The sequence below is a fragment of the Cyanobium sp. Aljojuca 7A6 genome, assembly GCF_024346455.1.
GTDB lineage: Bacteria > Cyanobacteriota > Cyanobacteriia > PCC-6307 > Cyanobiaceae > Cyanobium.
Genome location: NZ_JAGQCY010000003.1, coordinates 163,873 through 218,057 on the forward strand (window position 1 = coordinate 163,873; position 54,185 = coordinate 218,057).

A 54,185-nucleotide genomic window follows, 5' to 3' on the forward strand; every position below is an offset into this window, starting at 1 on the left:
CTCCAGGGTGGCCCCCAGCGCAGTGCCATTACGGCCCTCAGCCAGCATCTGGCCGGTGTCTACGCGCCGCAGGTGCTGGCCGAACTTCTTGATCTGCTGGAGGCCTGCTGCGGTGTGGCTCCGCCCCGGCCCGCTGGCGATGTCCAGGCCGCTGACGTCCCCCCTGCCATCGTCGGGAGCTTCCCCCGGTCCTGGCTGGAGAACCTGCGTCCCCTTGGTCCGGGGCTCGCTCTCTCGGCCTCGGGCGCCTTGGTGCTGTTCTGGGCCGGTGGGGAGCTCGACCAGTGGTTCTTCGATCCCTGGCGCTGGGGCAGCGGCCTGGTGCTGGTGGTGGCCCTGGCCCTGCTGCAGGCCCTGGCCCTCGGCCCGCTGCGGGCCCTGCGCCGCCGCTGGCCCCTGAGCCTCGAGGCCAGCGGTGACCCCCGCCGTGCCTGGTGCTGGATCACCGCCCCCTGGATCCATGCGGCCAACGCCGAGGCCCTGCTCAACCTGGTGATGCTGGCGATCGTGCTGGGCGGATCTTCGCTGCCCCTGGCCTCCCTGCTGCTGCGCTATTCGCTCACGGCCCTGGCCACCACGGCGCCGGCGGTGCTGGTGGCCCGCCGGGCCCGGGTGCTGCGGCACTGGGACGGGGCCTCCGGGCCGATCGCGGCTGTGATCGCCCTGGCTTCGGTCCTCAGCCTGCTGCACTGGAAAGCCCACCCCTTTGTGGTGGGTGCCGTGGAGATCCCCGCCTGGGTGCTGCTGGTGGTCTTTGGCGCCGTGCAGCTGGGCTGGCAACTGCCCCGCCGCGATCCCCAGGACAGCAGCAGCCCCATGGCGCGGCTCTGGAGCAGCCCCTGGTGCTGGGGCACAGCGTTGGGAACGGCGTGGGCCCTGGTCACCCGCGCCCAGGAGCTGGCCAGGGGCCTGGGCTGGCTGGGCTGAAGCCGGCCTCAGCTCGCCAGGGCGCGCATGACCTGGCCCCACAGTTGGGCCACCAGGGCGCCGGAGGCGGCCTGGGCGGGGCGGTTGTCGTCGTTGCCCATCCAGATGCCGGTAAGGATGCGGCTGGCGGGGGAGTAGCCCACGAACAGCACATCGACGCCGTTGTCGGTGGTGCCGGTCTTGCCGCGGGCATCGGCCACCACGGCGGCGGCGCCGCCGGTGCCGCCACTCACCACCTGCCGCAGCAGGGCATCCATCTCGGCGGCCAGCGCCGGTTCGATCAGCTGACGCGGCAGCTCGCCCACCGGTGTGGTGACACCGCTGGGGGGGCAGGTGGCCAGGTTGCGCACCGAGCCGCAGATGCCCAGGTCGTAGATGCGCTTCACCCCATGCAGGGGCACCGAGCGGCCGCCGTTGGCGACCACGGCGTAGGCCCGCGCCAGTTCGTAGAGGAAGGTTTCCTTGCCGCCCAGCACCATCGAGAAGCTCTCTTCCATGGGCGTGCTGATGCCCAGCTGGCGCGCTTTGGCCACCACCTTGCCCAGGCCCGCCTGTTGGGCCAGCCGCAGGGCCACCACGTTGTCGGAGTTGGCGAAGCCCGCTGCGACACTGGTGCTTCCACCCCCGCCACGGCAGCCGGCCACGTAGGCCAGGGGCGCGCAGGAGATGGCATCGCCGGGCTTGACGCCGGACTCCAGGGCCGCCAGGAAGCTGAACAGCTTGAAGGTGGATCCGGGCTGACGCAGGGCCTGCACCCGATCGAAGCTCGAGCGGCTGTAATCACCGCCGCCGACGTAGGCCAGGATCGCGCCGGTGCCGTAGTCGATCGCGATCATGGCGCCCTGGGTGAGCCCGGCCCGGCCACCCGGCCCCTCGAGGAACGCCTTCAATTGCTTCTGGGCGATGGCCTGCAGGCGGGGGTCAATGCTGCTGATCACCGCGTAGTTGCCCCGGGCCTCCGGGCTGCTGAGGTCGAGGGCGAAGCGCCGCCCCTCCAGCTCACCGATCACGTAATCACTGAAGAAGGGATAGCTGGAGAAGCTGGAATCGCGGCAGGCGGAGGGATCGATGTTGAGGGGGCGGCGGCGGGCGTCGATCAGCGCCTGGTCGGAGAGATAGCCCTCGGCGTGCATCCGCCCCAGCACCAGGTCGCGGCGCTCCCGCCCCCAGGTGGGGTTCTCCCGGTTGCAGGGGCTGTAGCTGTTGGGGCTCGGCAGCAGGCCCACCAGGAACGCCGACTCCGCCACATCCAGGGCGCTGGCCGACTTGCGGAAGTAGAGCTGGGCTGCCTGCTCGAACCCTTCGGCCCCCAGGCCCAGGTAGGCCCGGTCGAGGTACATCTTGAGGATGCGGTTCTTGCTGAAGCCCGCCTCCAGCTGCCAGGCCACCCACAGCTCCCGCAGCTTGCGGGCCAGCGACACATCCGTCCCCACGGCGGGGTAGACCATGCGGGCCACCTGCTGAGCGAGGCCGCTGCCGCCGCCGGTACCCAGTACCAGGGAGCGCAGCGTGCCGAACAGGTCGATGCCGCTGTTCCAGCCAAAGCGGGAGTCCTCCGAGGCGATCAGGGCCTGGCGCAGGTGCAGGGGGTAGTCGGCCAGGGCGGGCAGGGCCGTCGAGGAGCCCTCGGCCGCATCGATCTGGCGGCCATCGGTGGAGAACACCTTCACTGGACCACCCACCGACCGGATCGAGGAGCCACCGGAGATGGTGGTGGCCAGCAGCAGGCCCCCCAGGGCCACGCCCGAGCCGACGAGGGCGCCGATGGCCCCCCAGTGCACCAGTTGCCCCAGGGGACTGCGGGGATGGCGATACACCAGGGTGGGCGCTTCGCCTTTGAGCGGCGAGCCGAGCTGCAGCCGGTCCCCGTCTCGCAGGTGGATGGCGCGGATGCGGCGATCGCGGTGAAACAGACCGTTGGCGGAGCCGAAATCCTCGCCGTGGTAATCCCGATCGCCGGGGCGCTCCTGCTCCACGATCGCGTGCACCCGGCTGACGCCGGTGGCGTTGGTCTGCAGCTCGCAGAGGGGATCCCGGCCGATGCGGTAGCGGCCCCCCTGCAGGGCCAGCCGCTGGCGGCACTGACCGCCGATCCAGAGTTCCAGCCAGGCGTCGTGATGCCTCAGCTCCCCCAGGCCCGCCGCCAGGGCCCGGCGACGGCCGCCGGCCGGAGCGGGGCGGCGAAGGGCCTGCCAGAGGCTCAGCCAGCCCGTGGCGGGTTCGGGTGCGGTGTCGTGACCAGGCGACGCCTGCTCCGTCGTCCCCACCATCCCCGGCCCGTCTGCCTTGCTCCCATACGCTACCCGCAGCGATCGGAGCGGCCGGCCAGGTGGAGCAACGCCGGGACCCATGGGCACCCTTCCGCATCTGGACCGCCCTGACCATTGGGGTGTACGCGGTGCGGGCCACCTTCGCCGCCACCTGGGTGGGGGCGATCCCCGGCTGGGTGCTGCTGCTGTTGCTGCTGGTGGCCCTGGCCCTGGCGGCCTCGGCCCTGCTGTTCCCCGGGCGGGTGATTCCCTGGCGGGAGGGGGAACCGATGGGCTGGTGGGGCCGCTTCCAGGCCGACCGGCGCCTGGGCCGCCGGCCCAAGGCCGGTGACGACCCTCGATGAACGCCCAACCCCGGCTGCTGCTGCGTGACGATCCCGGCCGGAGCGTGCCGCTGGATCCCCGCACGCCCCTCTCCATCGGCCGCGATCCGGCCAGCGGCCTCTGTCTGGGCCAGGCCCAGGGCGTCTCCCGCCACCACGCCCTGGTACGGCTGTCGCGCACCAGGGCGGGCCAGTGGCTCCTGTGTGACCTGGGCAGCGCCAACGGCACCTACCTCGAAGGCGCCCGGCTGCGGGACTGCCGGCCCCTCTCGGACGGCGACGAGATCCGGCTGGGCCTGAAGGGGCCGGTGCTGCAGTTCCGCAGCAGCGGCAGCGCTCCCCCCGAGGCTCTCCCTTCCGCCGGCCGCCGTGCGGCTCCGGCGGTGGCCCAGCCGGTTGCCGGCCAGCTGGATTTCGCCGGCCGTTCCCTGCCCCTGGATCGAATCCGCTCGGCCTACGTGGGCAGCCGGCGGCGCCATCCCCAGGCCTTCAGTTGGTGGCTGCTCCTCTGTCTGGGCGGCCTGCTGCTGCTGCCCTTCCCCTGGCTGTTCTGGTCTCTGCAGCTGGGGGCGCTGGCGGGCTGGATCCTGCTGGGGTCCCGCTGGGAGCATCTGCTCGAGGTGACGCTCCAGGACGGCCTGGCCTATCGGCACCGCTTCGACAGCCTGGAGACGGCCCTGGCCCACCGCAACGGCATCCGCAAGGCCATGGGTCCGAGCCCGGCGGCGGGGAGGCGCCCATGAGCTGGATCCTGCCGGAGGGCGCCAGCCTGGGCTTCGAAGGTCTGGCCGCACCGCTGCGGATCGTGCGCGGCCTCGGGGGTGGCACCCAGGGCCAGGTCTATGAGGTGGACCTGGAGGGGGAGCGGCTGGCCCTGAAGTGGTACCTGCCAGCCTGCATCGCCCGCGACGGCGGACTGGAGCGGCGCCTGATAGCGAGCATCCGGGCCACCGCCCCGAATGAGGATTTCCTCTGGCCGATCGCCCTGCTGCGGGCCAGCCCCGCCAGCCGCCCCCTGATCCGCATCCGCGACGAGAGCTTCGGCTACCTGATGCCCCTGCGGCCGCCCGCCTACGTGGGCGCCTGCGAGCATGCCGCCGGCCGGCTGGCGATCGGCCTGCGCCAGGTGCTGCGGGCCTGCTTCGGCCTTGCTGACGCCTTCCATTCCCTGCACCTGGCGGGGCTCTGTTACAAGGACGTCTCGCTCGGCAACCTCTTCCTGGAGCCCGACAGCGGCGGCATCCTGATCTGCGACAACGACAACGTCGCGGTGGATGGCGCCGACCATGGCGCCGTGCTGGGCACCCCGGGTTTCATGGCTCCGGAGGTGCTGCTGGGGCAGGCCCGTCCCGGGGCCGACAGCGACCTGTTTTCCCTGGCGGTGCTTCTGTTCCGGCTGCTCACCCGCCACGACCCCCTCAAGGGCCAGATGGAGCTGGCGATCCGCTGCCTCGATGAGCCGGCCCGCCGGCGTCTCTGCGGCGAGGACCCGGTGTTCATCTTTGATCCGGTGGATGACCGCAACCGGCCCGACCCGATCGAGCATGCGGCGGCCCTGATCACCTGGCCCATCTACCCCCGACCCCTCCAGGCGCTGTTCGAGCAGACCTTCTGCCGCGGCATGAAGCAGCCCTCCCGCCGCGCCCTCACCGGCCAGTGGAAGCAGGAGCTGGCCCGCACCCTCGACCGCCGTGCCTTCTGCCCCGCCTGCGGCCAGGAAAACTTCCAGGCCAGCGGCGGCCCGGCGCTGTGCTGGAGCTGCGGCGCCCCCCTGCCGGAGCCGACCACGCTGCTGCTGCCCCATGGGAGCGTGGTCGCCGCCCCCGACAACGAGCTGCACGCCCACCACTTCGATGCCCTGGCCGGGGAGGATCTGCGCCGGCCGCTGGCCCGGGTGGTGGCCCATCCCCAGGACCCCCGGCGGCTGGGGCTGCGCAATCTCTCCACGGTCGCCTGGAGCGCCGAAACCCCCGACGGCCGCGTCCAGGCGGTGCAGCCTGGCGAGAGCTGTAGCCTCGCCGCACTCACCCGGATCCAGTCCCCGGCGGGTCCGATCGCCGTGCAACGCCCCACCCGGCCATCCCCCGCCGCCTGATCCATGCCGTTTCCCGACGTCAAGCTGGCCAACCGGCCGCTCCACTTCCTCTACCTCTGCGACTGTTCCGGCTCGATGGCGGCGTCGGGCAAGATGCAGGCCCTCAACCAGGCCATCCGCCAGTCGCTGCCGGGGATGGCGGCGGTGGCCCGGGACAACCCGGAGGCGCGGGTGCTGGTGCGGGCCGTGCGCTTCGCCGACCACGCCGCCTGGCACATCGAGACCCCCACGCCTGTAGACCAACTGGAGTGGCGGGATCTGCAGGCCGGCGGCATCACGGCCATGGGGGAGGCCCTGAAGCTGGTGGCGGCGGCCCTGCAGACCCCGCCGATGGAGGTGCGAGCCCTGCCGCCGGTGCTGGTGCTGATCTCCGACGGCCAGCCCACCGATGATTTCGCCGCTGGCCTCGAGGCCCTGCTGCGGGTGCCCTGGGCCCAGAAGGCGGTGCGGCTGGCCATCGCCCTGGGCCACGACGCCGATCTGGAGGTGCTGCAGCGGTTCATCGGCACCGAGCCGGCCACGGCGGGCCGCTCGCCCCGACGCCCCCTGCAGGCCAGCAACGCCACCTCCCTGGCCCAGTACATCCAGTGGGCCTCCACGGCGGTGGTGGGGGCCGCCTCGATGCCGGCGAGCCGGGTGAGCGAGACGCCCCTGGAGCCCGCGGTGGGCAACATCCCCCTGCCGGATCTGCCCCCCACCGTGCTGGATCCCACCGACGACGTCGGTCCCCTGGTGTGGTGAACCCCTGGGTGGCGCCGATCGGTGCCAGCCGGGCCGGGGCCTCCCACCTCAGGGCCGGCCGCCCCTGCCAGGACGCCGTGCTCTGCGGCGAGTTGCGCGACGCCGCCGGGCAGCCGGTGATGCTGATGGCGGTGGCGGATGGCCACGGCGGGCGCCGCTACCGCCGCAGCGAGGTGGGCAGTCGCCTGGCCTGCGAGACGGGCCTGGCCGTAGTGGCTGATGCCCTGGCCTCCATGCCCCCGGGGGACGGGGAGGGGGTCTGGAGCCGCTGGCTGGCCCACGACCTGCCCGAAGCGGTCCAGCGCCGCTGGCTGGAGGCAGTTCAGGCCCACTGGCAGGCCGATCCCGGCGAGGGCGACTTCGAGCCCCTGCTCTATGGCAGCACCCTGGGCCTGGTGGTGATGACGTCCCGCTGGTGGGGCCATACGGGCCTGGGCGACTGGGACCTGGTGCGGGTGGAGGCGGACGGCCGCGCCCGGCTGCTGCAGGAGGAGAATGAGCCCACAGCGCTTGGGGAAGCCACCTGTAGCCTCTGCCAACCCCAGGCGGCGGCCCTGTTCGCCCGCCGGGCGGCCCTGCATGCGATGGCGCCCGAAGCGGCCGATTTCGCCCTGGTGCTCTGCACCGACGGCATCCGCAAGTCCTGCGCCACCGACAGCGATTTCCTTACTCTGGCGGCCTGGTTGGCCCGCAGCGGCGCTGAGGGGGCCGGCGTCCTGCCGGAGGCGCTGGATCGGATCAGCCGCGAGGGCAGTGGCGACGACGTGACCGTGGCGATCGGCCGCAGCGGAGCGCCCGCCGAGGAGCTGCCGCCGCCGCCGCCGCCAGCCCAGGCGACGCAAACCCCTCCGCCGTCGCCATCCCCCCCGGCGGCCCCGGAGGCGTCCCCCCCCCGCCCCCTTCCCCGGAGGCGGCGCCCGGCGATCGGCCGGGCGCTGGCCATCGGCCTGGCCCTGGCCGCCGCCGGTGCGGGCTGGCTGGCCCTGGTCTGGCCCCAAACCCAGCCCCCGCCGCAGGCGGCGACCACCTCCCCCGGGCTGCGGGCCGCCCTGGCGGAGGTGGAGCGCCTCTGCAGCCAGCCGGCCACACTGCCCCTGGAGCTGCGCCGTCGCCGCGAGCTGTTCGTCGCCCTGCGCCAGGGCCGGCAGGATCCGGCCCAACTGAAAGCTTCAGCCGCCACGGATCCCCTGGCAGCCCTGATCGCCGCGGATCTGTCCGCTGCCAATCCAGCTGAGGACAAGCCCGCTGCGGCCCAACCTCCTCCGGCTAAACCTCGCCGCCCTCTGCAGGCCCTCGGAGCCTGCCCGGCCCTGCTGGAGGCCCTCAGCCGGCAGTGGGCCGAATCCCCAGCCCCGGCCACCGTTACCCCCTGAACCCCATGGCCCTGCGTCTGCTGCTCGATTGCGCCGATCCCCTGGAGTGGGAGCGCTGGCTGCCCAGCGGCCTGTTCCAGGGCGTCACCACCAACCCGACCCTGCTGCGGCGGGCCGGTCAGCCCTGCAACGTTGACCACCTCGGGCGGCTGCATGAGCGCGCTGTGGCCCTGGGCTGCCGCGAGCTGCATCTGCAGACCTGGGGCGCTGATGGGGAACAGCAGCTGGCCACCGGCCGGGCCCTGGCGGCCCTCGATCCCCAGAGGGTCTTCGTCAAGGTGCCGATCACCCGGACCGGCGCCGCGGTGGCACTGCAGTTGATCGCCGAAGGGGTGCCTGTCACGTTCACCGCCTGCTACGAGGTGGCGCAGGTGCTGGTGGCCGCTGCCCTCGGAGCCGATGGCATCGCCGCCTACCTGGGCCGCATCAGCGATCTCGGCCGTGACGGCCACGGTGAGCTGATCGCCATGCAGAGGGCCCTCGAAGGGGTGGGCTCCAGCACCCGGTTGCTGGTGGCCAGCCTTCGGCAGCCTGGGGATCTGGCCCGCCTGGCCGCCGCAGGCCTGGCCCACCACACGATCAGCCCGGCGATTGCCGGCGCCCTGTTCGGCAGCCTGGACACCGCCGCGGCCGCCGAACAGTTTGAAAGGGACGCCCAAGGCGGCTGAACCGCCCAGGGACCGCAGGACTCAGGCGGTCCCGCAGAAGGTGACGTCGGGGAACTTGAGCTTGGCCTCATCGAGGGATTTGCCGCGCCCTTCCTCCTGCCAGTAATTGATCACCTCGGTGGCCTTGTTGAGGATCTCAACCCGCTCGTTGTCGGTGATCCAGCTCTTGGCCTCGAGCTCGCCCTTGAGGGTTTCCCAGGCGTCTTCCCGGGGCCAGAAGAAGTAGGCAGTGAGGGGGCTGGGCCCGCCACCGACGATCTGATCCACCGCCAGGGCGACGTTGTCGGGCAGCCAGAGGATCTTCACCAGGAAGCGGCCCTCGTCGGCCTTGGGGGTGTAGCCGGAGGGCACCCCGTCTTCGTCGATGGTGGCGGTGGCCAGGGCGGCACTGCCGCCGCGCAGCACCGGACGACCCTCGGTGGTGTCGGCGGCAATGGCCGCGGGGACGGCGCTGACTGCAGCGACCTCGGCACTCTCAGGGGCTGTCACGGTTTCGGCGCTCAAGGAGAACTAGCAAACGATTAACTTACCAGCCGATTCGCTGCAACCCCCTGGCTGCCCCCGCCGCACCCCGCGCCGTCCTCCTGTTCGACATCGATGGCGTGATCAGGGATGTGGCCGGCAGCTACCGGCGCGCCATCGTCGAAACTGTGCGGCACTTCAGCGGCTGGGCTCCGGAGCCCGCCGCCATCGACGCCCTCAAGGGTGAAGGCCGCTGGAACAACGACTGGCAGGCCTCGATGGAGCTGCTGCGCCGCCGCGGCGCGGCCCCTCTGCCGGCCTGGGCGGAGCTGGTGGACGTGTTCAGCGGCCACTACTTCGGTGGTGATCCGGAGGGGGACCCCGGCCTTTGGCGTGGCTTCATCGGCCGCGAGCCCCTGCTGGTGGATGGGCCGTTCTTCGCCGCCCTCAGCGATCGGGGGATCGCCTGGGGCTTCGTCAGCGGTGCCGAGCCCCCCTCTGCCCGCTTCGTGCTGGAGCAGCGGCTGGCCCTGGTGGCGCCGCCCCTGATCGCCATGGGCCAGGCCCCCGACAAGCCCGATCCCACTGGCCTGCTGACCCTGGCGGCGCGCCTGGCGGCGGTGCCCCTAGGGGCCGGGGCCCCGCCCGTGACCTACCTCGGCGACACGGTGGCCGATGTCGAGACGGTGCTCCAGGCCCGCGGCCGGGAGCCTGGCCAGCGTTTTGAGGCCCTGGCGGTGGCGCCCCCCCATCTGCACGGGCCCGGAAGGGAGGCCGAGCGGCAGCGGTATGAGGCGCAGCTGCGCCAGGCGGGGGCCGACCATGTCCTGGGCTCCACCCGTCAGGTGCTGGAGCTGTTCAGCGCTCCATCGCCGCCGGCGCCTTGAGGGCGGCGGCCGTGAGCACCTCATGGCCGTGGTCGCTCACAGCCACATCGTCCTCGATGCGGATGCCGATGCCCTTCCAACGCTCCGCGATGGCGGGCTGGCCCTCGGGTACCGCAAGCCGGTCACTCACGTAAAGGCCGGGCTCCACGGTCAGCACCATGCCCGGCTCGAGCGCCACGTGGTGCTCGCCCAGCCGGTAGGCCCCCACATCGTGGACATCGAGGCCGAGCCAGTGGCCGGTGCGGTGCATGTAGAGATGGCGGTAGGCCCCCTGCTCGATCAGGCCATCCACAGCGCCGCTGAGCAGGCCCAGCTCCACCAGCCCCTCCACCAGCACCCGCACGGCGGTGTCGTGAACCCCTTCGGCGGTCTGGCCCGGGGCCACCGCCGCCACGGCGGCTTCCTGGGCGGCCAGCACCAGTTCGTAGAGGGCCCGCTGCTCGCCGCTGAAGCGTCCGTTGACGGGGAAGGTGCGGGTGATGTCGCCGTTGTAGTAATCGTCGAGGCTGCAGCCCGCGTCGATCAGCAGCAGGTCGCCGTCCCGCAGCACATCGGCGTTGGCGGTGTAGTGCAGGACGCAGGCGTTGTCGCCGCCGGCCACGATCGAACCGTAGGCCGGGCCGCGGGCCCCCTGCTCGAGAAAGTGCTGCTCGATCACCGCCTGAACCTGCCGCTCGCTGAGGCCGGGCCGCACCACCCGCCGGGCCAGTTCGTGGGCCTCGGCGGAGATGCGGGCGGCCTGCCGCAGGCGGGCCAGTTCCTCGGGTTCCTTGCGCAGCCGCAGCTCGTGCAGCAGCGGGCAGGGGGCGACCAGCCCCAGGGCCGCCTTGCCGCTGCGGGGGGCCCGATCCAGCTGGCGCCCCCAGGCGGCCAGCACCAGGGGCTCCACCTGGGGGTGGCGGCCCACCCGGAAGGCGATCCCCTCGGCGCCGTCGAGATACTCCGGCAGCCGCTCGGCCAGTTCGCTGCGGGGGTGGGCCAGATCGGCGGAGAAGCTGGTCACGGCCCCCTCGCAGCCCCAGCGGAAGCCGTTCCATACCTCGGCCCCCGGATCCTTCGCCTCCACGAACAGCACGAAGGGGTTGTCGGGGCGGTGGGGGAGGAACAGGGCCACGGCACCGGGCTCATCGAAGCCGGTCAGGTACCAGAAGTCGCTGTTCTGGCGGAAGCTGTGTTCGACGTCGGCGTGGTGGGTCACCAGCGCCGCCCCGGGGATCACCGCGGCCACACCCCCCAGCTGCTGCAGGAACCGCTGGCGCCGGCGGGCCAGCAGGGCGGCATCGATCGGGGGGGTCGGCGGCATCGCTGGGATAGGGATGTACAGCGAGAAGATGGCACAGCCGATTAAATACACGTGATCCCCCCGAACCTGCGCGTGCCGTTCTTCTCTGTTTCGATCAGCTGCGGATGAACGATCTCCTGCTTCTGGTTCTGGCGGTGGTCGTGATGTTGATGGGGTCCTTCCTGTGTTCGGGGGTGGAGGCGGCCCTGCTCACGGTCAACCCAGTGAAGGTGCATGAACTGGCGAGCCGCCCCCGGCCGGTGCCAGGGGCCCGGCGGCTGGAAGCCCTGCGCCAGCGACTCGGCCGCACCCTGGCGGTGCTGGTGATCGCCAACAACATGTTCAACATCTTCGGCAGCCTGATGGTGGGCGGGTTTGCCAGCGTCGTCTTCGCCCGCTACGGCGTCAGCGGCCCTGCCCTGCCCCTGTTCTCGGTGGCCCTCACCGTGCTGGTGATCCTGCTGGGGGAAATCCTGCCCAAGGCGATCGGCAGCAAGCTGGCCCTGCCCGTGTCCCTGGCTGTCGCCCCGGGGCTGGGGTTGATCACCACCTTGATGCTGCCCCTGGTGCTGCTGCTGGAGCGGATCCTGCCGGCGATCACGGCCGAGAACGAGATCAGCACCGACGAAAACGAGATCCGCCTGCTGGCCCGCCTCGGTTCCCAGCAGGGTCAGATCGAGGCCGATGAGGCCGCCATGATCGCCAAGGTGTTCCAGCTCAACGACCTCACCGCCAGAGATCTGATGCTGCCGCGGGTCTCGGCCCCCACCCTGGCGGGCCACCAGAGCCTTGATGAGCAGCGCGCCACCCTGCTGCGCCATGCCACAGCCTGGTGGGTGGTGCTGGGGGAGGAGGTGGACGAGGTGCTGGGCGTGGCCAGTCGCGAGCAACTTCTCACGGCCCTGGTGGAGTGCCGTGGCGCCAGCCAGGCGGCCGATCTCTGCGAACCGGTGGAGTTCGTGCCGGAGATGATCCGGGCCGACCGGCTGCTGACCAGCTTCCGCCGCAATGGCTCCGGGGTTCGGGTGGTGGTCGATGAGTTCGGCGGCTTTGTCGGGGTGATCGGCCCCGAGGCGGTGCTGGCGGTGCTGGCCGGCTGGTGGCGCCGGCCGGCCTCCGCCGCCGAGAGCCACCCATGACCATGGCGGCCCCGGCCCCCCTGGCTGCTCCCCCCGCCGCCGAGCGCTGCCGTCAGCTGCTGGCCCGCTGGCGATCGGGGCTGGTGCTCAGCGGCCGGGAGCAGGCGGCCCTGGCGCCGGAACTGGCGAGCCTTGATCGCCAGCTGGCACGCCTGCGCCAGCGCCGGCCGCGGGTGGCGGTGTTCGGCCGGGTGGGGGTGGGCAAGTCGAGCCTGCTCAATGCTCTGCTCGGGGAGGAGCACTTCGCCACCGACGTGGCCCACGGTTGTACCCGCCGCCAGCAGCAGCAGGCCTGGGGCCAGCCGCTCGCCGGTCTGGAGGGGGTCGACCTGGTGGACACCCCCGGCATCGACGAGATCGGCGCCGCCGCTCGCTCCCGCCTGGCGGCCCGGGTGGCGGTGGGGGCCGACCTGGTGCTGTTGGTGATCGACAGCGACCTCACCGTGATGGAGGCCGAGGCCCTGGACGATCTGCTGGCCTCCGGCAAGCCGCTGCTGCTGGTGCTGAACCGCAGTGACTGCTGGCCGGAGGCCGAGCGCGAGGCCCTTCTCGCCAGCATTGGCCGGCGCCTGCCGGCGGAGGCCCGCAACCTGCGGCCCCTGGCCGTGGCGGCCGCCCCTCGCGAGGCACGCCTGCGCGCCGACGGCCGGGTGCGCAGCGAGCCAGCCCCTCCCAGGGTGGAGCCCCTGCGCCGGGAGCTCATCGGCCTGCTGGAGCGTCACGGGGAGCTGTTGCTGGCCCTCAATGCCCTGCGGGCCGCCGACCGCTTCAGCCAGGCCCTGCACCGCTGCCGCCTGCGCCATGGCCGCCGCCAGGCGCAGGGCCTGATCGGTCGCTTTGCAGCCCTCAAGGCCACCGGCGTGGCGGTCAACCCGCTGCTGTTGCTCGATCTGGCTGGGGGGCTGGCCTGCGACAGCGCCCTGGTGGTCCAGCTCTGCCAGCTCTATGGCCTCCCCATGACCCGCGGTGGCGCCCGAACGCTGCTCACGCGCCTGGGCGGCCACAACGCCCTGTTGGGTGGCGCCCAGCTGGGCCTGCAGCTGCTGCTGGGTGGCCTGCGCCAGCTGCTGCTGCTGGCGGCGCCCCTGAGCGGCGGGCTGAGCCTGGCGCCGGCGGCCCCGGTGGCGCTGGCCCAGGCGGCGCTGGCGGTGCACACCACCCGGCGCACCGGCCGGCTGGCGGCCGCCGAACTGCTGCGCAGCACCACCGCCGCCGGCCAGCCGGGTGCCCTGCTGCGCCGGCTGGTGCGGCAGGATCCAGAAACCCGCCGTTGGCTGGGCGAGTGGCAGCAGGAGGGAGCGGAGCGGACCGCTGGCGGCGGCCTCCAGCCGTGACTCCCACTGGAAGTCGTCTCGCCCTGTTCGGCACCAGCGCCGATCCCCCCACCCGTGGCCACAGGGCCCTGCTGGAGGGATTGCTGGGTCTGTTCCCCCAGGTGGTCACCTGGGCCAGCGACAACCCCCTCAAGCAGCACGGCGCCCCCCTGGAGGTGCGCACCGCCCTGCTGGCTGCCCTGGTGGGCGCCATTGACGACACCCGCCTCAGTCTCGAGCCGCAGCTCAGCAGCCCCTGGGCGGTGGAGACCCTGGAAAGGGCGCGGGCCCGCTGGCCCCAGCGGGAGCTGGTGTTTGTGGTCGGCAGCGACCTGGCCGGCCAGATACCCCGCTGGAAGCGGGCCGACGCGCTGCTGCGGGGCTGCCGGCTCGGCATCGCCCGTCGGGAGGGCTGGCCGCTGGAGACGGCGGATCTGGAGCGCTTGCGCGGCCTGGGGGCCAGCCTCGACCTGCTGCCCCTGGCGATCCCGCCCAGCGCCAGCTCCCGGATCCGGGAGCGGCCCGATCCGGCCCAGGTACCGTCCGAGCTCTGGCCCGTGCTGCTGCAGCACAATCTCTACGGCCTCTCCGAGCCCTGATGCGCCTCGCCCTGGCCCAGCTCAATCCCCTGGTCGGCGACCTGGAGGGCAACGGCCAGAGGATCCTGGCGGCCGCCGAGCGGGCCCGCGCCGGCGGTGCCGACCTGGTGCTCACCCCCGAGTTGTCGCTGTGGGGCTACCCGCCACGGGACCTGCTGCTGCGGCCTGCCCTGATCCAGCGCCAGGAGAAGGTACTGGCGTCCCTGGCGGCGGCCTGCCAGGACGACCTGGCCCTGCTGGTCGGGGTGGCCGAGCCGGTTGTTGGCCCACGGCAGCCTGGGCTCTACAACGCCCTGGCCCTGGTGCAGCGGGGTCGCTGGCGCCATGTCTGTCGCAAGCGCCTGCTGCCCACCTACGACGTCTTCGATGAGCGCCGCTACTTCCTGCCAGGAGAGGCCCCGGCGCTGCTGGAGCTGGAGGTCGGTGGCCGCCCCTGGCGGCTGGGTCTGACCATCTGCGAGGACCTCTGGGTGGAGGAAACCCTGCGCAGCCGCTGGCCGGACGCGGTGGATCCGATCGCTGATCTGGTGCCGAGCCGGATCGACCTGCTGCTCAACCTCTCGGCCTCCCCCTTCGGCCGCGGCAAGGGGGAGGTGCGCCAGGCTCTGGCGGCCCGGGCGGCGGCCCGGCTCGGGGCGCCGGTGGTCTACCTCAACCAGGTGGGCGGCAACGACGAGCTGGTCTTCGATGGCGCCAGCTTCGTGGTCGATGGGGCGGGGCGTCCATTGCTGCAGCTGGCCTGCGCCGCCGAGGACCTGGGCGTCTGGGACGCCGGCCCCCCTGCGGCGACCAGCCCCGGGGCCGCCACAGCCACGACGCCCGCGGCGCCGCCAGACCCCTGGGAGCAGCTGCTGCGGGTGCTGGTGCTGGGGGTGCGCGACTACGTCGCCAAGTGCGGCTTCCAGCGGGCCCTGCTGGGGCTCAGCGGCGGCATCGATTCGGCCCTGGTGGCGGTGATCGCCGCCGCGGCCCTTGGGCCTGAGCGGGTGGAAGGGCTGCGGATGCCCTCCCCCTTCAGTTCGGCTGGCTCCTTGGACGACGCTGACGCCCTGGCCGGTCGGCTCGGACTGCGCACTGCCACCCTGCCGATCGCGCCGCTGATGGAGGCCTTCGCCGCCGCCCTCAGCGCCGGGCTGGGGGCGCCACCGCGCGGGGTGACCGAGGAGAACCTGCAATCGCGGATCCGGGGCACGCTGCTGATGGCGGTGGCCAACGACAAGGGCGGTCTGCTGCTGTCCACCGGCAACAAATCGGAGCTGGCGGTGGGTTACTGCACCCTCTACGGCGACATGAACGGCGGCCTTGCGGTGATCGGCGACCTCTACAAGACCACCATTTCCGGCCTCTGTGACTGGCTGGATGGGCCGGCCTCCGGCCCCTGCCGCGCCGCCCTCGGCCTGCCGCCCAATGGGGAGCTGATCGGCGTGGCGATCCGCACCAAGCCCCCCAGCGCCGAGCTGCGCCCCGATCAGCGCGACAGCGATTCCCTGCCCGACTACGCCGTGCTTGATCCCCTGCTCAAGGCCTGCATCGAGGAGATGCGCATGCCAGAGGAGCTGGTGGCCCGGGGGGCGGACCGGGAGCTGGTGGCCCGGGTGGCCGGCCTGCTGCGGCGGGCCGAGTTCAAGCGCCGCCAGGCGGCGCCGGTGCTCAAGGTGAGTGACCGGGCCTTCGGCAGTGGCTGGCGGATGCCTATCGCCTCGGCCTAGGGTTTGGCCACGATCGCCTTCGGGCGGCAATTCTTCTTGGCCCATGCCAGCTCCCGGCCCGGCACCCCTGGCCTCCCCGATGGCGAGCATCGGTGTGCCCACGGAAATCAAGCGTGACGAACAGCGGGTGGCCCTCACCCCCGACGGCGTCCATGAGCTTGTGTCCCAGGGCATGGAGGTGCGGGTCCAGGAGGGGGCGGGCCTGGGGGCCGGCATCAGCGACGACGACTACCGCGCCTCGGGCGCCCGCATCGTCAGCTGTGAGGAGGCCTGGGCCGCCCACCTGGTGGTGAAGGTGAAGGAGCCCCAGCCCCAGGAATTCGCCTTCCTGCGCAGCGACCTGGTGCTGTTCACCTACCTGCACCTGGCGGCCTACCCCGAGGTGGGCCAGGCCCTGCTGGCGGCGGGCACCACGGCGGTGGCCTACGAGACCGTGCAGCTTGAAGACGGCAGCCTGCCGCTGCTGGCGCCGATGAGTGAGGTGGCCGGCCGGCTGGCGGCCCAGGTGGGCGCCCACCTGCTGGAGAAGCCCCACGGGGGGCGTGGCGTGCTCATGGGGGGCTGCACCGGGGTGCGGCCGGCCCGGGTGGTGGTGCTGGGGGCCGGCACCGTGGGCTGGAATGCGGCCCGCATTGCCGCGGCCATGGATGCGGAGGTGTTCCTGCTGGATCGTTCGCCGCACCGCCTGCGGGGCCTGGAGTCCGACCGGCGCGGCCGGATGACCAGCCTGGTGAGCAGCCGCAGCCTGATCGAGCGGCTGGTGCCGGGGACCGACCTGCTGATCGGCGCCGTGCTGCTGCCCGGCGGCCGGGCCCCCACCCTGGTGGGGGAGGAGCTGGTGCAGCGCATGCGGCCCGGCTCGGTGATCGTCGATGTGGCCATCGACCAGGGGGGGTGCATCGCCACCAGCCGCGAGACCACCCACACCGACCCGGTGGTCACCATTCACGGGGTGCAGCACTACGCCGTCGGCAACATGCCCGGCGCGGTGCCCTTCACCTCCACCGAGGCGCTGGTGAGTGTCACGCTCCCCTACATCCTGGTGATGGCGGGACGGGGCCTGCTCGAGGCGGTCACCGACCGGCCCGAGCTGCTCTCCGGCCTGAACACCGTCGATGGGGCGGTGTGCCACCCGGGGGTGGCGAAGGCCCTGGGGGTGGCGCCGCGCCATCCCATGGCGTGCCTGCGCTGAGCCGGCGGCAGGGCGCCTTCACGCGGCTCAGGTGGCGTTCAAGGTGGTGGCGCGAAAGATCACCGAGGCGGGCTGGCCGCTGAGGGGATCCAGGGGTTCGCGCATCTCCCTGACCTCGAGGTCGTGACGGCGGAAGAGCCGCGACCAGGATTCCAGAGTGCGGAAGTACCAGGGAGCCGGCGTCCGGAAGGATGGGGAGAAACCTGACCAGGACCCCTCCCGCCACCCATCTTCGTAGGGATGGTCGGCGCAGATCAGCATGGGGTGCAGGGTCTGGACAAGCACGCAGCCAGTGGGGACAAGCAGCTTCGGCAGCGCCAGAAACAGCTCGTCGACGCTGCGATTCCCCAACAGGGAGAAGTTGGCCACCACCACATCAAACCGCTCCATCAGGCTGCCGGTCGCGATGTCCTGGTAGCTGAGCGTCTGAAAGCGGGCACCGGGCGGGGCGCCGTCCGCGGCAACAGCGGTGAGCTCGTTCACGGCGTCGATGCCGAGCACCTCAATGCCCTGACGGGCGCAATGGTGGGCCAGCCAGCCTTCACCGCAGCCGAGATCCAGCAGGGTGTGTGGTGCTACCTCCTTGATCGCTTCGAGAATGGCCCCATTGGTGACCCGTTCGCGGCTGAGGATCTCACCGCGACGGACGGCCTTGGTCCAGACGGCGGCATTGAGGCCCCACGACGTCAGGATCTCTTCCTCCAGGAGCGGCATCGACGCGCCTGGGTCGGAGGCCGCATCGCCGGCAGTGCCATAGGGGAAAAGCATGAGAGTGGGTGGAACCCTAGGTTAATGAGAGGTTAACCCCAAGGGTGAGTGAATGGTGAAGACGGGCGGAAGAAGCGCCTGTCCATATCGTGTTCAGAAACCGTAGTTCGAAATGTAGTTAATCCGAATCAGGATCAATGCCTAAGTCAGCGAAGCCGAGCAGGGCCGTTGCAAGTGGCCGGGGATCAGGCCGCCGGCTCGACCAGCAGTCCGGTGAGGTCTTCGCTGCCGAACACCTGGCGATAGGCGGCCGTGCTGGTGCACAGGATCACCGGCACCGCCACCAGCAGCCCCACGAAGCAGGCCAGCAGGCCCAGCAGGGCGATGGCGAATTCCACCAGGGCCAGCAGCAGCACCGAGCCCCACTGGGGATCGAGCAGGGTGCGGCCCCGGGTGATCGATTCGATGGGCCCGAGCCCCTGCAGCAGGGCGATCTGGGCCATGAACTTCTGGTTCACCGCCAGGTAGATCAGCACGGCGAAGGCCACCAGGAAGGGCAACACCGCCAGGACCTGGTTGAGCCGGGCGGCGGCGACCCCCACCAGGGCCGCCACCACCAGGACCACGCCAAACAGGATCCCGAGCACCAGTCCGTTGCGGAACAGCCGCCAGCTGGCCTGGCCATCCCAGCGGAGGAAGGTGCCAAGGCTTGGCTTCCCTCCCGCCAGGGCGCTCCAGGCACCCCGGACCAGCCCCGTGGTGCTCCACAGGCTCACGAGCACGCTCAGAATCGAGCCCACCACAAGGCGGATCACCTGGACCGTTGTGACCACGGCGGCTTCGTCGGGGTCGACCTGGCCCTGGATCAGGGAGCAGAGGCTGCTCAGCACCCCCGCCAGCAGGGTGAAACCGACGAACACCCAGGGGGCCCGGGTGAAGGCCTGCCACCCCTCCTTCACGGCCTCGATCACCTTCAGGGAGGATCCACTGGAGGGATCCTGCATCAGAGACACGGCCATCGCAGCGGGAAGGGAGCGTTGCCGGGAGACTAGGCAGAGGCGTGCCAGTGGGCACCCCATCGGTGCGAAGCGTTGCACCGCCCCAAAGCAGTTCAGGCGCGCTGGGGAAAGGACACATCCAGCACCAGGCAGCCTTCGCCATCGGTGTGGAAGGGGCCATGCACCTCCCCCGGCGGCCGACTGGCGTAGTGCCCCGGCTCCAGCCACAGGCCGAAGGCCGCGTCAAACAGGCGCCCCGCCACGATGAAGATCTCCTCGGGGAAGGGGTGGGCCTTGCCCCCGAAGGCGGCAGTGTCGGCCCCGCTCAGGAAGCGGGTGAGGCGGGTGATCTCCCCGCTGGCCGGATCCTCACTGAGAACCAGTTCCTGCACCTGCCCCTCCAGTCCCTCGATCCAGCGCCAGCGATGGGCCTGCTCCGGCGCCAGCGGATTCCAGTAGGGGCTGGTGGTCTTGCTCATGGTGGGGCGAGGGGAGCGGCGGCGGCCAGGTGGGCGTCGATGAGCGGCGCCAGCTGCTCAGCGTGATGCCGGCCGAGATCATGGTCGCCGCCCGGGATCAGCTGCAGACGGGCCCGGGGCAGCCGCCGGGCCAGCCGCTCCCCCACGGCCACCGGGCTGAACGGGTCGGCATCGCCCCACAGCAGCAGGGTGGGTGCCGCGACCTCCGGCAGGCGCCCGGAGAGGTCCGTGGTTTCCGTGGCGAACCAGTCAGGAAGGTGGGACAGGCTGGTGCGGAAGCTGTCCCTCCAGTCGGCGGCCCCCAGCTCGGCCATCGGCAGGCCGCCGGAGGTGGCGCACAGCACCAGGTGCGTCACCTCCGGCGGCCGGGCCAGGGCGGCCTGCAGGGCCAGGACCCCTCCCATCGACTGGGCGATCAGGGCGCAGGGGCGATCCAGCGGCTCCAGCACGAGGGCCAGCAGGTCATCGAATCCTGTGACCCCCGGCCGGGGCGGGGTGTCGCCGAAGCCGGGCCAGCCCAGGTGCAGCCGCTCGGCGCGGCAGGCCAGCCGCCGCTCCAGGGGACGCCAGAAGCCGGTGTCGCCCGAGGCGCCGGGAAGGAACAGCAGCCGCTCGGGCAGGCCCTTCAAGGCCGATCGGCCTCCACGCCCACCAGGGCCGCACTCGCCTCCCACAGCCGCCGGGCCAGATCAGCGTCCTGTCCTTCGGTGCTGGTGGCGGTGGGCTCAAACACATGCTGGCACGGGGCCGTGACGCGGTTGCAGTGGTAGCTGAAGCCGCCGGCGGCGTAGGCGTCATCGACGGCCAGGGCGGCCAGCAGGGCTCCGGCGTTCTCGACGCTTTCGGTGAGGCGCAGGATCGAGCGGGCCGCCAGGGCGAAGAGCCGTTGCCCCAGCTCATTCGACTGGCGGCTGTAGCGCCAGAAGCCGCCTTCGCTGGTGGGCGGAATCACCAATCCGGGGCTCCAGGCGATCACCGGATAGGGCGTTCCCTGCGCCTCCAGGCGGCGGGCGAACTCTCGGGCAAACAGCACATTGCAGAGCTTGCTGTCCTTGTAAGACTTGTCGGCATTGAAGCCGTCCGTGCCGTTCACCATCAAGGTGGCCTGCCCTGGCTGCAGACCTGCCAGCTCGCCGAGCCCCGCGGCGGCGCCCACCTTTCCCCCCGCGGTGGTGGGGTCGTGGACCTCGCTGGCGGTGACCACCAGCCGTGGGGACTGTCCGGCCGCCAGCAGGGGCCGCAGCTGGTGGGCCAGCAGGACATGGCCGAGATGGTTCACCCCGAAGCTGAGCTCATGGCCCTGGGCGGTGCGCCGCGGTTCGCTGGCACCGGCGTACTGCAGGCCGGCATTGAGCACCAGCGTGTCGATGGGGGTCGCCTGGGCGAGCAGGGCGGTGGCACAGGCCCGCACGCTCTCCAGATCGCCCAGGTCGCAGGCCTCGGCGGCGGGTGGGGTGCCCGAACCGGCCCTCTCCAGCACTCGCCTTCCGGCCGCTTCGGCGGTGACCCGGTCCCGGCAGAGCAGGGTGAGTCGGTGGCCGTCCCGGCAGAGCACCACGGCCGCCTCAAAGCCGATGCCGGAATTGCCGCCGGTCAGCAGGATGTGGCGCGCGGCGGCCAAGGGCGGACTCCTGCAGGCGGCGAAACGGGTGCCGTGATCCGGTCAGGCTAAGGAGCCGCGCCATGGGCAGCGGGCCTCTGGCTTGCCAAAGTGACTGCTGTGGCACGCCTCACCCGACGCTCGTTCCTGGTGCTGGCGGCGGTGGCTGGTCTGGCGGCCATCGGCGCAGGGGTGGCGTTTCAGGAGCACACCCGGAACGCGCTCACGGTCAGCAACAGCAGCGGCCGCACGATCACTGCCCTGGAGGTGTCCTTGCCCTGGCAGACGCTGCGCTTCGAGCCGATCGCCGATGGTGACGTTGTCACCCAGTCCTTTCAGATCAAGTTCGACGCCCAGTTCGAGATCTCAGGACAGCTGGCGGATGGCACCCCCATCCGCTCCTCCCAGGGCTACGTCACCAATGGGCACTACGGCGAAGCGGTGCGGATCGAGGTCGGCCCTCACGGGGAGGTCAGGTTCACGCAACAGACCAGGCGTCTGGGCCGGCCGAACGCGCCAGATCACCCTCCATCCCAGGGCTGATCAGAACAGCTTGAACAGGTTGAAGCCCCCCTGCTTCTTGGGCTCCTCCTTCCTTTCGCCGCCGCCCGGATCGAGGCCCTCCAGGCCCTCTCCCAACGGACGCATGGCGGTGGAGCGCCGCTCCAGGCTGAGACGCCAGGAGGGGGCGCCCTTGGCGCTGTTCAGCAGCAGGGTGTCGCCGTAGGCGGTGAAGGTGAGCATCGCCATCCGCATCGCCGCCATGGCCTGGGCGCTGACCGAGCAGGTGGTGCGCTCCGGCGCCAGCAGCACGCCGCGCTGCACCAGCCGGGCCGCTGCCGGGGCCCTCAGTTCGCCCGGCACCGAGCTGTCGGACCAGGGCGCCTCGCTGGAGGTCCACATGATGATGTCGCCCTCCTGGCGGCCCAGGCCGGTGGCCATGGCCTGGTAGCCCAGGGCCGTGGGGACGGCCTGCCAGCTGAGCCGCTGGGAGCCGCCGGCTGTGGTGGTGGTCAGCGTCACCGGGGCCAGGAAGTCGTGGCTGCTCTCCACCTGGAAGCGGATTTCCGGCGCGTAGTTGCTGGCCACCACATGGCTGCCCACCAGCGAGGCCTGCAGCGGCACCGCCGGAGGCTCACTGCCAGAGGGCCAGCGACCGCTGGTGAGGGGCGCTCCGCCAGCGTTGGCGCTGGTCGCCAGACGACTGAGGCCCTCCAGGGCCTGGCGACGCTGTTCCGGCAACAGCCCCTTCAGGGTGATGATCTCCGGCTGGCCGGCGCCCGCGCTTTCGGCGCAGCCGCGGTAGATCAACAGCCGACCCTTCGGCTCGGGGATTTCCTTGTCCTGCCACTGGCCGGGCTGCCCAGGGCTGTCGCTGCCGCTCCGCAACGGCAGCGCCGTGCCCATCGCCATGGCGGCGGGAATGCGGTGCTCGGCCGTTGGGTTGGCCGCCTTGCCGGGCGCCTGCAACTGCAGCTCCAGCTGGCGGCTGGTGCTGTTCATCGAAGGACGTCCGCCCATCATCATCCGCATGATGTCGGCGCCGCCCATGGCCGGCGCCGACATCCCCGAACTGGTCACGGCCTCGATGGAATAGGTGGCCGCCAGGGACGGCAGGGCCAGGCCGGTGCTGAGCAGAACCACCAGGGGCCCCAACGCCTTCCGGATCCTCCGCTGAGCTGCACCCATGCCGCCGCCGCCCCTATGGCCATTCAATCTATGGGCAGTTGCTGATGGCTGCCCGTGCCCCCGCTGGAGTCCGCCGCCCCCTCCCCCCTGCAGCGCATCGATCAGGCGCTGGTCGACACCGTGGCGGCCGGCGCTGCCAGATCACCGCGCCGGCGCCTGAACCACAACTTCCATGCCCCCGCCGATCGGGTGCAGCGCTTCCTCAATGTCCTGCAGATCGGCACCTATGTGCGGCCCCACCGCCACCGGCGCGAAACCCCCGGGGCCGGTTTCGAGTGCTTCCTGGTGCTGCAGGGGGAGGTGGGGCTGCTGCTGCTTGATGGCGGCGGTCGGGTGCTGGGGTGTGAACGGATCAGCGCCGGCGGGCCCCTGTTCGGGATTGAGCTGGCCGAAGGGGTGATCCACACCCTGGTGGCCCTGAGCGCCGATGCGGTGCTCATGGAGATCAAGCAGGGGCCCTACGAGCCATCCGCCGACAAGGACTTCCTGGCTGGTTTCCCCCTGGAGGGCAGTGAGGCCGCGGCGGCCCAGGAGAGGGCCTGGCGGGCCCTGTTCGACGACGACCACGAGGTTGGCGGCCCCTGAAGAGCCCCGGGTGAGGCGTTCAGGCCAGCTCAGCGCGGCGGCAGAAGCTGCAGTGGCCCCAGCGGGCCATCTCCCCGGCCGGCGCCGGCCGACCGCAGGCCGGGCAGTCCGCCATGCCGTGAACATCGCAGCGGCTCGGATGGACGGCCCACACCTCCGCCTCGCTCTGGCCGCCCGGGGTGGTGGGGGCAGGGTGGTGCTGTTGCACCCGCACGTCCCGCACGGCAAAGCCGGCGGCCCGCAGCGAACCCAGCAGCTGGTGGCGGTTGTACTGCAGGGCCTGCAGCCAGGGTCCCGGCGCGGCGCCCACCGTCAGCAGGCCCCCCTGCAGCTGCAGAGGGCGGCAATGGGGGGCCAGCTGGGGGCCGGCGATGCGGGGCCAGTCCCGCCATAGTCCCGCCAGGTGGCCGTCGCGGCGCCAGTCCTGCTGGAGGCTGTCGAGGCAGCTCCCCAGGGCACTGGCCGGCGGCCGGGGAGGCGGCATCAGCAAGGAAATGTTCCCCACCCGGCGCGTCTGCACCGCCTCGCTGATCCAGCGACGGGAGCCGCCGCTGTCGGCTTGGCGGCGCTGGCGGGAACGGGACGGCTCCATGGGCCCACGCTAGGGGTGCGGCAATCCGCTGACCGTTGCAGGGGTGCGCCCGGCCAGTTCTGGCTACTGTCAGTTTCTGCAATAGCCCCGCCTCCATGGGTTTTTTCGATCGGCTGAGCCGCCTTCTGCGCGCCAACCTCAATGACCTGGTGAGCAAGGCCGAGGATCCGGCCAAGATCCTGGATCAGTCCGTGGCGGACATGCAGTCCGATCTGGTCAAGCTGCGCCAGGCCGTGGCCACCGCCATCGCCAGCCAGAAGCGGCTCCAGAATCAGGCTGAGCAGGCCGAGGCCCAGAGCCGCACCTGGTACGAGCGCGCCGAACTGGCCCTCAAAAAGGGTGAGGAGGATCTCGCCCGCGAGTCCCTCTCGCGCCGCAAGACCTACACCGACACCGCCGCCGCCCTCAACGCCCAGCTCAACGGCCAGGCCGGGCAGGTCGACACCCTCAAGCGCAGCCTCACCGCCCTTGAGGGCAAGATCGCCGAGGCCAAGACCAAGAAGGACATGCTCAAGGCCCGTGCCCAGGCGGCCCAGGCCCAGGAGCAGCTCCAGAACGCCGTGGGCAGCCTGAACACCAACAGTTCGATGGCCGCCTTCGACCAGATGGAGGAGAAGGTGCTGAACATGGAAGCCCGCAGCCAGGCCGCCGCCGAGCTGGCCGGGGCCGATCTGGAAAGCCAGTTCGCGGCCCTCGAGGGCAGCAACGTCGACGAAGAACTGGCGGCTCTCAAAAACCGGCTCGAAGGTGGCAAGACCCCCATCTCCCTTCCCATGGAGGGCGGACCGGCCCCCCAGCTGGAGCCGGTGAAGGTGGCTGAGGTGAACGCCGAGCTCGAGGAACTGCGCCAGTCCATCGACAAGCTCTGAATTCATACAATCGGGGCACCGCTGTTCCGAACGCCGTGCCCGCCGACGTCGACTCCCCCGTCCTCGCCCTCACCGACGCCAACTTTCAGGCTTCGGTTCTTGAGGCTCCGGGCCCGGTGCTGGTCGACGTCTGGGCGGCCTGGTGCGGCCCCTGCCGGCTGATGGCCCCCCTGATGACCTGGGCCGCCACGGCCTATGCCGAGACCCCCGGGGGTGCTCTGACCGTCGGCAAGCTGGAGGCCGATCCCAACCCCGTCAGCCGGGACAGCCTGAAGGTGCAAGGTCTGCCCACCTTGATCCTGTTCCGGGCTGGCCTGGAAGTGGCCCGCCATGAAGGTGCCATGGCCCAGTCCCAGCTCAAGGCCTTCCTTGATGCCCATCTCTGAGCGCCTGTCGCGGCTCGGCAGCGGCGTCTTCGCTCGCAACGACCAGCGCAAGGCCGCCTACACCGCCAGAACTGGCCACGCGTGCGCCATTGACGGCGCTCCCCTGCCGCCGCTGCTGGATCTCTCCCTCGGCTCCACCGACCTGCAGCCGCCTGCGGTGGCCCTCGACGCCATCGCCGCGGGTCTGGGCCGGCCCGAGAGTGCTTCGTACTGCCTCCACGCCGCCACCCTGCCCTTCCGTGAAGCGGTGGCGGCGTGGGCGCGGCGGCGATTCGACGTGGCGGTGGATCCGGAAACGGAGGTGCTGTTGCTGGTGGGTTCCCAGGAGGGCACGGCCCATCTGCCGCTGGCGGTGCTCAACCCCGGCGATCCGGCCCTGCTGCTCGACCCCTACTACCCCTCCCACATGGGGGGCCTGCATCTGGCCAGCGCCGATCCGGTGTTGCTGCCCCTCGACGCCGGGGCCGGCTGGCGTCCGGATTTTGACCGACTGGCCCCCAGCCAGTGGCAGGCCCTCAAGCTGATGGTGCTGGGCTTTCCCCACAACCCCACGGCCACCACTGGCGAGCAGGCCTGGCTGGATGCGGCGGTGGAGCGGGCCCTGCGCCACGACGTGGTGCTCGCCCATGACAACCCCTACGTGGATCTGGCCCTGGACGGTGAGGCCCCTGCCCTGCTGCGCCATCCCGCCTGGCGGCGCTGCGGCATCGAGTTCTTCTCCTTCTCCAAGAGCTGGTGTCTGGGGGGGTACCGGCTGGCCTTCGCCATCGGCGCCGAGGACTTGATCAGCGCCTTACGCCAGCTCAAGGGGGTGGTGGATTTCAACCAGTCCCTGGCCCTGCAGGCCGGGGCCATCGCCGCCTTGGAGCTGGCCCCCCACTGGCCGCAGCAGTTGCGCGTGGTCTACCGGGAGCGCCGTGATCGCATGGCCTCTGCCCTCGAGGCCCAGGGCTGGCCCGTGCGGCTGCCCTCAATGGCCCTCTACCTGTGGCTGCAGATCCCTGAGCCGGCGCGGGCTCGGGGTCTGGATTCGGAGCGTTTCTGCGCCGCCCTGCTGGAGGGCACTGGCGTCTGCCTCACCCCCGGCAACGGCTTCGGCCCCGGCGGCGAGGGCTGGCAGCGGTTGGCCCTGGTGCACCCGGCCGCGGAACTGGAGGCGGGGGCGGCCCGCATCGGCGACTGGCTGCGGCGGTTTTGATCGGCGCGATCGGGGCCCAGCGACGAGCGACACCAAACGCCCTGACGCCTCCCCTGCACTGGCGGCTGCGGGCCCTGCCGGTGTGCGCCAGCACCGAGACGCAGCTCGATCGCTGGCTGGCCGATGACCCGCGTCTTGCGGGCGACGGGCCGCTGCGGGCCCCCCGGGCCGTGATCGCCCGCCGCCAGCGCTTCGGCCGCGGCCAGCAGGGCCGCCCCTGGTGCTCCCCGAGCGGGGGGGTCTGGCTGAGTGCGGCCCTGCCCTGGCCCGCCGCTGCCGAGCTGGCCGCCGCCCCCGGCCTGGCGGCGGCGGTCGGACTGTGCCTGCGGCTGGAGTCCCGGGGGCTGGCGGTGCGGATCAAATGGCCGAACGATCTGCTGCTGGTTGCCGCCGATGGGGCCACACCGCTGAAGTTGGCGGGCCTGCTGCCCCGGCTGCGGCTACGGGGGGGCGCCTGCCGCTGGGCCCGCGTGGGTGTCGGGCTCAATGCCGCCAACCGGGTGCCAGCCGGTGCGGTGGCCGTGGCGACGACGTTGCTGGGCCCCCGGCGCGCCGATCCGTTGCTCTGGTGTGGGGAGGTGCTGGCGGCCCTGGAGTGGGCCATGGCCTGGGCCGGGGAGCCCGAGGAGGTGCGCCGGCAGGCGGAGCGGCGTCTGCTGCTGCCTGCTGGGCCCATCCACCTCAACGGGGAAGACTGGTGTCCCATCGGGCTGACGGCCGATGGGGGTCTGCGGCTGGTTCACGGCCCACGGGAGCAGGTGCTGCAACGCACGTTCGGTGCCGGTTGAGCACCCCCCTTACAGTGTGTTTCGCCTTTCCCTGATATGGCCCCCCAGCCCCTCACCGTTCTGACGGCCCTCACGGCCGGGGCCACCGCCTCGTGGCTGGCGATGCCCCTGGTGCTGGCCCAGGCCGTTCCCGGCGTGGAGGTGACGGAAACGCCGTCCACGGCGCCGGTGCTGCGCCCTTCGGTGAGGCTCTCCGCGCCCGTCACGCGCCCCGAGTTTCAGGCGCCTGTGCAACCCCTGGCGCCTCCGCCACCGGTCAGCGGTGAGGCCCCTCCGGCGATGCTGCGTCCTGGAACGGCCGAGCGCCGTCCCGAACCGGTCCGCCGCTTTGATGCCTCCCTCGATGCCCTGGTGCGGGAAGGGGTTGTGACCCCTGGCGAGCGGGTCCGGGTGCGCGGCTCCCTGCTCTCGCCCCAGCAGGCGGCCTCCCGCAGCCAGGCCTGCCGTGCCGGGGCCCTCTCAGTACAGGAATGCAATACCGGTGTGATCATCATCGGCCGCGGCCGCAAGGATGGCCTCGCGGACGGACTGGGCGAGGGGGATCTGGCGGCCGGGGGCCGCGGCATCGGCTTCGGCGGTTTCGGACCTGATGCCTCCCCCCTGCCGCCGATCACCGTTCCCGTCAGCGCCCTGCTCACCGGAGCCGGCGGCAGCTTCCGGCTCACCGACGTGTTTCGCGTCACCCCCCGGCCCGCCCCGATCGGTGGCAACGGCAACCTGCGCCTGCTTTTCCCCCTGATCGGCTCCGCGGTCACCACGAGCGACTTCGGCTGGCGCCTGCATCCGATCATCGGCAGCTGGCTGATGCATGCGGGCCGCGATCTGGCGGCCCCGGAGGGTACGCCGGTGGTGGCAGCCCTCTCCGGACGCGTCGTCAGCAGCGGTCTGGCGGGCGGCTACGGCCTGGCGGTGGAGATTGAGCACGACCGCCCCCGTCGCCGCACCCTCTATGGCCACCTCTCCGAGCTCTATGTCAAGGACGGGGAGATGGTGCGTCAGGGCGAAGTGATCGGCCGCGTCGGCAGCACGGGCCTGAGCACTGGCCCCCACCTGCATTTCGAGCTGCGCCTGCCCCAGGATGGCGGCTGGGTCGCCACCAATCCCGGCGATTTCGACCCCGGCGGCAGCCTGTTCGCCGGCATGGCCGGTCCGGATGGCCGTGGGTCCACCGATGCGGTGGCCCTGCTGATGGGCCAGCTCATCGCCACCCTGGAGCGTCCCCGTTTCCCCCTGTCCTCACCTGGCTGAGTCGGGAGTGCGGGTCAGGCGCTGATGCGTCCGTCGCGGAAGTGCACGACCCGATCGGCCCTGGCGCCCACCTCGTTTTCGTGGGTGACGATCAGGATCGTGATCCCCTGGGCATTGAGATCACCGAACAGGCTCAGCACCTCCTCGGTGGTGTGGGAGTCGAGGGCTCCGGTGGGCTCGTCGGCCAGCAGCATGGCCGGATCGTTGATGATCGCCCGGGCCAACGCCACCCGCTGCTGCTGGCCGCCGGAGAGCTGGTTGGGCTTGTTCTCCAGCCGGTTGGAAAGGCCGACACGATCGAGGGCCGCCAGGGCCCGCCGGCGCCGCTCCTCCTTGGGGATGCGGGCATAGATCATCGGCAGCATCACGTTGTCGATGGCACTCAGCTGGGGCAGCAGATGGAACTGCTGGAACACGAAACCCAGCTGCTGGTTGCGCAGGTCGGCCAGCGCATCGTCGTCGAGGCTGTCGACATCGGTGCCGTTCAGCCGGTAGCTGCCGGAACTCGGCCGGTCCAGGCAGCCGAGGATGTTCATGGCCGTGCTCTTGCCGGATCCGCTGGCCCCCATCACCGCCAGGTAGTCGCCCTGCTGCACGATCAGCGAAAGGTCGTCGAGGGCACGAACCTCTGTGTCGCCACTGCCGTAAACCTTGGAGACGTGCGCCAGCTCGGCCACCGGGGGCTTGGGGAGATCCATGGCCGAAAGGCTAGGAAGTCAGCCCAGCGGGGCGATGGCCGCCGCGGCGATGGCCTGCTGCAGGATTGGGGTGCCGGCCACGGTGGAGCTGGCCCAGTCGAACAGCGGGCTGGAGAGGACGCCACCCACGGCGGTGATCACCACGCAGCCCACGAGGGCGGCGCGCAGGGGCTGCATGCCGGCCACATTCCAGGTGATGGCGGGGTAAGCCTTGACCACATCGGAGGCCTCCTGGGGTTCTTTCACCACCATCATCTTGATCACCGAGATGTAGTAATAGATCGACACCACGGAGGTGACCAGACCCACCACCACCAGCAGGTATTGGTGGTCGGCCCAGCCGGCGAAGAAGAGGTAGATCTTGCCGAAGAAGCCCAGCATCGGTGGGATGCCGCCAAGGGAGAGCAGGCAAAGACTCAGGCCCAGGGTGATGAGGGGATCCTTCTGATAAAGACCGGCGTAGTCGGCGATGCGGTCGCTGCCGGTGCGCAGGGAAAACAGGATGATGCAGGCGAAGGCGCCCAGGTTCATGAACAGATAGGCCGCCATGTAGAGCACCATCGCCGAGAAGCCGTCCTCGGTGCCGCACACCAGGCCGATCATCACGAAACCGGCCTGGCCGATGGAGCTGTAGGCCAGCATCCGTTTCATCGAAGTCTGGGCCAGGGCCACCACGTTGCCCAGCACCATGCTCAGCACCGCCAGCACGGTGAACAGGAACTTCCACTGGGCATCGAAGCTCTCGAAACAGCCCACCAGCAGTCGCACCGCCAGGGCGAAACCGGCGGCCTTGGAGCCAACCGACAGAAAGGCGACCACCGGCGTGGGGGAACCCTCATAGACATCGGGGGTCCACTGGTGGAAAGGAACCGCGGCGATCTTGAAGGCCACGGTGGCCAGCACGAACACCAGGGCCAGGGCCGTGATCGGCGAGGCACTGGTCTGCAGCGCCAAACCGATGGTCGCCAGGCTGGTGGCACCGCCGCTGAGGCCGTAAAGGAGCGAGGCGCCGTAGAGGAACACCGCCGCGGCGGCCGATCCCACCAGCAGATACTTCAGGGCCGCCTCGGAACTGCGGGCATCCCGCTTCATGTACCCCGCGAGCAGATAGCTGGCGACCGAGAGGGTTTCCAGGGAAATGAAGATGCTCACCAGGTCGGTGGAGCCGCACAGGAACATGGCCCCGAGGGTCGCGGCCAGCAGGATCGCGGCGTATTCGCCCATCGGTGTGCCGCTGCGCTCCACGTACCGCCAGCTCAGCAGAAGGGAGATCAAGGTGGAGGCGGCCACCACCGCCCGGAAGGCGATGGCCAGGTTGTCGGCCAGGAAGGATCCGAGGAAGGAGGGCTCCAGGGGGCTGTTCCACTGCAGCGCCAGCAGCACCAGGGAGGCTCCCAGGCCGCCGTAGCAAATGGGCGGCACCCAGCGGCTGGCCGCCTTCTCCCCAGCCAGGTCAACCACCAGGCAGACCACCAGTGTCAGAAGGACGGCCACTTCCGGAGCGATCGCCCCGGCGTTCAGCTGCAGGGCCAGGCCGCCGGTGCCAAGACCTGAGGCAATGGCTTCCGCGGCGGAAGCGGCCGTGGTGACGGCGCTCGCTGCTGCCAGAAACAGGACTGACACAGGGATCGGGGAGGCACGCAATGTGGCGGACTGTAGCCGCCATCTGGGGGGTCAGTCTGGTGCCCCGATACCCGCTGGGTCCGCCGATGCGATAAAGAAGGAAGCGGTATCGCGCCTTCCCGTGGCCCACACCCTGGTCATCGTCGAGAGCCCCACCAAGGCCCGCACCATTCGGGCGTTCCTGCCCAAGACCTTCCGGGTGGAGGCGTCGATGGGCCATGTGCGTGACCTGCCCAACAACGCCAGCGAGATTCCTGCGGCCCATAAAGGAGAAAAGTGGGCCAACCTCGGCGTCAACACCGCTAACGCCTTTGAGCCCCTCTACGTGGTGCCGAAGGACAAGAAAAAGGTGGTGAAGGAGCTCAAGGACGCGCTCAAGGATGCCGACCAGCTGCTGCTGGCCACGGACGAGGACCGGGAAGGGGAGAGCATCAGCTGGCACCTGCTCCAGCTCCTGGGGCCGAAGGTGCCGGTCAAGCGGATGGTGTTCCACGAGATCACCAAGGAGGCGATCGGCCGTGCCCTCGACCAGACCCGTGATCTCGACATGGAGCTGGTCCATGCCCAGGAGACCCGCCGCATCCTCGATCGCCTGGTGGGCTACACCCTGTCGCCCCTGCTCTGGAAAAAGGTGGCCTGGGGCCTGTCCGCCGGACGGGTCCAATCGGTGGCGGTGCGGCTGCTGGTGCAGCGCGAGCGGGCCCGCCGCGCCTTCCGCAGCGGCAGCTACTGGGATCTCAAGGCCGGCCTTGAGCAGGCGGCGGTGCCGTTTGAAGCACGGCTGACCCATTTGGGGGCTGAGCGCATCGCCGGCGGCTCCGATTTCGACGAGACCACCGGCGGCCTGAAGCCCGGCAGCAAGGTGAAGCTGCTCAGCGAGGCCGAGGCCGGCGCCCTCAAGGCCGCCGTCGAGAGCTCCCCCTGGCGGGTGTCGGCGGTGGAGGAGAAGCCCACGGTGCGGCGGCCCGTGCCCCCCTTCACCACCAGCACCCTGCAGCAGGAGTCCAACCGCAAGCTGCGGCTCTCGGCCCGCGACACCATGCGCACGGCCCAGGCTCTCTATGAGCGGGGCTTCATCACCTACATGCGCACCGACTCGGTGCACCTGTCCGACCAGGCCCTGACGGCGGCACGCAACTGCGTCGGCGCCATGTATGGCAAGGAATTCCTCAGCCCGGCGCCGCGCCAGTTCAGCACCAAGGCCCGCAATGCCCAGGAGGCCCACGAGGCGATCCGCCCCGCTGGCGAGAGCTTCCGCACGCCCAAGGATTCCGGCCTCGACGGCCGCGACCTGGCCCTCTATGAGCTGATCTGGAAGCGCACCGTGGCCAGCCAGATGGCCGATGCCCGGCTCACCCTGCTGGCGGTCGACATCGAAGCGGCGGGCGCCACCTTCCGCTCCAGCGGCAAGCGCATCGACTTCGCCGGCTTCTTCCGCGCCTATGTGGAGGGCAGCGATGACCCCGACGCGGCCCTGGAGGGCCAGGAGGTGCTGCTGCCGTCGCTCGCCGTCGGTGACAGCCCCCTCTGCCGCGGCGTCGAGGCCCTCGGCCACCAGACCCAGCCCCCCGCCCGCTACAGCGAGGCGGCCCTGGTGAAGACCCTGGAGAAGGAGGGCATCGGCCGTCCCTCCACCTACGCCAGCATCATCGGCACCATCGTCGACCGGGGTTACGCCACCCTGCAGAACAACGCCCTCACCCCCAGCTTCACGGCCTTTGCGGTGACGGCCCTGCTGGAGGAGCACTTCCCCGACCTGGTGGACACGGCCTTCACCTCGAAGATGGAGCACACCCTCGACGAGATTTCCACCGGCAAGGTGTCCTGGCTGCCCTATCTGGAGGGCTTCTACAAGGGCGAGAAGGGCCTGGAGACCCAGGTGCAGCAACGGGAGGGCGACATCGACCCCGGCATCTCCCGGACGGTGGTGCTGGAGGGTCTGCCGTGTGTGGTGCGGATCGGCCGCTTCGGCGCCTACCTGGAGACCAAGCGGGTGGCCGAGGACGGCAGTGAGGAGCTGCTCAAGGCCACCCTGCCCCAGGAGATCACCCCCGCCGATCTCGATGCCGAGAAGGCCGAGCTGCTGCTGCGCCAGAAGGCTGAGGGGCCCGAGTCCCTCGGCGAGGACCCCGAGACCGGCGAGCAGGTGTACCTGCTGTTCGGCCAGTACGGCCCCTACGTGCAGCGCGGCCAGGTGAGCGAGGAGGTGCCCAAGCCCAAGCGGGCCTCCCTGCCCAAGGGCGTCAAGCCCGAAGACCTCAGCCTGGAGGACGCCTTGGGGCTGCTGCGGCTTCCCCGTCTCCTGGGCGAGCACCCGGAGGGGGGCAAGGTGCAGGCCGGGCTGGGGCGCTTCGGCCCCTATGTCGTCCACGACAAGGGCAAAGGGGAGAAGGACTACCGCTCCCTCAAGGCCGAGGACGACGTGCTGGCCGTGGGCCTGGGCCGGGCCCTGGAGCTGTTGGCCATGCCCAAGAAAGGCCGCGGCGGTCGTACGGCGCTCAAGGATCTGGGGGCGCCGGAGGGCTCCGAGGAGACCATCCAGCTGTTCGATGGTCCCTATGGGCTCTACGTCAAACAGGGCAAGGTGAACGCCTCCCTGCCGGAGGGCACCACCGCCGACACCATCAGCCTGGAGCAGGCGGTGGAACTGCTGGCCGCCAAGGCCGCCACCAGCAAGACCGCCGCCAAGGCCCGCAGCGCCACCCGGGCGGCCGCCAAGGGCACCGCGGGAGCCGCCGCCAAAAAAGCAGCGGCCAAGCCAGCCGCCACCAAGGCCGCCGCCGCCAAGAAGCCTCCCGCCACCACCAAGTCCGGTCGCCTGCGGGCCAGCGCCGTGCGGGTGATCAAACCCGCCAGCAGCTGATGGCGTCAACCCGCCCCTCCCTTCCGCTGGCGGGAACCCTGCTGACGCTGCCCCTGCTGCTGTCCGCCTGCGGCGGCACACCGTTCGGCGAGGCCCTGTCGCGCAGCTTTTCCCGCGCCCCGGCCGCCCCAGCCTCCCCCCCAGCCACCGCCCCCCGGGCGCTGACGCCCGCCAACCCGGCCCCCACCCCAGCGAGCCCGGCCCGTCCGGCGGCCAACGAACCCCCGGCCCGTTCTCCGGCCACCGCCACCCCGGAGACCCCGGTGGCCCCGGCGGTCCGTCCGGCCCCCTACCGCGTCACCATCCGCCTGCCCCTGGCTGATCCCTCGGCGCCCGCCGAGGTGGTCACCAAGGCGCTGCGGGCCGCTGGGGTGCCGTTCGAGGTGGAGACGATCGAGCGCATGCCATCGGCTGGCACCCCGGCCACGGAGACCCCCGCCCCCGCCACCGGCAGCGCGGTCCCCGCCACTGGCAGCGCGGCCCCCACCTCCCGTCCGGCGCCAGCGCCGCGCTGAGCCGATGACCCCTCCCTCCCGGCGGCAGCTGAGCCCTCGCCAGGCGCGCCAGCTGATGGACACCGCCTACCTGGCGGCCTCCACCGCCCTGCTGTGGGTGGCGCTCTACTACCTGCCGGTGGGCAGTCCCCTGTTCCGCCTCGCCCTGCCCCTGCCCCTGGCCCTGTTGCAGCTGCGCCATGGCTGGCGCTGTGCCCTGGAGGGGGTGGTGGTGACGGCCCTGTTGCTGGTGGCCCTGATGGGGCCGATCCGCGGCCCCCTGGTGCTGTTCCCCTATGGCCTGCTCTCGCTCTGGCTGGGCTGGGGCTGGCGTCGTCGCAGCAGCTGGTGGCTCACCCTGGGGGTGGGCGGCCTGATCGGCGCCGGCGGCTTCCTGGTGCGGGTGGCGGTGCTTTCGGTGCTGGTGGGGGAGAACCTCTGGGTGGTGATCACCACCGCCGCCGCCAACCTGTTGGACCGCCTGGCCGGGGTGGTGGGTCTGGCCGGGGGCTTTGACCTGGCCCAGGTGCAGGTCGCGGCCCTGCTGCTGGTTCTGTTGCAGAACCTGATCGTGGTGCTGGCCCTCCACGCCGTGGCCTACTGGATCTTCCCCAGGCTCGACCTGCCGATCAGCGAACCACCGCCGGCCCTGCGCGGCCTGGTGGCCCTCGACCCCCTTTGAGCCAGGTGCGGCGGATCTGCGGTTCCGCGGCCGCCGCCGACCGCTGGTGCGGCCCCTGGTGGCAGGGTTGGCGCCACAGCGATGTGCTGCTGCTGCTGGCAGCTACCGACACCGCCGCCGTTCCCGGCATCTCCGCCGCCGGCGCCACCCCCAGCTCCCGGCTCCGCACGGCGGCGGCTGATGCCGAGCTGCTGCTGCTCGGCCCGTCCGCTGAGCGTCCCCATGCCCTGCCGCCCCTGCCCGCCGGGGTGTCGCCCGCCCTGATCAGCCATGTGGTGCTGCGGGAGTTGGCCCTGACCCCCCTGGTGGTCGACCTGGGCTGCCCGGTGGCCCCGGCGGTGGCCCACCTGCGGCTGCCGGGGCTGGCCGGGGGTGGCCCGGCCCGCTGCCTGAGCGGCGGTGAGGCCCTCGATCCGGCCCGGCTGGAGGCCCTGCTGGCCCTGGGCCGTCGCTGGGGGGAGCGCCTGCCCCCCGGGCGCCCGCTGCTGCTGGCGGAATGTGTTCCCGGGGGCACCAGCACCGCCCTGGCCGTGCTGGTGGGGCTGGGGGTGGCGGCCCATGGGCTGGTGAGCGGCAGCCTGCGCCACCCCGACCATGGCCGCAAGGGGGCGCTGGTGGAACGGGGGCTGCGGGCAGCGGGCCTGGAGGGCGCCGCGGCAGGGGATGGGGACGCTGCCGTGCGGGTGGCCGCTGCCCTCGGGGATCCGATGCAGCCCCTGGCTGCCGCCATGGTGCTGGCCGCCGCCGCGGATGGCCGGACCGTGCTGCTGGCGGGCGGCAGCCAGATGGCGGCAGTGCTGGCCCTGGCCCTGGCCCTGGCGCCCCCTTCCCTGCGCCCGGCGATCGCCGCCGGCACCGCCCTGGGCACCACCGCCTGGGTGGCCGACGAGGCGGGCAGCGACCTGGCGCTGCTGCTGCGCCGCATCGGAGACCGCTGGGGGGTGGAGCCCCTGGCCTTCGCGGCCGACCTGCGCTTCACCGATCCCTGCCATCCGGCCCTGGCGGCCTACGAGCGGGGCTATGTGAAAGAGGGGGTGGGGGCGGGGGGGCTGGCCCTGCTGTGGCAGCTCAGCGGCCGCCCAGGCCCGGCCCTGGCCCGCCTCTGCGACCAGGCCTGCGCCACGCTGCTGGGGCCGCCGCCGCCTACGGTCCGCTGAATGGGTGCCCCCTTCCCGCCACCACCATCCCCGGGCCTCAGCCGCCGCACCCTGCTGCGCCTCGGTGCCGCCTCCGCCCTCACCTTGCTGGCCGGCTGCGACCGCCAGGAGCCGTTGCTGCTGGGCAGCCGGGGCGATCTGCCCGCCGCCTGGGTCCGCCGCCTGCCCAAACCCTGGCGCAGCCAGCTCCTGGAGGATCCCGCCCAGGTGCTGGCCCGGGCGGCCGCTCCCCTGACGGGCCTGGTGCAGCTCAGTGATGGCTGGGCCGGCGAGCTGAAGTCCGCCGACCTGCAGCCCATCGGCACGCCAGCCCTGATCGAGCGTCTCGCCCCGATGGCGGCTCCGCTGGCCCGCCTCCATGGCCCGCCCGGCGCCGCCCCCCTGGCCTTCCCCTGGTCCTACGGCCCCTGGGTCCTGGTGCTGCGTAGTCGGCCCGACCTGGACCGGCGGCGGGCCGAGGGTTGGGATCTGCTGCTCGACCCCAGCCTGGCCGGGCGGCTGGTGCTCCCCTCCTCCCCCCGGGTGACGATCGCCTTGGTGGGGGAGGATCCGGAGCGCCTGCGACGCCTGCGGCGCTCAGCCCTGGCCTACGACGAGCGGGATGGCCTGAGCCTGCTGCTCACCGGCGAGGCCGAGGCCGCCGTGCTGCCCCGCCAGCGGGTGGTGGGTTTGCTGCGCCGCGATCCCCGGCTGCAGGTGCTGCTGCCCGAGGGCGGCTCTCCCCTGAGCTGGAACCTGCTGCTGCGGCCAGCCGGTCCCCATCCGGAGCCGCCCCTGGAGTGGCTGGGAGAGGCCCTGGAGCCCCCCCTGCTGCCCGCCCTGCTGGCGGGCGGCTGGGTGCCGCCCTTGCCCAGGGAGCAACTGCAGAGGGTCCTGGCGGAGTTCCCGGCGGCCATCGCCGCCCTGCTGCTGCCCCCCCAGTCGGTGCTGGAGCGCTGCTTCAGCCTGCCGCCGCTGGCGGCCGCCGAGCGCCGCAGGCTGCAGCAGCTCTGGGATGGGGCGGCCCCCGTTCCTGCCGCCTAGTCCCACAGGCGGCGACGCGGTGCGGCCGCCAGCCGCCGGTGGGTGTCGGCCAGGAGTTCGGGGATGGGCAGCTGGAGCGGGCAGCGGGGCAGGCAGGCGCCACAGCCGCCGCAGGCGGAGGCATCCACCTGCTCCCACCAGTGACCGGCCCGCCCGATCAGGTTGTAGCGCTCGCCTGCGAACGCTTCCATGCCATGGCCAACGGCCAGGTTGCGCAGCCGCAACAGGGCGGGGATCGGCACGGTGTTGGGGCAGGGCAAGCACTGGCGACACTGGCCGCAGCGGTCGGCCCCGAGGCGCTTCTGGCCGGCCGCTTCCAGCCGGGCCAGCGCCGCCGCGAGGTCCTGGCGATCGCCGGCGCTCAGGACATCGGCGGTGGCACCCAGGCGAAGGGCCCAGGCCAGGTCCTGCGGCCGGGCGGCCCCCAGGGAGAGGGTGCTGATCCCTTCGGCCAGCAGGAAGCGGTAGGCCAGTTCCAGGGGGGCGAAGGGGGCACAGTCGGCCGTGAGCTCAGGCGGGGGGGCATACAGACGGCCGCCCTTGTCGGCCGGGGAGATGGCCATCACGCCGAGTCCCGCCGCCAGGGCCTGGCGGGCCAGGGGCAGCCGCTCCTGGTCGAACAGATGCACGTGCAAGCTGCAGAAGCTGAAGCGGTGGCTGTCCAGGGCCGCGGCGATCAGTGCCGTGTCGCCGTGGCTGCTGAAGCCCACCTGGCCCACCAGCCCCTCCCCCATGGCCCAGGCCAGCAGCTCGGCCCCTGGCCCCGAAACGGCCCAGGCCAGATGGTCCGGCCGGTTGAGGCCGTGCACCGCCAGATTGTCGAGCCGTTCGATCCCGAGGCGCTTCAGGCAGGCCCGCAGCTGGCTGCGGCCGTCCTCCAGCTCCAGGCCGGGCAGCAGCTTGCTGGTGAGCACCAGGGCGGCGCGACCAGCCGGATCGTGCGCCGCCAGACGCTGCAGGGCCCGACCGAGGAAGGCCTCGGCGGGGCCGTAGGCGGGGGCGGTCTCGATGTGGTTGATCCCGGCCGCCAGGGCCGCCACCAGCACGGCGTCCATGGCCTCCGGGGAGTCCAGGGCCCGCATCGTGCCGAGGGTGAACGGCGACACCGGCCTCCCCGTCCCGAAGGATCGCCATCCTGCCGGCAGCGGCGGCCCTGGGTCTTGGGGATCAGGCGCCAGAGCCGCCGCCCTCGGGGGCTTCCTCCGGGCCGAGATCAGGCTCCGCAAGCGTGCGGCCAATGTGGCGGATCAGGTCGGCCGGGCTGGTGCGGTCGAGGAAGCGGCGAAAATCCTCCTGATCTTCGGCATCGGCCTCTGCATCCACCGGGATCGAGGCATCGGCTACCACCTCCTCAAGCATCCAGATGCCGCTGTCCGTGCGCAGGGCCAGGGCGATGGCATCGCTGGGCCTGGCGTCCAGTTCGATCGGGCCGTCGCTGCCATCCTGCAGCTTGAGCACGGCCCGGAAGGTGTTGTCCTCGATCGCATGAATGATCACGCGCTCCAGTTGCAGGCCCCCGGCTTCCAGCAAGCGGGCCATCAGGTCGTGGCTGAGGGGCCGGGGCGGCCGTTCCCTGTTGAGGCCAGAGAGGATGTTCTGCGCCTGGGCCTGGTCGATCCAGATCGGCACCTGCCTGCGGCCGGCAGGATCGCGCAGCAGGACGATCGGGCTTCGGCTGGCCGCGTCCAGGGCGATCCCGGCGACACACATTTCAACCATGGTCGGGCCCGCTCCTCGCACGTGATGGTCCCCGTGAAACGATTATGGCCAGTGCCGCCGCCTCAGGGGATGTTCACCGGACTGGTGCAGGCCATCGGCAGGCTGGAGCGGAGTCCGGCCGGTGTGCGGGTGCGCACCGACCTCGGCCCCCTGGCCCTGGGGGACAGCGTCGCTGTTGACGGGGTCTGCCTCACGGTGGCCGAACTGCTCTCTGACGGCTTCCGGGCCGATGTCAGCGCGGAGACCCTGGGCCGCAGCACCCTGGCCGAGCGGGCCGCCGCCGGCGGCTGGGTGAACCTGGAGCCGGCCCTGCGCCTGGTCGACCGCCTCGGCGGCCACCTGGTCAGTGGTCATGTCGACGGCCTTGGAGAGATCACCACCATCCAGCGGCAGCCCGACGCCTGGCGGCTGGAGGTGGCCTGGTTGGATCCTGCCTACGGCCGCTACGTGTGCGAGAAGGCGAGCGTGGCGCTTGATGGCATCAGCCTGACCGTGGCGGGATGTGAGGCCGACGGCAGCCACTTCTGGATGGCCGTGATTCCCACCACCTGGAACGGCACCACCCTGGCGGGGCGCCGGGTGGGCGAGAGGGTCAATCTGGAGGCCGATCTGCTGGCCAAGTACACCGAGCGGCTGCTGCGGCCGGCTGGGACGACGGCGCCGGAGGCCACGCTCTCCTCCGCCTGGCTGGCCGAGCACGGCTGGGGTTAGACGGCCCGCGCCGGAACCAGACCGCCCAGATGCTGCGAGTCATCAACGCCCCTGGTCAGCGTCGGTCTCCCTTGTCACGCTGGCGACAGCGCCAATCGCGAAGATGCTCACTCCCGAAGCCCAGTCCTCCCGCCAGGCCATGGGGGCAGCCCTGCGCGCCTTCACCCTGGCCGAGGGGGTGATGCTGCTCGTGCTGGGGGTGCTGGCCCTCGTGTTTCCCGTGCTGGCCTCCAAGTGGGTCACGGCCGTGGTGGCGATCGCCTTCCTGGTGGGGGGCCTGGTGGGGTGGATCAGCTCCCTGCTGCGCTCCCCAGGGCTGAGCAGGGCCATCACCTTCTGGCGCCTGGTGACCTCCACCCTGTTCCTGGTCCTGGGGGTGTGGATGTTCCAGCAGATGGCCTCCGGTCCGGCGGCGGCGGCCATCCCGATGGCCGGCCTGGCACTGGCCATTGGTGTGGTGTTTGTGGTGGAGGGGTTGGTGGAGGCCCTGGTCGCCACCTCCCACCGTCACATCACCGGCTGGCGCTGGGGGCTGGTGAACGGTCTGGTGACGCTCGCCCTGGGCCTGCTGATCCTGACGCTGAAGTTCTGGAGCCTGCTCTGGGTGGTGGGCACTCTGGTGGGGATCAGCTTCCTGTTCAGCGGTATCGACCTGCTGCGTTTCAGCGCCAGCTTCCACCCCGAAGCCGATTGACGACCCACGGGACCCGGCTCAGGAGAGGGTGTCCCCGACGGCCCCATCCAAGGGCAACAGCCAGATCGAACCGGTTTCCTTGTGGATCTCGATTCTGAACTCCTGACCCGGTTCCAGCCCCATGCGCCGGGTGTAGGCCTGGCCGATCAGCAGGTTGCCGTTGCCGTGCACCCGGGTGCGGAATTCAGCCTGACGTCCCTTCCCGACCCCACTGGCAGCGCCGCTGGCGGCCCCACTCGACGGCAGGGTGTAGCCCTTGGCGGCCACCAGGGCCCGGTAAAAATTCTTCTTGAGCACCCTTCCGCTTGGCCCCACATAGCCGCAGGCACGGGCGATCTGGTCCTCCGGCCGGTTGCTGAGCGAGCGGGCCCTCTCCAGCAAGGCCTGGCCCTCCAGCATCACCGCCCCGGCTGAGTTGTCCTCATTGGCTGGTCCTTTCTGGGCACCCATCAGCCGGTCAGACGGAGACTTCTGAATTGATTGTGCCGATCGTTGTGCTGAACAGGCAACAGTCAGGGAATCAAAGCAGGTAAAGAATGCCGTAAAGCACCACCCAGATTCCGTCGACGAAATGCCAGTAGAGCTCTGCGGCTTCCAGACCGAAGGGGGCGGCACTGGTGACGCGACCTCCCTGGCGGGTCTGGAACCAGACCAGGAGGATGCAGATCACCCCGAGGGTGACATGCAGCCCGTGAAAGCCCGTCAGGGCATAGAACGTGCTGGCGAAGAGGTTGTCGGTGAGGCCGAAGGGCAGAGTGAAGTACTCGATCATCTGCCCGGCCAGGAAGGCGGCTCCGAGGCCTGCGGTAAGCAGCAGCCAGGCGCGGCAGGGGCCCATCTGGCCCAGCAGCAGATGGCGGCCCGAGCGGTGGAAGGTGTAGCTGCTCACCAGCAGCAGCATCGTGTTGATCGATGGCAGCAGCAGTTCCAGCTCGTAGGTCGACCCCGCCGGCAGCGGATTGACCGCACGGAAGGTGAGATAGGCGGCGAAGAAGCCGGCGAAGGTCATGCCGTCGGCCACCAGGAAGGTGGCCAGACCAAAAAGCCTCAGGTCCGCATGGCCTTCGTGGGCCTCGGCGGTGACCGCTTCGGCGGCGCTGGTGCTGGTGGCGAGGCTGGTCATGGGACGACGGACAGGGGACGGCGGGGGTGAGGAAAGCGGTGGGGGCGATTCAGCGGCGACCGGCGCCACTCCAGAGGTCCTTGCCGGTGGCGGCCTCCAGGCTCAGGGTTTCTTCATCAACGCCGTAACCGTAGGGGTGTTCGACCAGCGGCGCTGCACCGATCCAGTTCTCCACAGGCGGTGGCGAGGAGGTGAGCCATTCAGGGGTGAGGGCGTTCCAGGGGTTGTCGCCGGCCACCTGGCCCCGGAAGGCACTCACCAGCACGTTGTAGAGGAAAGGCAGGCTGCTGATCGCCATCAGCAGGGCCCCCACACTGCTGATCTGGTTGAGGGTGGTGAAGCTGGGGTCGTACTCGGCCACCCGACGGGGCATGCCGTTGAGGCCGAGCCAGTGCTGGGGGGCGAAGCAGAGGTTGAAGCCCACGAAGGTGAGCAGGAAATGCAGCCGACCTAGATCTTCATTGAGCATCCTGCCGGTGAACTTCGGATACCAGTGATAGATGGAGGCGAAAATCACGAACACCGTGCCGCCATAAACAATGTAATGGAAGTGGCCGACCACGAAGTAGGTGTCGTGCACGTGGATGTCGAAGGGCACCTGGGCCAGGGCCACCCCAGTGATCCCACCGAACACGAAATTGACGATGAAGGCGCAGGAGAACAGCATGGCGCTGTTCAGGGCCAGCTTGCCGCCCCAAAGGGTGGCCAACCAGTTGAAGAACTTGATGCCCGTCGGTACGGCGATGAACGAGGTGGCGATCGTGAAGAACAGACGCATCCAGGGAGGCGTGCCACTGGTGAACATGTGGTGGGCCCAGACCACCAGGCCCAGTACCACGATGGCCATGATCGAATACACCATGGTGGTGTAGCCGAACAGAGGCTTGCGGGCGTGGATGGGCAGAATTTCACTCACCAGGCCGAAGGCCGGGAGCACCATGATGTACACCGCCGGGTGTGAATAGAACCAGAAAAGGTGCTGGTAGACCACCACATTTCCCCCCAGAGCCGGATTGAAGAAGCCGGTGTGGGCAACGATGTCGAAGCTGAGAAGCAGCAGGGTACCGGCCAGTACGGGGGTGGAGAGCACCACCAGGATGCTGGTGCCGAGCATCGCCCAGCAGTACATCGGCAGCTGCATCAGCTTCAATCCCGGACGCCGCAGCTTGAGAACGGTGGCGATGAAATTGATGCCACCGAAGATCGAGCTGCCCCCCAGCAACAGCACACTCACGATCCACACCACCTGACCCAGGGCGGGGGTGGTGAGGCTCAGCGGCGGGTAGGCCGTCCAGCCGGATTGGGCGGCTCCAGTGATGAAGTAGCTGCCGATCAACAGGATCCCGGCTGGTGGAATCATCCAGAAAGCCACGGCGTTGAGCCTGGGGAAGGCCATGTCCCTGGCGCCCACATAGAAGGGAATCAGGTAGTTACCGAAGCCCCCATTGACCACCGGAACGATCCACAGAAAGATCATCACGGTGCCATGCAGCGTGAGAACCTCGTTGTAAGTTTCCCGGCTGACGAAATCGGAGATCGGGCTGGCCAGCTCGGCGCGGATCACTCCCGCCATGGCACCGCCAATGAAATAGAAGAGGAAGCCCGTCACCAGGTACTGGAGACCGATCACCTTGTGATCGAGGCTGAAGCTGAAATAGCGCAGCCAGCCCTGGGGTTGGAGGCTGTCCTGGAAATCGTTGGGGGAGGCGACAGTCATCGGGGCTGGAAGGATCGGGAGAAATGGGGACCGGCAGAACGGACGCTCAGGCGGTGGGGGTGCTGGGAGCACTGGCGACCGTGGCTGTCACAGGGCTGTTCTTCTGGAGCCAGGCGTCGTAGGCATCGGGTTCGTGCACGATCACGGTGGAGCGCATGCCGCCGTGGTACGGACCACAGAGCTCGGCGCAGATGATCGGGTAGCTGCCCGCCTTGGTGGGGGTGAAGGTGAGCACGGTGGGCTGGCCGGGGATCACGTCCTGCTTGAGCCGGAACTGGGGCACCCAGAAGGCATGGATCACGTCATTGGCCTTCATGCGCAGCTCCACCGGCCGGCCATTGGGCACGTGCAATTCGCCGCTGGTGATGTCCCCTTCCGGGTAGTGGAAGATGAAGGCGAACTGCATGGCCGTCACCTCCACCGGCAGGACATTGGCTTCGCCGGCTCCGGTGCCGATGCCCCCCCAGACCCGGGCTGCGGGCTCCTGGCCTCCCTCGGCGGAGCTGACGGACGCCTCCATGGTCTCCATCGCGGGCATCTGATGCATGGCGGAATGGTCGTTGAGGCTGCTCATGCCGCCCATCCGCTCATAGATGTCGTAGCTGTAAATGCCCACGAACAGGACCACGATCGCGGGGATCGCGGTCCAGACGATCTCGAGCAGCAGGTTGCCCTCGATCGCCAGCCCGTCGGTGTGGTCCCCGGCCCGACGACGGAACCGCACCAGGCTGAACACCACCAGGCCGACGATGCCCAGGAACAGGATCGTGCCGATGCTGAACAGGACCCGGAACAGGGAGTCGTAGACAGGCGCGTTGGCGCTGGCGTCGAGGGGCAGGAGGTCGACGTTGTAACCCACCCAGAGGCCGGAGAGGACGAGCGCCATGCCCACCAGCAGGGTGACCAGGGAGGAGGGAATCGGCACGGAGTCGGCGGCGGGACGGCTGTCGGGAGGGTGGAGGGCTCCTGAGGTCAACAGCTTATGGAAGGCCGTTCGCGGGCCGTGCGTTCGTTGTAGCCAGAGAAGCAATTTCGGAGAAATTTCACATTCAGTTCGCACGATGTGCGGATTCGCACATCTTTCAAGGCCAGGCAACTTCGTTGCCCGCCATCGCGCCTGTCCAGGGCCAGGGCCGCTGCTGCCCTGCCGCCGTTGTTCGTCAGCGCTGGCGGACCAGGCTGGTGAAGTTGGCGAGGGTCTGGCCTGAGTCTCTCGGCAATGGTGGCAAGAGCCGGGCCAGCAGGGCCGCCATCGTGATGTCCCCCTCAGCCCTGTGTCGTGGCCCATGGTCACTGCGAACATGAGCCAGACCCACGCCCGGCTGAGGCGATCGGCTGCCGGGATCCCGTGAGCCTGAAGAGCCTCACGCCTCCAGCCGCACCTGAGCGGAGCTGCGATGCCCTTCACCCACGAGCAGATCCAGAGGCTCCGCCACCGCCATCGCGGCTACATCCTCACCCTCGCCACCGAGGTGCTGCTCATCCTGATGCTGCCGTTCTGCCAGTCGCACGTCTGGCTGCTCTCGGTGCTGCTGATTGGCCTGGCGGTGGTGCTTGTCACCACGGTGACGCGCTACTCACCCCTGATCAGCACCCGTCCTCTGCTGTATGGCCTCGGTGGCCTGGCGCTCGCCCTGGAGGTGGTGTGGCATCTGGCCCTGGCCTTCGATCCACCCCTGGGGCGCCTCATCACGGTGCCGCATGTGATCGCCTGGCTGCTGTTTTTTCTGGTGGCGCTGATGCGCAAGGTGAAGACCCTGGTGCGTGAGCCCTTCGTGACGCTGGCCGTGGTGATGGGTGCCACCTCCGGCTACCTCTTGATCGGCATCGCCGGCGGGGTGATGCTGGTGGCCCTGTGGGTCCTGCATCCGGGCGCCTACGACCTCTCCGCGCTGCCGGTGCTCCAGGATCGCGGCTCTGACGCCGTGGCGATGGCGCCGGCGCTGATGGCCGCTTCGTTCACGATCCTGACCAGCGTGGGGTCGGAGGTGCTCCGCAGCAGCGACGTGACCGGGCAGGTGATCACGGTGGTGATCACCATTGCGGGGCAGCTGTACATCGCCATCCTCATTGCCCTGATCCTGGGCCGCTTCCACAGCAGGCCAGGGGGGGGAGGGCCTTGCCGCCGTCCCGTTCCCATCGGGAGGGCCACCAATCCTCGATCCGCTGACCCGGGATCACCCCACGCCCCACTTCGGCGTCCGTCAGGGGGCGGACCTGGTGCCGGGGATCTCCAGTGGCGATCGCCTCCGCAGCTGGAGCGCAGGGCTGGCTGGCGATGGCGCGCCCGTTGAGGCAGGGCGGTTCGCGCACCGCGTGTTCGTTGTAGTCAGAGAGGCAATTTCGGAGAAATTTCACATTCACTTCGGACGATGTGCTGATTCGCACATCTTTCAATGCCCGCTAACTTGGGCACCCGGAAGACCATTCGTTCATGGCTGTGGCGCCGTCCACGCAACCCCTGCCCTTGCCCCGGTCCGCCCCCGGGGAGAGCTGGCCCGTGCGTCTGGTGCCCCTCCTTACTGCCCACCTCGTCGTCGCCCTGGTGGCCCTGGTGGCCATCGGTGGCGCCACCCGGGTGATGGAGGCGGGACTGGCCTGCCCGGACTGGCCCCTCTGTTACGGGGTGCTCTGGCCGGGCCGCCAGTGGAATCTGCAGGTGTTCCTGGAGTGGTTTCACCGCCTCGACGCCTTCCTGGTGGGCATCGCCCTTCTGCTGCTCTTCGCCCTCAGCCTGCGGTTCCGTGACCGCTTTCCCGCCTGGCTGCCCTGGAGCTCTGGCCTCGGCCTGGCTCTGGTGGCTGTGCAGGGAGCTCTTGGGGCCCTCACCGTGCTCAGCCAGCTGGCCGCCCCGACCGTCACCCTGCACCTGGCCACCGCCCTCTGCCTGGTGCTGTTGCTGAGCGCGATGCACCAGGGCTTGGAGCGCCCGGAGCCGGCGAAGGCGGGTGCCGATGGCAGGGCCCTGCCGCGCTGGTGGTCCACCCTGCCGGTTCTGGCCGCCCTGCTTGTCGGAGGCCAGTGCCTGTTGGGTGGTGCCATGGCCAGCCGCTGGGCCGCCGATCTCTGCCTCCAGGCCGGAGAGGGTTGCCGCTGGTTGCTGCTGCATCGTCAGGGGGCCTACCCGGCAGCCGTTGTGGTGCTGCTGCTGGCCGCCAGCGCCCTGGCCCTGCCGGCCGGCCACCGTCGTCTCCAGGGCCTGTCCTTTGCCGCTGCCGCCTTGGTGGTGGTTCAGGTGGCCCTCGGGGTCTTCACCCTGCGGCTCCAGTTGACCGTTCCCGCCGTCACCGTCGCCCACCAGCTCACGGCCGCCCTGCTGGTGGCCGTGCTTGGTGGTCTCTGGGGTCTTTCGTTCCAGTCCCCTTCCGTCCCTACCCGTCTTGAGGTGGCCCATGGTTAGTGTCAGCGCCGTGTCGGCCATCGCCGCGCCCCCGGCGCCAATAGCAATCCGTCCGTCCGTGAAGTTGCCGGCCTGGCTTGAGGTGGCCAAGCCGCGGCTCATCCCGCTGCTGCTTGCCACCACGGTTGGTGGCATGGCCCTTACCGCGGCCTGGCCCCTGGATCCGGTGCGGATGGTCTGCACCCTGGTGGGGGGCTCGATGGCCTCGGCGGCGGCCGGTGTCCTGAATTGCCTCTGGGAGCAGGAACTCGACGGCCGCATGCAGCGCACCAGTCGCCGGGCGCTGCCTTCGGGCCGGCTGGCCCAGCGCCAGGCCTTCGCCCTGGCCGTCGGCCTCACGGTCGCCTCGGTGCTGGTGCTCGTCCTGGGGGTGAACGCCCTGGCCGCCTCCCTGGCCCTGCTGGGACTGTGCAGCTATGTCCTGCTCTACACGGCCCTGCTCAAGCCCCGGACCACCCAGAACATTGTCATCGGCGGCATCGCCGGGGCCATTCCCCCGCTGGTGGGGGCGGCTGCCGCCACCGGCCACCTGGGCTGGAGCAGCTGGTGGCTCTTCAGCTTGGTGATGGTCTGGACCCCAGCCCATTTCTGGGCCCTGGCCCTGCTTCTGCATGAGGACTACCGCTCCGTCGGCATCCCGATGCTGCCGGTGGTCAAGGGTCTGGAGGTCACGGCAGGGGCGATCCGCCGCTACAGCTGGGTCACGGTGGCGATGAGCCTGGCCGGGGTGGTCGCCCTGCCCAGCGGCGGCTGGCTCTACGGGCTGCTGGTGCTTCCCTTCAATGCCAGGTTGCTGCAGCTGAGCGGCAGCCTGCTGGAGGACCCGAGCGATCCCCGTCGGGCCCGCAGCATGTTCCGCTGGTCGATCTTCTACCTCTTCGGCATCTGCCTGCTGCTGGTGCTGGCGCGCACGCCCCTGGCCAGCGCCGGCGCGCCGGCTACCCTGCTGGCCGCTGCGCTCCATCTGGCTCCCGCAGCGTCTGCCTAGATTGACATCGCTTCCGGCCCTTCGCGATTGATCCCGGCTTGATCGAGCTCCAGCACCTCAGCAAGCGTTTCGGTGGCCGCAAGGTTGAACCGGTGCAGGCCCTGGACGACCTCTCCCTGAGTGTGCCGGCCGGGTCCCTCTATGGACTGCTCGGACCCAATGGCGCCGGCAAGACCACGGCCCTGCGCATCCTCTGCACGCTGCTGGCTCCCGATGCCGGCCAGGTCCACGTCGCCGGCGTCGATGCCCTGGCCGAACCCCGGGCGGTCAGGCGCCTGCTTGGCTATGTCGCCCAGGAGGTGGCCATCGACAAGATCCTCAGCGGCAGGGAGCTGCTGCATCTCCAGGCGGATCTCCACCACATGGCAGGCGCCGACCGGCTGGCCCGCACCGCCGAGCTGATTGAGCTCCTCGCCATGGAGGCCTGGATCGACCGCCGCTGTGGCAGCTACTCCGGCGGCATGCGCCGTCGCCTCGACCTGGCCGCCGGGCTGCTGCACCGGCCCAGGGTGCTGGTGCTGGATGAACCCACGGTGGGCCTCGACATCGAGAGCCGCGCCACCATCTGGCAGGTGCTTCAGCAGCTGCGCGACCAGGGCACCACGGTGCTGCTCAGCAGCCATTACCTCGAGGAGGTGGATGCCCTGGCCGACCGCCTGGCCATCATCGACGGTGGTCGGGTGATCGCCGAAGGCACCCCCTCGGCCCTCAAGGGCGCCCTCGGCGGCGATCGGGTGACCCTGCGGGTGCGGGAGTTCAGTGATGAGCAGGAGGCCTCCCGGGTCCGGGATCTCCTCCAGGCCTGCCATGGCGTCCGCCAGGTGGTGGTCAACCGGGCCCAGGGCTATTCCCTCAATCTGGTGGTGGAGGACAGCGCCGTGGTGGAGACCCTGCGGCAGCAGCTGGCCGAGGCCCAGCTGCCGGTGTTCGCCCTGGCCCAGAGCCGCCCCAGCCTCGATGACGTCTACCTTCAGGCCACCGGTCGCACCCTGAGCGACGCGGAACTCTCCGTGGCGGGTCGCCGGGACCTCAAGGAGGAACGCAAGCAGTCGATGCGATGACCCGATTCCCTGATTCCCCATGACCAGCGCCAGCCCTTCCCTCGCCCCCGTCCCCTCCCTCAGCGCTGAGCCCTCGGCCTTCGCCGAGATCTCCCAGGAGACGCTCGCCCTCACCCGGCGGCTGTTCGTTCAGCTGGCCCGGCGTCCGTCCACCCTTGTGGCGGGGGTGTTGCAGCCACTGATCTGGCTGGTGCTGTTCGGAGCCCTGTTCGCCAACGCCCCCGAGGGCCTGCTTCCCGGCGGCATCAGCTATGGCCGCTTCCTGGGGGCCGGAGTGATCGTCTTCACGGCCTTCAGTGCCGCCCTCAATGCCGGCCTGCCGGTGATGTTCGACCGCGAGTTCGGCTTCCTCAATCGGTTGCTGGTGGCGCCATTGCGCTCCCGCAGTTCGATTGTCTTTGCCTCGGTGCTCTACATCACCAGCCTGAGCCTGGTGCAGAGTCTGGCGATCATGGGCACCGCGGCCCTGCTGGGCTATGGCTGGCCAAGAGGGGCGGGGCTGCTGCTGGTGCTGGTCACCCTGCTGCTGCTGGTGTTCGCCGTCACGGCCCTCAGCCTCGGCCTGGCCTTCGCCCTGCCGGGCCACATCGAGTTGATCGCTGTGATCTTCGTGGCCAATCTTCCCCTGCTGTTTGCCAGCACGGCCTTGGCACCGATTTCTTTCATGCCGCCCTGGTTGGGCTGGCTGGCGGCCCTGAATCCCCTTACCTTCGCGATTGAACCGATTCGCGCCGCCTACGCGGGGTCGTTCCGCCTCACCGACGTGGTGCTGGTGGCTCCCTACGGATCCCTCAATGCCGCCACCTGTCTCGCCATCCTGGCGGGCCTGGCTGCGGGTCTGTTCCTGTTGATCCGCCCGATGCTGGATCGCAAGCTCACCTGACGCCCCCTCCGTGTCCCTGCCCCCATCCCGGCCCGAGCTCTCCAGCCTGCTTCTCGAGGCCGTCCACCGCAGGGATGCCACCGCTACGGCCCGTCTGACCCGGCAGTGGGCCCATCGCCATGGGGTCGGTTCCCTTGAGAGGTTCCGAACCGACAACCTGATCGCCCAGCAGGGCATCGGGGCCGGCGACTGGCTCCGTCAGCAACTGGAAGGAGCGGCAGGGGCCCCCACCGCAGCTCCACCTGTCACCAGCCCAGCTGCCGCCAGGGTGGACGATGCCTTCGCGGCCCTCGAGGCGGCCTTCTCGACCGCGCCGGAGTTTGCTGGGGTAGCCCCGGACGCCCCCGCGCTGGTCTCCCAGTTGGCAACTGATCCGGCGCCCTTCCCCACGTCCCTTCCCGAGGCCTCCCGCCTCAGCGTCCTGCCACCGGGCACGCCCCCGGCCCCGGCACCCTCCACCCTGGCCGACCTGCGCTCCTGGCTCTCCGGCGACCCCCAGCATCGCCGCGCCAGCTGATCTCCCCTTGCCGCCTTTGATGGTGTCATCTGTTCCCTTGCCTGAACGCGCCGAACTGAACGGTCGCCTGATCGTCTCGGTGCAGGCCCCGGAGGGCTCGCCCCTACGTGATCCGGCCGTGATCGCCGCGATGGCCGAGGCCAGCCTGCGCCAGGGGGCCGCCGGGGTACGGCTCGAGAGTCCGGAGCACATTGGCGCGGTGCGGCGCCGCTGCCCCAAGGCCCTGATCGTGGGCCTCTGGAAGCGCACATTCCCTGACAGCTCCGTGTACATCACCCCTGGCTGGGAGGAGATCCGCGCCGTCTGGGCGGCCGGAGCCGATGTGGTGGCCCTCGATGCCACCGACCGTCCCCGGCCTGAGGGCCAGGAGCTCGAGGCCCTGATCCGGCGAGCACGCCAGGATCTGGGCGCTCCGCTGATGGCGGATGTGGACAGCGTGGCGAATGGCCTGCGGGCGGCGGCCCTGGGTTGTCGGTGGGTGGGCACCACCCTCTACGGCTATACGGAGGCCACCGCCGCGGTGGCTCCCCCGGCCTGGGACCTGCTGGGCCCGTTGCGGCGTGAGCTTCCTGAGGCGGTGGCGCTGATCTGTGAAGGGGGCATCGCCAGCAAGCAGGAGGCTTGCCGCGCCCTGGATGGTGGCGCCGATGCCGTTGTGGTGGGAACCGCGATCACCGGTGTGGATCTGCAGGTGGCCGCTTATGTGCGGGCCATGGCCGGCTGAGCTTCGGCTCCACCGGCCCCGTCCAGATCCTCTGGGGGCTCACATCATGCCGGGCATGCCCATGCCACCCATGCCACCCATGCCACCCATGCCGCCCATGCCGCCCATGCCACCCATGCCGCCATCCCCGGCGGGCGGAGCGGCGGGTTCCGGCTTGTCGGCGATCACCGCCTCGGTGGTGATCAGCAGCGAGGCGATCGAGACCGCATCCTGCAGGGCCAGCCGCACCACCTTGGCGGCATCCAGGATGCCGGCGTCGAGCAGATCTTCGTAGGTGTCGGTGAGGGCGTTGTACCCCTTGCCCTGGCTGAGCATCTGCTGCACCACCACGTCGCCGTTGGCGCCAGCGTTGATGGCGATCTGGCGAGCCGGTGCCGCCAGGGCCCGTTGCACGATTTCCACCCCGGTGCGGACGTCGCCGTCGCAGCGGCTGGCCAGGGCTCCCAGTTCCTCGGTGAGCTGGATCAGGGTGCTGCCACCGCCGCCGACAATGCCTTCATCGATGGCGGCCCGGGTGGCGTTGAGGGCGTCTTCGATGCGCAGCTTGCGGTTGCGGAGTTCGGTCTCGGTGGGGGCGCCCACCTTGATCACGGCAACACCGCCGGCCAGCTTGGCGATGCGCTCGTTGAGCTTCTCGCGGTCATAGTCGGAATCGGTGGCCTCCAGCTCCCGTTTGATCGCGGCCACCCGATCGGTCACGGCGGTGCGCTGGTCGTCGGCCGCCACGATCGTGGTTTCGTCCTTGCTGATCGTGATGCGGTGGGCATGGCCCAGGTCGGCCAGGGTGGCCTTGTCCAGGGTCATGGCCCTGTCCTCGCTGATCACCGTGGCGCCGGTGAGGATGGCGATGTCCTCGAGCATGGCCTTGCGGCGATCACCGAAGCCCGGTGCCCGCACGGCGGCCACCTGGAGCACGCCCCGGGTCTTGTTCACCACCAGGGTGGCCAGGGCTTCGCCCTCCACCTCCTCAGCCAGGATCACGAGGGGCCGGCCGCTTTTGGAGACAGCCTCCAGCACGGGCACCAGGTCGACCACGGTGCTGATCTTGCGATCGGTGATCAGCAGCAGGGGATTGTCGAAGGCGCATTCGCGCCGGTCCTGATCGGTGACGAAGTACGGGGAGGAGTAACCGCGATCGAAGGCCATCCCTTCGGTCACCTCGAGTTCGGTGGCCAGGGACTTCGATTCCTCCACGGTGATGACGCCATCGGCGCTCACCCGCTCGACAGCTTCGGCGATCATGCGGCCGATTTCCTCGTCGTTACCGGAGCTCACCGTCGCCACCTGGCGGATGGCGTCCCCCGCCACGGCGCGGGAGCGGGCGGCGATCCCGGCCACCACCAGGGCTGTGGCCTGCTCCATGCCGCGCTTCAGGGCGACGGGGCTGGCACCGGCGGCGACGTTGCGCAGGCCCTCATGCACCAGGGACTGGGCCAGGACAGCGGCGGTGGTGGTGCCGTCGCCGGCGGTGTCCTTGGTTTTCGAGGCCACCTGCTGGATCAGCTTGGCGCCCAGGTTCTCGAAAGGATCCTCGAGTTCGATCTCCTTGGCGATGGTGACGCCGTCATTGACGATGTCGGGGGCGCCGAATTTCTTCTCCAGCACCACGTTGCGACCCTTCGGACCGATGGTGACCTTCACCGCATCAACCAGGGCATTGACGCCCCGCTCCAGCGAATCGCGGGAGGCATCGGCGAACTGGATCAGTTTGGCCATCGACGGTGTTAAGAGCAGCGCTCGCAGCGTCCCACGGCGACCCCGCCGGTGGCATCCGTCGCTCGGTGGGGAAAGCCGAATGTCCCGTTCCGCGAAGGCTGCGGCCCCCCGCCGCAGGAGGTACCTTCACTCCATGGAAGACCTGCTGCAGCAGACCCTCGACAGCGCGGCCACCGAATCGGTCCTGGTACCCAGCACCACCGCCGATGGCATGGTGTTCCTGCTGATCGCCACCCTCGGCCTGCTGATGGCCCTGGTCTATGTGCCGATCCGGCTGTTCCTCACCCTCACGGCCCGCAGCCGGCGCCTGCGCTTGCTGCAGCGCATCCGCAAGCTGCGGGAAGACCTCGCCCAGCCCCTGGCACCCGAATCCTGATCAGCGCATCACCATGCCGCCGTCCACCTGCAGCACCTGGCCGGTGATGTAGGCCGCCGCTGGATCGGCCGCCAGGAAACGCACCGCACCGGCGACCTCCTCAGGCTGGCCCATGCGGCCGAGGGGGATGGCGGCGAGGATCGGCTCCTTATCCAGATCCTTGGTCATGTCGCTGTCGATGAATCCGGGGGCCACGGCGTTCACCGTGAGGCCGCGGCTGGCGAATTCGGCGGCGCTGCTGCGGGTGAGTCCGATGACACCGGCCTTGGCGGCGCTGTAGTTGGCCTGGCCAGGGTTGCCCATCAGGGCCACCACCGAGGTGATGTTGATGATGCGGCCGCGGCGGGCCTTGAGCATGCTGCGGCTGACAGCCCTGGTGCAGAGGAACACCCCGGTCAGGTTGAGGTCGATCACGCTCTGCCAGTCGGCGGTCTTCATCCGCATCAGCAGGCCGTCACGGGTGATGCCGGCGTTGTTGATCAGCACATCGAGTCGCCCTTCCTTCTCCAGCACCGCCTTGACCATCGCCTCCACGGCTTGCTCGTCGGCCACATCCGCCTGGTGGCTCCAGGCCTGGCCGCCCGCCGCCGTGATCGTGGCCACCACCGCTTCAGCCGCTTCGGGCGAGCGGGCGTAGTTGACCACAACCGTGGCTCCGGCCAGCGCCAGGGACTCAGCGATGGCCCGGCCGATCCCCCGGCTGGCTCCTGTCACCAAGGCGACCTGGCCGGAGAGGGGAGCGGCACTGGACATGGCGGCGGGAGCAGGGTGTGGCGATCGTATGCCTGGCGGCGTCCCGTCCCGATCACCTCAGTCGGCCATCAGGTCGGAACTCTTGAGGGCTTGGCCGAGCACCCCGGCGAAGCGCTGCAGCTGCTCCTTGCTGCCCATCACCACCAGCAGCTGGCCGGCCTCCAGCCGGGTATCGCCGCCGGGGTTGGTGACCAGGGTGGCCTCCGGGGTGCCATAGGTGGTCCCCCGGTAGGAGTAGGGATTGACCACCGCCGGTGCCGGTGTGCGGATGGCCAGCACCTGGGCGCCGCTGCGGCGTCCGAACTGCATCTCCGCCAGGGTGCGTCCCTGCAGCTCGCCCAGCTGAGCGCTGTCGTCGCTGAGCTGGAATTCCTCCACCTCGCAGTTGGAGCCGGCCAGCAGCTCCATGAAGTCGACGGCGAGCGGCCGCAGGGCAGTGGCGGCCATCACCCGACCCCCCGCCACATAGGGGCTCACCACCTGATCGGCGCCGGCCAGGCGCAGCTTGCGCCCTGCCTCGGCGCTGTCGGAGCGGGCGATCAGGCGGCAGCGGGGGGCCAGCCCCCGGGCGCTCAGCACTACGTAGAGGTTGGCCGCATTGTTGGAGAGGGCTGCCACCAGGCTGCGGCAGTGGTGGATGCCCGCCTCCAGCAGGGTCTCGTCGAGGGTGGCGTCGGCGAACAGCACCGGCAGCCCCCGTTCCTCGGCCGCATCCCGGCAGGCCTGGTCCATCTCCACCACCAGCAGGGGCACCTTCTCCCGGATCAGCTGGTCGGCGATCTCCTGCCCGATGCGGCCGTAGCCACAGAGAATCACGTGGTTGTTCATGCTTTGGACCCAGGTGCGGAATCGGCGCTGCCGCAGGCGCCGGAAGTAGCCGGTTTCGGAGAGGCCCACCAGGTTCTGGATGGTGAGCTGGACCACCACGAGCCCTCCGGCGATGGAGAACACGGTGATCAGCCGTCCGGCGGTGGAGAGGGGCTCCACCTCGCCATAGCCGATGGTGGCGATGGTGATGGCCACCATCCAGTAGCAATCGCCCCAGTCCCAGCCTTCGGTGATCCGGTAGCCGATCGCGCTGGCGTTGACCACCAGGATCAGGGCGATCAGGGGGGTGAGCCAGGGACGGCGCACCCTGGCCGA

At 70.5% G+C, this 54,185-nt stretch carries 56 protein-coding genes (2 of these 56 only partly in view); 35 read left to right on the plus strand and 21 right to left on the minus strand.

From position 1 onward, the window contains the following. A protein-coding gene (locus tag KBY95_RS04125) for a rhomboid family intramembrane serine protease (RefSeq protein WP_254963527.1) crosses the window boundary here: on the plus strand, positions 1-927 show its 3' portion. 180 nt of this gene lie to the left of the window's left edge; only the last 927 of its 1,107 coding nucleotides appear in the window; its start codon lies off the left edge, out of view; it ends in the stop codon at positions 925-927. A gap of 8 nt (positions 928-935) precedes the next feature. Here the strand turns inward: KBY95_RS04125 and KBY95_RS04130 are convergent, their stop codons facing one another. Further along, entirely contained in the window at positions 936-3,197 is a 2,262-nt protein-coding gene (locus tag KBY95_RS04130; RefSeq protein ID WP_254963528.1) for a transglycosylase domain-containing protein, read from the minus strand. A gap of 59 nt (positions 3,198-3,256) precedes the next feature. On the opposite strand from KBY95_RS04130, the gene KBY95_RS04135 reads away from it, so the two are divergent. The 6 genes from KBY95_RS04135 to KBY95_RS04160 are packed head-to-tail and all read left to right on the plus strand — an operon-like array spanning position 3,257 to position 8,397. Continuing rightward, positions 3,257-3,541, plus strand: coding sequence for a hypothetical protein (locus tag KBY95_RS04135; RefSeq protein WP_254963529.1), 285 nt, complete (start codon positions 3,257-3,259; stop codon positions 3,539-3,541). Beyond that, the gene (locus KBY95_RS04140; RefSeq protein WP_254963530.1) at positions 3,538-4,263 is read left to right on the plus strand and encodes an FHA domain-containing protein; all 726 of its coding nucleotides are present in this window, start codon (positions 3,538-3,540) and stop codon (positions 4,261-4,263) included. Before KBY95_RS04135 ends, KBY95_RS04140 begins: the two co-directional genes overlap by 4 nt. Beyond that, entirely contained in the window at positions 4,260-5,615 is a 1,356-nt protein-coding gene (locus KBY95_RS04145) for a protein kinase domain-containing protein (RefSeq protein WP_254963531.1), read from the plus strand. Before KBY95_RS04140 ends, KBY95_RS04145 begins: the two co-directional genes overlap by 4 nt. A 3-nt stretch (positions 5,616-5,618) precedes the next feature. Continuing rightward, the gene (locus tag KBY95_RS04150; protein ID WP_254963532.1) at positions 5,619-6,356 is read left to right on the plus strand and encodes a VWA domain-containing protein; all 738 of its coding nucleotides are present in this window, start codon (positions 5,619-5,621) and stop codon (positions 6,354-6,356) included. Next, a complete protein-coding gene (locus KBY95_RS04155) occupies positions 6,350-7,729 on the plus strand; it encodes a protein phosphatase 2C domain-containing protein (RefSeq protein ID WP_254963534.1) in 1,380 nt (459 codons plus the stop codon). The genes KBY95_RS04150 and KBY95_RS04155 overlap by 7 nt, the downstream gene beginning before the upstream one ends. Positions 7,730-7,734: 5 nt before the next feature. Further along, positions 7,735-8,397: a transaldolase family protein gene (locus KBY95_RS04160; RefSeq protein ID WP_254963536.1), complete on the plus strand. Its 663-nt coding sequence runs from the start codon at positions 7,735-7,737 to the stop codon at positions 8,395-8,397. 21 nt (positions 8,398-8,418) lie between these two features. On the opposite strand, the gene KBY95_RS04165 is transcribed toward KBY95_RS04160, so the two are convergent. After that, the gene (locus KBY95_RS04165) at positions 8,419-8,901 is read right to left on the minus strand and encodes a 30S ribosomal protein PSRP-3 (RefSeq protein WP_216906229.1); all 483 of its coding nucleotides are present in this window, start codon (positions 8,899-8,901) and stop codon (positions 8,419-8,421) included. 47 nt (positions 8,902-8,948) lie between these two features. Here KBY95_RS04165 and KBY95_RS04170 point away from each other — a divergent pair, with 47 nt between their 5' ends. After that, entirely contained in the window at positions 8,949-9,746 is a 798-nt protein-coding gene (locus tag KBY95_RS04170; protein ID WP_254963719.1) for a TIGR01548 family HAD-type hydrolase, read from the plus strand. Here the strand turns inward: KBY95_RS04170 and KBY95_RS04175 are convergent. Continuing rightward, the gene (locus KBY95_RS04175; RefSeq protein ID WP_254963538.1) at positions 9,718-11,049 is read right to left on the minus strand and encodes an aminopeptidase P N-terminal domain-containing protein; all 1,332 of its coding nucleotides are present in this window, start codon (positions 11,047-11,049) and stop codon (positions 9,718-9,720) included. The two genes, KBY95_RS04170 and KBY95_RS04175, sit on opposite strands and share 29 nt — an antisense overlap. Positions 11,050-11,153: 104 nt before the next feature. Here KBY95_RS04175 and KBY95_RS04180 point away from each other — a divergent pair, with 104 nt between their 5' ends. Genes KBY95_RS04180 through ald form a run of 5 tightly spaced genes read left to right on the plus strand, consistent with a single transcriptional unit; the run spans position 11,154 to position 16,980 of the window. After that, the gene (locus KBY95_RS04180) at positions 11,154-12,167 is read left to right on the plus strand and encodes a CNNM domain-containing protein (protein WP_254963540.1); all 1,014 of its coding nucleotides are present in this window, start codon (positions 11,154-11,156) and stop codon (positions 12,165-12,167) included. Continuing rightward, positions 12,164-13,501, plus strand: a complete 1,338-nt coding sequence (locus KBY95_RS04185) for a DUF697 domain-containing protein (RefSeq protein WP_254963542.1) — start codon at positions 12,164-12,166, stop codon at positions 13,499-13,501. The genes KBY95_RS04180 and KBY95_RS04185 overlap by 4 nt, the downstream gene beginning before the upstream one ends. Next, on the plus strand, positions 13,498-14,079 hold the full coding sequence (locus KBY95_RS04190; protein ID WP_254963543.1) for a nicotinate-nucleotide adenylyltransferase: 582 nt from the start codon (positions 13,498-13,500) through the stop codon (positions 14,077-14,079). Before KBY95_RS04185 ends, KBY95_RS04190 begins: the two co-directional genes overlap by 4 nt. After that, positions 14,079-15,788: an NAD+ synthase gene (locus tag KBY95_RS04195; protein WP_254963546.1), complete on the plus strand. Its 1,710-nt coding sequence runs from the start codon at positions 14,079-14,081 to the stop codon at positions 15,786-15,788. The genes KBY95_RS04190 and KBY95_RS04195 overlap by 1 nt, the downstream gene beginning before the upstream one ends. 43 nt (positions 15,789-15,831) lie before the next feature. Then, complete coding sequence (gene ald / locus KBY95_RS04200; RefSeq protein ID WP_254963548.1) at positions 15,832-16,980, plus strand: alanine dehydrogenase; 1,149 nt, start codon at positions 15,832-15,834, stop codon at positions 16,978-16,980. Positions 16,981-17,007: 27 nt separating this feature from the next. On the opposite strand, the gene KBY95_RS04205 is transcribed toward ald, so the two are convergent. From KBY95_RS04205 to KBY95_RS04225, 5 genes are all read right to left on the minus strand, one after another. Beyond that, complete coding sequence (locus tag KBY95_RS04205; RefSeq protein WP_254963550.1) at positions 17,008-17,748, minus strand: bifunctional 2-polyprenyl-6-hydroxyphenol methylase/3-demethylubiquinol 3-O-methyltransferase UbiG; 741 nt, start codon at positions 17,746-17,748, stop codon at positions 17,008-17,010. Positions 17,749-17,933: 185 nt separating this feature from the next. Continuing rightward, positions 17,934-18,707: a hypothetical protein gene (locus KBY95_RS04210; protein ID WP_254963552.1), complete on the minus strand. Its 774-nt coding sequence runs from the start codon at positions 18,705-18,707 to the stop codon at positions 17,934-17,936. Between the two features lie 92 nt (positions 18,708-18,799). Continuing rightward, entirely contained in the window at positions 18,800-19,165 is a 366-nt protein-coding gene (locus KBY95_RS04215; protein WP_254963554.1) for a cupin domain-containing protein, read from the minus strand. After that, positions 19,162-19,794, minus strand: coding sequence for an alpha/beta fold hydrolase (locus KBY95_RS04220; protein ID WP_254963555.1), 633 nt, complete (start codon positions 19,792-19,794; stop codon positions 19,162-19,164). The genes KBY95_RS04215 and KBY95_RS04220 overlap by 4 nt, the downstream gene beginning before the upstream one ends. Beyond that, the gene (locus KBY95_RS04225) at positions 19,791-20,786 is read right to left on the minus strand and encodes an SDR family NAD(P)-dependent oxidoreductase (RefSeq protein ID WP_254963557.1); all 996 of its coding nucleotides are present in this window, start codon (positions 20,784-20,786) and stop codon (positions 19,791-19,793) included. Before KBY95_RS04225 ends, KBY95_RS04220 begins: the two co-directional genes overlap by 4 nt. 90 nt (positions 20,787-20,876) lie before the next feature. On the opposite strand from KBY95_RS04225, the gene KBY95_RS04230 reads away from it, so the two are divergent. After that, complete coding sequence (locus KBY95_RS04230; protein WP_254963559.1) at positions 20,877-21,308, plus strand: twin-arginine translocation signal domain-containing protein; 432 nt, start codon at positions 20,877-20,879, stop codon at positions 21,306-21,308. Here KBY95_RS04230 and KBY95_RS04235 read toward each other — a convergent pair whose 3' ends face one another. Next, entirely contained in the window at positions 21,309-22,409 is a 1,101-nt protein-coding gene (locus KBY95_RS04235; RefSeq protein ID WP_254963561.1) for a hypothetical protein, read from the minus strand. It abuts the gene before it with no gap. Positions 22,410-22,508: 99 nt separating this feature from the next. Here KBY95_RS04235 and KBY95_RS04240 point away from each other — a divergent pair, with 99 nt between their 5' ends. Next, positions 22,509-23,039 (plus strand): WbuC family cupin fold metalloprotein, encoded by a 531-nt coding sequence (locus KBY95_RS04240; RefSeq protein ID WP_315858889.1) that lies wholly within the window; start codon positions 22,509-22,511, stop codon positions 23,037-23,039. 19 nt (positions 23,040-23,058) lie between these two features. On the opposite strand, the gene KBY95_RS04245 is transcribed toward KBY95_RS04240, so the two are convergent. Further along, on the minus strand, positions 23,059-23,631 hold the full coding sequence (locus KBY95_RS04245) for a DUF721 domain-containing protein (RefSeq protein ID WP_254963563.1): 573 nt from the start codon (positions 23,629-23,631) through the stop codon (positions 23,059-23,061). 95 nt (positions 23,632-23,726) lie between these two features. Between KBY95_RS04245 and KBY95_RS04250 the strand changes: the two genes are divergently transcribed. From KBY95_RS04250 to KBY95_RS04270, 5 genes are read left to right on the plus strand one after another with little or no spacing between them, the layout of a single operon-like run. After that, on the plus strand, positions 23,727-24,500 hold the full coding sequence (locus tag KBY95_RS04250) for a PspA/IM30 family protein (RefSeq protein ID WP_254963565.1): 774 nt from the start codon (positions 23,727-23,729) through the stop codon (positions 24,498-24,500). A gap of 35 nt (positions 24,501-24,535) precedes the next feature. Then, positions 24,536-24,886 (plus strand): thioredoxin domain-containing protein, encoded by a 351-nt coding sequence (locus tag KBY95_RS04255; RefSeq protein ID WP_254963567.1) that lies wholly within the window; start codon positions 24,536-24,538, stop codon positions 24,884-24,886. Further along, positions 24,873-26,084, plus strand: a complete 1,212-nt coding sequence (locus KBY95_RS04260) for an aminotransferase class I/II-fold pyridoxal phosphate-dependent enzyme (protein WP_254963568.1) — start codon at positions 24,873-24,875, stop codon at positions 26,082-26,084. The genes KBY95_RS04255 and KBY95_RS04260 overlap by 14 nt, the downstream gene beginning before the upstream one ends. After that, positions 26,081-26,872 (plus strand): biotin--[acetyl-CoA-carboxylase] ligase, encoded by a 792-nt coding sequence (locus KBY95_RS04265; RefSeq protein ID WP_254963569.1) that lies wholly within the window; start codon positions 26,081-26,083, stop codon positions 26,870-26,872. The genes KBY95_RS04260 and KBY95_RS04265 overlap by 4 nt, the downstream gene beginning before the upstream one ends. 36 nt (positions 26,873-26,908) lie before the next feature. Beyond that, complete coding sequence (locus KBY95_RS04270) at positions 26,909-28,120, plus strand: M23 family metallopeptidase (protein WP_396094870.1); 1,212 nt, start codon at positions 26,909-26,911, stop codon at positions 28,118-28,120. A 14-nt stretch (positions 28,121-28,134) separates the two neighbouring features. On the opposite strand, the gene KBY95_RS04275 is transcribed toward KBY95_RS04270, so the two are convergent. Together KBY95_RS04275 and KBY95_RS04280 are read right to left on the minus strand one after the other, a co-directional pair. Beyond that, a complete protein-coding gene (locus tag KBY95_RS04275) occupies positions 28,135-28,818 on the minus strand; it encodes an ABC transporter ATP-binding protein (protein WP_254963571.1) in 684 nt (227 codons plus the stop codon). Between the two features lie 18 nt (positions 28,819-28,836). Then, positions 28,837-30,378, minus strand: a complete 1,542-nt coding sequence (locus tag KBY95_RS04280; RefSeq protein WP_254963723.1) for an NAD(P)H-quinone oxidoreductase subunit N — start codon at positions 30,376-30,378, stop codon at positions 28,837-28,839. Positions 30,379-30,562: 184 nt separating this feature from the next. Here KBY95_RS04280 and topA point away from each other — a divergent pair, with 184 nt between their 5' ends. From topA to KBY95_RS04305, 5 genes are read left to right on the plus strand one after another with little or no spacing between them, the layout of a single operon-like run. Then, complete coding sequence (topA, locus tag KBY95_RS04285) at positions 30,563-33,304, plus strand: type I DNA topoisomerase (protein ID WP_254963573.1); 2,742 nt, start codon at positions 30,563-30,565, stop codon at positions 33,302-33,304. Further along, positions 33,304-33,819: a hypothetical protein gene (locus KBY95_RS04290; RefSeq protein WP_254963574.1), complete on the plus strand. Its 516-nt coding sequence runs from the start codon at positions 33,304-33,306 to the stop codon at positions 33,817-33,819. Before topA ends, KBY95_RS04290 begins: the two co-directional genes overlap by 1 nt. Positions 33,820-33,823: 4 nt before the next feature. Further along, entirely contained in the window at positions 33,824-34,480 is a 657-nt protein-coding gene (locus KBY95_RS04295) for a DUF2232 domain-containing protein (protein ID WP_254963575.1), read from the plus strand. A gap of 5 nt (positions 34,481-34,485) precedes the next feature. After that, the gene (locus KBY95_RS04300) at positions 34,486-35,637 is read left to right on the plus strand and encodes a NaMN--DMB phosphoribosyltransferase (protein ID WP_254963724.1); all 1,152 of its coding nucleotides are present in this window, start codon (positions 34,486-34,488) and stop codon (positions 35,635-35,637) included. Beyond that, a complete protein-coding gene (locus KBY95_RS04305) occupies positions 35,638-36,660 on the plus strand; it encodes a twin-arginine translocation pathway signal (RefSeq protein WP_254963577.1) in 1,023 nt (340 codons plus the stop codon). Here the strand turns inward: KBY95_RS04305 and KBY95_RS04310 are convergent. Further along, entirely contained in the window at positions 36,657-37,742 is a 1,086-nt protein-coding gene (locus tag KBY95_RS04310; protein ID WP_254963726.1) for an aldo/keto reductase, read from the minus strand. The genes KBY95_RS04305 and KBY95_RS04310 overlap by 4 nt on opposite strands. Before the next feature lie 85 nt (positions 37,743-37,827). Continuing rightward, complete coding sequence (locus tag KBY95_RS04315) at positions 37,828-38,379, minus strand: bifunctional nuclease family protein (RefSeq protein WP_254963578.1); 552 nt, start codon at positions 38,377-38,379, stop codon at positions 37,828-37,830. A gap of 69 nt (positions 38,380-38,448) precedes the next feature. Between KBY95_RS04315 and KBY95_RS04320 the strand changes: the two genes are divergently transcribed. Beyond that, complete coding sequence (locus KBY95_RS04320) at positions 38,449-39,090, plus strand: riboflavin synthase (RefSeq protein ID WP_254963579.1); 642 nt, start codon at positions 38,449-38,451, stop codon at positions 39,088-39,090. Between the two features lie 103 nt (positions 39,091-39,193). Continuing rightward, positions 39,194-39,784, plus strand: coding sequence for a DUF308 domain-containing protein (locus KBY95_RS04325; protein ID WP_254963581.1), 591 nt, complete (start codon positions 39,194-39,196; stop codon positions 39,782-39,784). An 18-nt stretch (positions 39,785-39,802) separates the two neighbouring features. Here the strand turns inward: KBY95_RS04325 and KBY95_RS04330 are convergent, their stop codons facing one another. From KBY95_RS04330 to KBY95_RS04345, 4 genes are all read right to left on the minus strand, one after another. Then, positions 39,803-40,183, minus strand: coding sequence for an AbrB family transcriptional regulator (locus KBY95_RS04330; protein WP_254963728.1), 381 nt, complete (start codon positions 40,181-40,183; stop codon positions 39,803-39,805). A 121-nt stretch (positions 40,184-40,304) separates the two neighbouring features. After that, positions 40,305-40,907 carry a heme-copper oxidase subunit III gene (locus tag KBY95_RS04335; RefSeq protein WP_254963583.1) on the minus strand — a complete coding sequence of 201 codons (603 nt, stop codon included), beginning with the start codon at positions 40,905-40,907 and terminating at the stop codon, positions 40,305-40,307. Between the two features lie 49 nt (positions 40,908-40,956). Beyond that, complete coding sequence (gene ctaD, locus KBY95_RS04340; protein ID WP_254963585.1) at positions 40,957-42,624, minus strand: cytochrome c oxidase subunit I; 1,668 nt, start codon at positions 42,622-42,624, stop codon at positions 40,957-40,959. Positions 42,625-42,670: 46 nt separating this feature from the next. Beyond that, complete coding sequence (locus KBY95_RS04345) at positions 42,671-43,549, minus strand: cytochrome c oxidase subunit II (protein WP_254963586.1); 879 nt, start codon at positions 43,547-43,549, stop codon at positions 42,671-42,673. Between the two features lie 472 nt (positions 43,550-44,021). Between KBY95_RS04345 and KBY95_RS04350 the strand changes: the two genes are divergently transcribed. From KBY95_RS04350 to KBY95_RS04380, 7 genes are all read left to right on the plus strand, one after another. After that, positions 44,022-44,918: a hypothetical protein gene (locus KBY95_RS04350; protein ID WP_254963588.1), complete on the plus strand. Its 897-nt coding sequence runs from the start codon at positions 44,022-44,024 to the stop codon at positions 44,916-44,918. A 173-nt stretch (positions 44,919-45,091) separates the two neighbouring features. Further along, on the plus strand, positions 45,092-46,024 hold the full coding sequence (locus KBY95_RS04355; RefSeq protein ID WP_254963590.1) for a heme A synthase: 933 nt from the start codon (positions 45,092-45,094) through the stop codon (positions 46,022-46,024). Then, the gene (locus KBY95_RS04360) at positions 46,017-47,012 is read left to right on the plus strand and encodes a heme o synthase (RefSeq protein WP_254963591.1); all 996 of its coding nucleotides are present in this window, start codon (positions 46,017-46,019) and stop codon (positions 47,010-47,012) included. The genes KBY95_RS04355 and KBY95_RS04360 overlap by 8 nt, the downstream gene beginning before the upstream one ends. A gap of 38 nt (positions 47,013-47,050) precedes the next feature. Then, entirely contained in the window at positions 47,051-48,073 is a 1,023-nt protein-coding gene (locus KBY95_RS04365; RefSeq protein WP_254963592.1) for an ABC transporter ATP-binding protein, read from the plus strand. A gap of 19 nt (positions 48,074-48,092) precedes the next feature. Then, positions 48,093-48,956 (plus strand): ABC transporter permease, encoded by an 864-nt coding sequence (locus KBY95_RS04370; RefSeq protein ID WP_254963594.1) that lies wholly within the window; start codon positions 48,093-48,095, stop codon positions 48,954-48,956. 10 nt (positions 48,957-48,966) lie between these two features. Beyond that, on the plus strand, positions 48,967-49,473 hold the full coding sequence (locus tag KBY95_RS04375) for a hypothetical protein (protein WP_254963596.1): 507 nt from the start codon (positions 48,967-48,969) through the stop codon (positions 49,471-49,473). Between the two features lie 19 nt (positions 49,474-49,492). Next, on the plus strand, positions 49,493-50,197 hold the full coding sequence (locus tag KBY95_RS04380) for an N-acetylmannosamine-6-phosphate 2-epimerase (RefSeq protein WP_254963598.1): 705 nt from the start codon (positions 49,493-49,495) through the stop codon (positions 50,195-50,197). Positions 50,198-50,236: 39 nt separating this feature from the next. Here the strand turns inward: KBY95_RS04380 and groL are convergent, their stop codons facing one another. Beyond that, a complete protein-coding gene (gene groL / locus KBY95_RS04385) occupies positions 50,237-51,913 on the minus strand; it encodes a chaperonin GroEL (RefSeq protein WP_254963600.1) in 1,677 nt (558 codons plus the stop codon). Between the two features lie 133 nt (positions 51,914-52,046). Here groL and KBY95_RS04390 point away from each other — a divergent pair, with 133 nt between their 5' ends. Beyond that, on the plus strand, positions 52,047-52,289 hold the full coding sequence (locus KBY95_RS04390) for a hypothetical protein (protein ID WP_254963736.1): 243 nt from the start codon (positions 52,047-52,049) through the stop codon (positions 52,287-52,289). Here the strand turns inward: KBY95_RS04390 and fabG are convergent, their stop codons facing one another. Continuing rightward, positions 52,290-53,042: a 3-oxoacyl-[acyl-carrier-protein] reductase gene (gene fabG / locus KBY95_RS04395; protein WP_254963601.1), complete on the minus strand. Its 753-nt coding sequence runs from the start codon at positions 53,040-53,042 to the stop codon at positions 52,290-52,292. Positions 53,043-53,099: 57 nt separating this feature from the next. Next, positions 53,100-54,185, minus strand: the 3' portion of a protein-coding gene (locus KBY95_RS04400) for a TrkA family potassium uptake protein (protein ID WP_254963602.1). The gene runs 39 nt beyond the window's last position; only the last 1,086 of its 1,125 coding nucleotides appear in the window; its start codon lies off the right edge, out of view — the gene reads right to left on this strand; it ends in the stop codon at positions 53,100-53,102.

What these genes read in the sequence shown, in the direction of transcription:
- ctaD (WP_254963585.1), bottom strand. Translation starts at nt 42,624, where the DNA reads ATGACTGTCGCCTCCCCCAACGATTTCCAGGACAGCCTCCAACCCCAG.
- KBY95_RS04330 (WP_254963728.1), bottom strand. Translation starts at nt 40,183, where the DNA reads ATGCTGGAGGGCCAGGCCTTGCTGGAGAGGGCCCGCTCGCTCAGCAAC.
- KBY95_RS04150 (WP_254963532.1), top strand. Translation starts at nt 5,619, where the DNA reads ATGCCGTTTCCCGACGTCAAGCTGGCCAACCGGCCGCTCCACTTCCTC.
- KBY95_RS04390 (WP_254963736.1), top strand. Translation starts at nt 52,047, where the DNA reads ATGGAAGACCTGCTGCAGCAGACCCTCGACAGCGCGGCCACCGAATCG.
- KBY95_RS04315 (WP_254963578.1), bottom strand. Translation starts at nt 38,379, where the DNA reads ATGGTTGAAATGTGTGTCGCCGGGATCGCCCTGGACGCGGCCAGCCGA.
- KBY95_RS04325 (WP_254963581.1), top strand. Translation starts at nt 39,194, where the DNA reads ATGCTCACTCCCGAAGCCCAGTCCTCCCGCCAGGCCATGGGGGCAGCC.
- KBY95_RS04370 (WP_254963594.1), top strand. Translation starts at nt 48,093, where the DNA reads ATGACCAGCGCCAGCCCTTCCCTCGCCCCCGTCCCCTCCCTCAGCGCT.
- KBY95_RS04180 (WP_254963540.1), top strand. Translation starts at nt 11,154, where the DNA reads ATGAACGATCTCCTGCTTCTGGTTCTGGCGGTGGTCGTGATGTTGATG.
- KBY95_RS04210 (WP_254963552.1), bottom strand. Translation starts at nt 18,707, where the DNA reads ATGGCCGTGTCTCTGATGCAGGATCCCTCCAGTGGATCCTCCCTGAAG.
- KBY95_RS04295 (WP_254963575.1), top strand. Translation starts at nt 33,824, where the DNA reads ATGACCCCTCCCTCCCGGCGGCAGCTGAGCCCTCGCCAGGCGCGCCAG.
- groL (WP_254963600.1), bottom strand. Translation starts at nt 51,913, where the DNA reads ATGGCCAAACTGATCCAGTTCGCCGATGCCTCCCGCGATTCGCTGGAG.
- KBY95_RS04360 (WP_254963591.1), top strand. Translation starts at nt 46,017, where the DNA reads ATGGTTAGTGTCAGCGCCGTGTCGGCCATCGCCGCGCCCCCGGCGCCA.
- KBY95_RS04185 (WP_254963542.1), top strand. Translation starts at nt 12,164, where the DNA reads ATGACCATGGCGGCCCCGGCCCCCCTGGCTGCTCCCCCCGCCGCCGAG.
- KBY95_RS04270 (WP_396094870.1), top strand. Translation starts at nt 26,909, where the DNA reads ATGGCCCCCCAGCCCCTCACCGTTCTGACGGCCCTCACGGCCGGGGCC.
- KBY95_RS04160 (WP_254963536.1), top strand. Translation starts at nt 7,735, where the DNA reads ATGGCCCTGCGTCTGCTGCTCGATTGCGCCGATCCCCTGGAGTGGGAG.
- KBY95_RS04195 (WP_254963546.1), top strand. Translation starts at nt 14,079, where the DNA reads ATGCGCCTCGCCCTGGCCCAGCTCAATCCCCTGGTCGGCGACCTGGAG.
- KBY95_RS04305 (WP_254963577.1), top strand. Translation starts at nt 35,638, where the DNA reads ATGGGTGCCCCCTTCCCGCCACCACCATCCCCGGGCCTCAGCCGCCGC.
- KBY95_RS04380 (WP_254963598.1), top strand. Translation starts at nt 49,493, where the DNA reads ATGGTGTCATCTGTTCCCTTGCCTGAACGCGCCGAACTGAACGGTCGC.
- KBY95_RS04130 (WP_254963528.1), bottom strand. Translation starts at nt 3,197, where the DNA reads ATGGTGGGGACGACGGAGCAGGCGTCGCCTGGTCACGACACCGCACCC.
- KBY95_RS04175 (WP_254963538.1), bottom strand. Translation starts at nt 11,049, where the DNA reads ATGCCGCCGACCCCCCCGATCGATGCCGCCCTGCTGGCCCGCCGGCGC.
- KBY95_RS04290 (WP_254963574.1), top strand. Translation starts at nt 33,304, where the DNA reads ATGGCGTCAACCCGCCCCTCCCTTCCGCTGGCGGGAACCCTGCTGACG.
- KBY95_RS04145 (WP_254963531.1), top strand. Translation starts at nt 4,260, where the DNA reads ATGAGCTGGATCCTGCCGGAGGGCGCCAGCCTGGGCTTCGAAGGTCTG.
- KBY95_RS04140 (WP_254963530.1), top strand. Translation starts at nt 3,538, where the DNA reads ATGAACGCCCAACCCCGGCTGCTGCTGCGTGACGATCCCGGCCGGAGC.
- KBY95_RS04205 (WP_254963550.1), bottom strand. Translation starts at nt 17,748, where the DNA reads ATGCTTTTCCCCTATGGCACTGCCGGCGATGCGGCCTCCGACCCAGGC.
- KBY95_RS04215 (WP_254963554.1), bottom strand. Translation starts at nt 19,165, where the DNA reads ATGAGCAAGACCACCAGCCCCTACTGGAATCCGCTGGCGCCGGAGCAG.
- KBY95_RS04320 (WP_254963579.1), top strand. Translation starts at nt 38,449, where the DNA reads ATGTTCACCGGACTGGTGCAGGCCATCGGCAGGCTGGAGCGGAGTCCG.
- KBY95_RS04275 (WP_254963571.1), bottom strand. Translation starts at nt 28,818, where the DNA reads ATGGATCTCCCCAAGCCCCCGGTGGCCGAGCTGGCGCACGTCTCCAAG.
- KBY95_RS04250 (WP_254963565.1), top strand. Translation starts at nt 23,727, where the DNA reads ATGGGTTTTTTCGATCGGCTGAGCCGCCTTCTGCGCGCCAACCTCAAT.
- KBY95_RS04260 (WP_254963568.1), top strand. Translation starts at nt 24,873, where the DNA reads ATGCCCATCTCTGAGCGCCTGTCGCGGCTCGGCAGCGGCGTCTTCGCT.
- fabG (WP_254963601.1), bottom strand. Translation starts at nt 53,042, where the DNA reads ATGTCCAGTGCCGCTCCCCTCTCCGGCCAGGTCGCCTTGGTGACAGGA.
- ald (WP_254963548.1), top strand. Translation starts at nt 15,832, where the DNA reads ATGCCAGCTCCCGGCCCGGCACCCCTGGCCTCCCCGATGGCGAGCATC.
- KBY95_RS04335 (WP_254963583.1), bottom strand. Translation starts at nt 40,907, where the DNA reads ATGACCAGCCTCGCCACCAGCACCAGCGCCGCCGAAGCGGTCACCGCC.
- KBY95_RS04310 (WP_254963726.1), bottom strand. Translation starts at nt 37,742, where the DNA reads ATGCGGGCCCTGGACTCCCCGGAGGCCATGGACGCCGTGCTGGTGGCG.
- KBY95_RS04350 (WP_254963588.1), top strand. Translation starts at nt 44,022, where the DNA reads ATGCCCTTCACCCACGAGCAGATCCAGAGGCTCCGCCACCGCCATCGC.
- KBY95_RS04245 (WP_254963563.1), bottom strand. Translation starts at nt 23,631, where the DNA reads ATGGAGCCGTCCCGTTCCCGCCAGCGCCGCCAAGCCGACAGCGGCGGC.